This is a genomic window from Metapseudomonas resinovorans DSM 21078 (assembly GCF_000423545.1).
GTDB classification, from domain to species: domain Bacteria; phylum Pseudomonadota; class Gammaproteobacteria; order Pseudomonadales; family Pseudomonadaceae; genus Metapseudomonas; species Metapseudomonas resinovorans.
This window is the reverse complement of the sequence record NZ_AUIE01000031.1, coordinates 1-55,158: the sequence shown is the minus strand read 5'-3', so window position 1 is coordinate 55,158 and position 55,158 is coordinate 1. Positions and strand designations below refer to the sequence as shown.

Here is a 55,158-nt window from a genome sequence, read left to right as displayed (position 1 = left end):
CACCAGCGGGCGACGCAGGTCGGCCACGGGCTGGGTGACCATCGCCAGGCTGAGGTATTCCATGCCACCGACCGGATAGGCCTCCCACAGCGCGGCGAAGTACATGATTCCGCCTTCGGCGCTGACCCAGTAGGGCCGCTTGCGCACACCGCGCCACTCGTAGAATCCGTTGGCCAGGATCAGGCAGCGCCGCGAACGGAAGGCTTCGCGGAACATCGGCTGGTCGGCCAGGGTTTCGACACGGGCGTGGGCGGGGGTCTTCGACAGGTCGGTGAGCCAGGCCGGAGTCAACCCCCAGCGGGCCATGTCGGCGCGGCGTTGGTCACCCAGTTCACGCAGCATCAATACCCGGCCACCGGGGGCCAGGTTCCAGTGCGGTTGATGGTCGGCGGGGAAACCAGGAAGGGCCGCCAGTGCAGGCGTCCAGCGAAACAGGGCGAAACGTCCAGACATGGGGCAGCCTGTTCAGGTCGGGGATCAGCAGAGCAGCGTGCCGGGATAGCTGTCAGGCTCTTCGCCCGGCAGGGGTTGCGCGGCATTGTACGCGGCGATCAACCCGCTGGCGCGTTCGGCGTCGTCGTCCTCGACCAGCAGGCCGAGCAAGCCGAACATCGGTAGTTCCCCGATGCCCCCCAGCAGATGGCTACCGGCCAGGTGGGCCTCCACGCCCTCACTGGAGAGCATGCCCAGCAGCAGTTCGGCTTCGATCAGGTCCCTGGGCTCATAGATGCGCCGCATCAGTCATCCTCCCGGCGAACCTCCAGGCTCCAGTCCTGGCCGTCGGTCCAGAGCAGGAACAGGATGGGCCGGCAGCACACCGGACAATCTTCGATGTATTGCTGGTCGCCACCCGAGAGATCGAGCACAGCTTCGGCTGGCTCGCCGCAGTAAGGGCATTGGTAGTCCTCTGTTTCCAGCATCCCGCCTCCCGTGTGACTTGCCTGTATAATCGCCGGTCTATTTGACGCCCCGAACACCCGGGCCTCCCCCCCTTTACCCAGCCAATTCCAGAACAAGAGTGACCAATGGGCGAATTTGAAGCCATCCGACCCTATGACGATGCCGAGGTACCGGCAGTGCTCTCGCGCCTGTTCGCCGATGACGCCTTCCTCGGCACCCTCACCCGCTATCGTTTCCCGAAACTGGCGGGACCGCTGGGCTGGCTCCTCAAGCCTGTTATAGCTCATCGGCTACGTCGGGAGTTCGCCAGCATCGATTCGGTGGCCGCGTTGCAGGACCGCATCGAGCCCTATGTGGATAACACCATCGAGCGCGCCACCGACGGCGTGACCTACTCGGGCGTGGAACGCCTGAAGCCAGGCACCGCCTACCTGTTCCTGGCCAACCACCGCGACATCGTCATGGACCCGGCCTTCGTCAACTACGCCGTGTACCACGCAGGCCTTCCGACGCCCCGCATCGCCATCGGCGACAACCTGCTGCAGAAGCCCTACGTCAGCGACCTGATGCGCCTGAACAAGAGCTTCATCGTGCACCGCAACCTGGCTGGACGCCGCGAGAAGCTGGCAGCCTTCCAACTGCTGTCGGCCTACATCAATCACTCGATCCGCCAGGATGGACAGTCGATCTGGATCGCCCAGGCCGAGGGTCGCGCCAAGGACGGTGATGACCGCACCGATTCGGCGATCCTCAAGATGTTCCACATGAGTCGCAAGGACGAGCCCTTCTCGAATGTGATTCGTGACCTGCACCTGATTCCGGTATCCATCAGCTACGAGTACGACCCCTGCGACCAGGCCAAGGCTCGTGAACTGCAGATCCGCGCCAGCACGGGCAGCTACGCCAAGGCTGCGGGCGAAGACGACACCAGCATTGCCCTGGGCATCACCGGCTACAAGGGCCGGGTGCACATTGCCTTCGGTAGCGAGATCGGCAGCGCCAGCGAAGACGCCAAGCAACTGGCCCAGGAAATCGACAAACAGATCCTCGGCGGATATCGCCTGTTCCCGGTGCACTACCTGGCTTACGCCCTGTGGGGCGAACGCGACCCGGAACTGCAGGTCCCGACGGCAGCGGAAGTGTTCAGCGGCGACGAACTGGCTCGCGCCGAGGCCGAGTGGCAGAAACGCCTGGGCGCCTGCCCCGAAGAGCAACGCCCCTACCTGATCCAGCAGTACGCCACCCCGGTGCGCAATCAGTACCGGATCAAGGCAGGTCTACCGCTTTAACCAGGCTCCAGAACGCAAAACGGCGACCCTTGGGTCGCCGTTCTTGTTTTGCGCTGGTGCACTCAGAGTTGCGTACTGGCCCAAGACACGCCCAGGGCTACTGCCAAACTGAAATAGCCAAAACTGTAGAAGAAGCGATTGAGGCGCCGAGCAGACTCATCCTGCACGTCGGTGGTTTCCATCTCTTCCAGATCGCTCTCGGCAGCCAGACGGGCAATGGAACGCTGCTCGCGCAGACGGGTAGCCAGCAACACCCAGGCGCCGGCAGATGCAAAGAACAAAGCCAGGCCATTCACAACCTGTGCGGGGTGGGCCAGGAACATGGCCCAAAGCGCCTGCAGCGACATCTTCAACTCCGCTTCAGGCGGTGCGACCGTGCACGCAACCTGCAAGACAAGGAAATGTCCGCCCTAAACCAGGCGGCTTCTCGGAAGGCTCGGAGTTTACCGAAACCAGCCCCCCCTCACGTGGTCGTTCCGACGAATGCCGCTGCAACCGCTCCCACAAAGAACCCGCTGCACTGCAGTTGCACGCAGAAAAAAGCCCGGCGCTTGGCCGGGCTCCATCGTGCAGGGTTGCCTTACTGCGAAAGCACCTGACCGATGGTCGGGTCCTTGAAGGCACGGGTCAGGGCGTCGCTCAGCACATCGCTCACCAGCTTGGTGTTGGTCTGCTGGTTCGGTGCGGTACCGAAGCGCTGGTTCAGCGAGGCGCCGTACTTGCCGCTGTAGCGACGGGTGCTGTTCTGCACATCGACGCGGAAGCTGGCACTGATGTTGGCCTCGGTGACATAGGTTTCCTTGGGCGACTGGTACTTCAGATCGGCCAGGGTAAGGGTCAGCTGCGGCGCGTTGTAAGCGTTCGGGGACGGGGTGAAGCCCAGAAGGCGCACAGCGGCCTCGGCCTCAGCTTGCAGGCGCGGCAGGATGTCCTGGCTCTGCACGCTGATCGCGCTGGTGTCGGAATAGATGCCGCCACGGGTGCCAAGCACCGGGGACGGACGACCATCGGCGACGCGCACCACCACCGGCTGACCCTGGCCCATCGGGGTCAGCGGGCCGGTGAGTTTTGGTTGCGGGCTGAGTTGCTGCGGGCTGAGGGCACAGCCGACCAGGGTCAGGCTGAGGGCGGCCAGCAGGCCAAGCAACGGGCGTTTCAGCATGCTTTATCTCTCCAGGAGTGAAGGCAAAACGGCCGGCAGTATAACCAGCCAGCCAGGGTACTGACAGAGCGCCATTCCCGTGCAATGTCAGACCGCCATCCGTGCTTGCGGTTCCTGTCATGCCCTTGTCACGCCCGCGTGGGATAAAGGTGCTGCCCTGATTGGAGTAGTCCCGATGATCCTCTTCTGGTCCCTGTTCGCCCGTCGCCCGCAACGCCGCTGCTTTGCCCTGGTGGATACCGCCGGGATCTGCCGTGGCCTGCACCAGGGAATCGACTGCCCGGCCACCGGCAACTGGGTGGAAGTCCGCGAATCCAGCCTCGCCTGGCTCGACCAGCCCCTCCCCGCCAGCGCCCGCGTCGCACCGGTCGTCGGACAGCCTGCGCGTCGCCGCGCGTTGGCAGCCTGACCGGCGGAAGAAGAAAAGTCACAGCAAGCGCCCTATTCCCCCGATTTCATCGTTATAATCGCCCCCCGATTATAAGGTCGTCTCCTGATCGGGCCTCGCAACACCGCACCTCGCGCCAGCTTGGGCATCCGCACAGCCCCACAGAGAGCCGTCCACTTTTCGCGCTGCCACTCGTTGGTTCGCCGCATCCTTTCGCCCGAATTGCAAACGCTTTTTTGCAGGGACGCATGCGTAGTAACGCGCGCGCAGACGGAAGCGGCCTGCCCGGGGGTAGGCGATCCTTTTGAGGTTCACGTCTCCAAAAGAGCGTGAGAAGACGGTTTTTCACTACTTCACGAGAGAGTGGCGAGCAAATGGCGCAAAACGATTACGAAGCAGTGGACGTGTTGCTGGTCGGGGCCGGCATCATGAGCGCTACGCTGGCGGTACTGCTTAAAGAGCTCGATCCCGGCATCAAGCTGGAGATTGCAGAACTCCGGGAGTCGGGGGCCATCGAGAGCTCCAACCCCTGGAACAACGCAGGTACCGGCCATGCAGGCCTCTGCGAGCTGAATTACACGCCCCAGGCGGCCGATGGCTCCATCGACATCAAGAAGGCCGTCAGCATCAATGCCCAGTTCGAGGTCTCCAAGCAGTTCTGGGCCTACATGAGCGGCAAGAGCGCATTCGGCTCGCCCAAGACCTTCATCAACGCCGTCCCGCACCTTTCTTTCGTGCGCGGCGACAAGGACACCGCGTTCCTCAAGAAGCGCTTCGAGCTGCTCCGCCAGCACCACGCCTTCAGCGAGATGGAGTACACCGAAGACCGCGCCACCATGGCCAAATGGACGCCGCTGATGATGAAAGGCCGCGACGCGTCCGAGAAGATCGCCGCGACCCGCGCCATGAACGGCACCGACGTCAACTTCGGCGCGGTCACCAATCAGTTGCTGCAATACCTCACCAGCCTGTCGAACACCCGTGTCAGTTACTTCCAGAAGGTCACCGACCTCAACCGTACCGACAAGGGCTGGAAAGCCAGCATCAAGAACACCCAGACCGGCGCCAGCCGCGAAGTGTCCGCACGCTTCGTGTTCCTGGGTGCTGGCGGCGGCGCACTGCCGCTGCTGCAGCTCTCCGGCATCCCCGAAGGCAAGGGCTTCGGCGGCTTCCCGGTAAGCGGCCAGTGGCTGCGCTGCGACAACCCGGAAGTGGTCAAGCAGCACCAGGCCAAGGTCTACAGCCAGGCCGAAGTCGGCGCCCCGCCGATGTCCGTGCCGCATTTGGACACCCGTGTGGTCGATGGCAAGAAATCCCTGCTGTTCGGCCCTTACGCCGGCTTCACCACCAAGTTCCTCAAGCACGGTTCCTTCATGGACCTGCCGCTCTCGGTGCGCCCGAGCAATCTCGGCCCGATGCTGGCCGTGGCTCGCGACAACTTCGACCTGACCCGCTACCTGGTCAAGGAAGTGATGCAATCCCAGGAACAGCGCCTGGACGCCCTGCGCAAGTTCTATCCGGACCTGAACCCGGCCGACTGGCGCCTGGAAGTGGCCGGCCAGCGCGTGCAGATCATCAAGAAGGACGCCAAGAACGGCGGCATCCTGCAATTCGGCACCGAACTGGTCTCGGCCGAAGACGGCAGCATCGCAGCCCTGCTGGGTGCCTCTCCGGGTGCGTCCGTGACCGTGTCCATCATGCTCAACCTGATCGAGCGCTGCTTCGCCGAACAGACCCGTTCCGAGCAGTGGGTTGCCAAGCTGAAGGAAATCTTCCCGGCCCGCGAGAAGGCCCTGGAAAGCGACGCGGCCCTGTACCGCGAAGTCAGCACCCGCTCCGACGAGCGCCTGGGCTTGGCCAGCGTCGACACCGCGACCCAGAGCATCGCCTGAGCCTCGGCATCACGCTGATCGAAAAAACCGCCCTTCGGGGCGGTTTCTTTTTGTCTGCTGGAAGCCGTCTCGAAACGCCTGTCTTGTGCGAGCCGAGCATCAGCGCCAACGAAAAAGCCCCGCTCGATGGCGGGGCTCGTTCGTCAGCGCAAGGTATCAGCCACGCGCAGCCTTGATCACTTCGATATAGGGCTCGGCCTGGCGCTGGTCCTGAATCAGGGCGATGAAGTCGTTGCCCTGCTCATCCTTGGCATTGAGGTCGTAACCGGCTTCGACGAAGAAGCCGACGAAGCGCTCGAAGTCATCGATACGCAGGCCACGGTAGGCCTTGATCAGCTTGTGCAGCGACGGCGGCGTGGAGTCAGCCGGCTCGACCGCGAGGAACAGCTTGATCGAGTCCTCGGAGATTTCTTCGCCAATCACCTGCTTCTTGTCTTTACGCATCGCTCACTTCTCTCGGGCCAGGTATCACGGGGCGGGCAGTTTACCCCCGCCCGGCCCCCACGCTCAACGCAGGCGTACCGCGCCGCTGTGCAGGTCGGCCCAGACATGGCCGTTGGGGTAGCTGAGGAACTGGCAATACACCGGCCCGTTGCGCAACAGATCAAGCACAGCCGTGTACTGCGCCATCGGGTAATTCAGGCTGAGGATGCGGCTCTGGGGGTCATAGCTCGGCTTCTTCAGGCTCTTGCCCTCGACGTCGAACTGGATCACCACCTGGCGCACATCGGCGCCCTTGCTCAGCGGCTTGCCCTTGAGGCGCACCACGGCGGGCGAGGTGATCGGAATCGGCTGCTGGCTGGACTGGCGCTGGCTACCCAACACGACCGAGTACTCGATGATCTGGATCAACTGCTGCTGATCAGGCTGTTCATGGCGCAGTGAAAGGTCGTCAGGCGGCAGGAATTGGGCATGCATGGGCGCGTTTTCGGCGGCGCCGAGGGGCAGGCTCAGAAACAGGACCAGGCAGGCCCCGAAGCGCAGGGAAACGGGCATCGACAACTCCGCAATCAGATAAGCGCGCCACTCTAGCACGCGCCTTTCGGACAGCGGCATACGACTCAGGTCAAACCTCAACCGGCAATCCAGCCCCTATACTCGGCGAGTTCCAGCGAAGGAGTCGCCATGTCCACATACCTCCCCCCACTATTTGCTGCCCTGCGCCAGTCCCTGTGCGAGGGGTACTCGCTGGCGAGCCTGCGTGGCGACCTGGCCGCTGGCGTGACCGTCGGCATCATCGCCATACCCTTGGCCATGGCGCTGGCCATTGCAGTCGGCGTAGCCCCGCAGCACGGCCTCTACACGGTGCTGATGGCCGCGCCGTTGATCGCTCTCACTGGCGGCTCGCGCTTCAATATCTCAGGCCCCACCGCAGCCTTCGTGGTGATCCTGCTGCCCATCACCCAGCAGTTCGGGCTGGGCGGTCTGCTGCTCTGTACCCTGATGGCCGGGCTGATCCTCATCGCCATGGGCCTGGCACGCCTGGGCCGGCTGATCCAGTTCATCCCCTATCCAGTGACCCTGGGCTTCACTGCCGGCATCGGCATCGTCATTGCTACCCTGCAGATCAAGGACCTTCTGGGCCTGCAGCTGGCGCAGACGCCGCAGAACTATGTGGATCAATTACGCCTGCTGGGCGAAGCGCTGCCGACCACACACCTCGGCGACACCCTGGTGGCCATCGCCTGCTTCGCAGTACTGGTGTTCTGGCCGCGCATGGTGCCCAAAGTGCCGGGTCATCTCGCGGCCCTGGCCCTGGGCGCCCTGCTCGGCCTGCTGCTGGAGGCCCTGAACCTGCCCGTCGCCACCCTGGGAGAGCGCTTCAGCTACGTGGTGGACGGCGTCAGCCATCCCGGCATTCCGCCCTTCCTCCCGACCTTCGCCTGGCCCTGGCAACTGCCCGGACCGGATGGCCAGCCCCTTGGCCTGTCCTTCGAGCTGATTCGCCAGTTGCTGGCGCCGGCCTTCGCCATCGCCATGCTCGGCGCCATCGAATCGCTGCTCTGTGCCGTCGTGGCCGACGGCATGGCCGGCACGCGTCACGATCCCAATGCCGAACTGGTCGGCCAGGGCCTGGGCAATCTGGTCGCCCCACTGTTCGGCGGTATCACGGCCACCGCCGCCATCGCCCGCAGCGCCGCCAACGTCCGTGCCGGAGCGCGCTCGCCCATCGCCGCCATCATTCACGCCGGCGTGGTCCTGCTGGCGATGCTGCTGCTCGCGCCGCTGTTCAGCTACCTGCCTATGGCCGCGCTGGCCGCACTGCTGCTAATGGTGGCCTGGAACATGAGCGAGGCACGGCATGTGGCGCATACCCTGCGCATCGCACCGCGCAATGACGTGTTGGTGCTGCTGACCTGCCTGATACTGACGGTACTGTTCGATATGGTGCTGGCGGTGGGTGTTGGCCTGCTGCTGGCCGCGGGCCTGTTCATCAAGCGCATGAGTGACCTCACCGACACGGCCCCGCTACCACGTCACTTCCACGAAGCGCTGCACGAGTTGCCCGAACAGGTGCTGGCCTACGCTATTCGCGGGCCGCTGTTCTTCGGTGCAGCCGAAAAGGCCCTGAGCGTGCTTCGCCGTTTCAACCCCGAGGTGAAGGTGGTGATCGTCGAAATGGGAGCGGTTCCCATGCTGGACATGACGGCACTGGCCGCCCTGGAGAACCTGTTGCACGACTACAGTCGCCAAGGCGTAGGACTGGTGCTGGTGGGCACCTCACCGCGTGTGCGACTGAAACTCCGCCGTGCTGGCGTCCACCGGGAGAGCGGACGCCTGGCCTACGTGCAGTCGCTGGAACAAGCGCGGGCCAAGGCGCTGCAATGGCTACACAGCGATGCGCCTCAAACGAACAGCGAGCGCATCCAGGCCAAGTAATCGGCCGCGCCTGGCTCACCCTCGCGAGGTGCCCAGGCCGGTTGCTCGCCTTCGCCAACCGGACGGTAAGGACCGGCCTTGCACTCGAACAGCAGGCTGTCCGGATCCAGCACCACCAGGGCATGGAACACACCTGGCGGCAGGTCGACGCCAATGCAATCACCGCCGGCGACCAGCTCGCGCTTGTCGGTCACCCTGCCGTCTTCATCAAAGATCAGCAGACCCAGACGGCCCTTGAGCACCAGCAAACTTTCCGCCTTGTCAGCGGACAGGTGCCGGTGCGGCGGGATATAGGTTTCAGGTTGCAGCCCCACCGCCATGCGATGGCAGGGCTCTTCCATGGCATGGAAGTTATGGTGCTGGCGCTTGCGCGGGCTCGCCGCAGCTTTCTCGGCCAATTCGGCGAACAGGCCCTGATCGAGGAAACGTGGCGCGCCCATGGTTCAGAGCCCCTTGACCGCGAAGATACCCGCGGCGTTGCGCCAGTAGCCCTTGTAGTCCATGCCGTAGCCGAAAATGTAGCGGTCTTCGCAGGGCAGGCCAACGTAATCGGCCTTCAAGTCCGGACGGGCCTTGCGGTCGTGGGTCTTGTCGATCAGCACGGCGGTATGCACGTTGGCCGCGCCGGCGTGTTTGCAGAAGTCGATGATGGCGGCCAAGGTGTGCCCCTCGTCGAGGATGTCGTCAATGATCAGCACATCGCGGTCGATGAAGGAGATTTCCGGCTTGGCCTTCCAGAACAGCTCGCCGCCGCTGGTTTCGTTGCGGTAGCGAGTGGCGTGCAGGTAGGACAGCTCCAGCGGGAAGTTCAGCTTGGGCAGCAGCTTGCCGGCGAAGATCAGGCCACCGTTCATCACGCAGAAGACCACCGGATTGCGCTCGGCCAGCTCACCGTTGATGGCTTCGCCGACCTGGGCGATGGCCGCCTCGACCTGGGCTTCGGTGTACAGGCAGTCGGCTTCGGCCATTACCTGGCGGATGTGTGCGAGATCGGCGGACATGGCAATTCCTCTGGGTTCGGCGGGGAACATGCACGGTTCCCGGTGAAAACTTGAACGGGGCGTCAAGATAAAAGTCGGCAAAGGTACCCATCCGCCTGCCCCGGGGCAAGCCCCGACGGACGAGTGTCGACCATACTGCAGCAGGCTGCCGCCGCGTGTGACAGTTCCTTGCTTGACCGCGACATCCGTGGCCGGGACCCACCAGTTAGTGCAGCACAGCCCGTGATCAATGGATTAAGCTAACGCAATTTTTTTGCCAGCCCGCCGGAGAACCCTTCCATGCCCATCCGTGAGATCCGCCACCCGCTGATCCGCCACAAGCTCGGCCTGATGCGCCGCGCCGACATCAGCACCAAGAACTTCCGCGAACTGGCACAGGAAGTCGGCGCCCTGCTGACTTACGAAGCGACCAATGACCTGCCCCTGGAGAACTACGAAATCCAGGGCTGGGCCGGCACTGTGCAGGTCGAGAAGATCGCCGGCAAGAAGATCACCGTGGTGCCCATCCTGCGCGCCGGCATCGGCATGCTCGACGGCGTGCTCAGCCTGATCCCGGGCGCCAAGGTCAGCGCCGTCGGGGTGGCCCGCAACGAGGAAACCCTGGAAGCCCACACCTATCTGGAAAAACTGGCACCGGAGATCGACGAGCGCCTGGCGCTGATCATCGACCCGATGCTCGCCACCGGCGGCTCCATGGTCGCGACCATCGACCTGCTCAAACGCGCCGGCTGCAAGGAAATCCGCGCCATGGTGCTGGTTGCCGCACCCGAAGGCATCAAGGTCGTCAACGATGCCCACCCGGACGTGATGATCTTCACTGCCTCCATCGACCAGAAGCTCAATGAGCACGGTTACATCATTCCGGGCCTCGGCGATGCCGGCGACAAGATCTTCGGCACCAAGCAGAAGGAAAACTGATCGATGAGCGACGAATTCAAGGACCCGCTCTGGCGTCAGGTCATCTCCGGCGCCCAGATGCTTTTCGTGGCCTTCGGTGCCCTGGTGCTGATGCCGTTGATCACCGGACTGGACCCGAACGTAGCGCTCTTCACCGCCGGCCTTGGCACCCTGCTGTTCCAGTTGGTCACCGGACGCCAGGTGCCGGTATTCCTGGCCTCCAGCTTCGCCTTCATCACCCCCATCATCCTCGCCAAGGGCCAGTTCGGCCTGGCCGCGACCATGGGCGGCGTGGTGGCGGCGGGCTTCGTCTACACCTTCCTCGGCATTGCCGTGAAGATCAAAGGCACCGGCTTCATCGACCGCCTGCTGCCGCCAGTGGTGATCGGCCCAGTGGTGATCTCCATCGGCCTGGCCATGGCCCCCATCGCCGCCAACATGGCCATGGGCAAGGGCGGTGACGGTGCCGAGCTGATCCCCTACGCCACCGCCATGTGGATTTCCATGCCGGCGCTGCTCACCACGCTGATCGTCGCCGTGTTCGGCAAGGGCATCTTCCGCCTGGTGCCGATCATCTCCGGCGTGCTGGTTGGTTTCGCCCTGTCCTTCTGGTTCGGCGTGGTCGACACCGCCAGGATCGCCGCCGCGCCCTGGCTGGAGCTGCCCAACTTCACCGCCCCCGAGTTCAACCTGCAGGCCATCCTGTTCATCGTCCCGGTTGCCCTGGCCCCGGCCATCGAGCACATCGGCGGGGTGATCGCGGTGGGCAGCGTGACCGGTCGCAACTACCTGAAGAAGCCCGGCCTGCACCGCACCCTGCTGGGCGACGGCCTCGCCACCTCGGCCGCCGGCCTGTTCGGCGGCCCGCCGAACACCACGTACGCGGAAGTGACCGGCGCAGTGATGCTGACCAAGAACTACAACCCGAAGATCATGACCTGGGCAGCGGTCTTCGCCGTCGGCCTGGCCTTCATCGGCAAGTTCGGCGCCATTTTGCAGAGCATCCCGGTACCGGTCATGGGCGGCATCCTCTGCCTGCTGTTCGGTTCCATCGCCGCCGTGGGCCTGAACACCATGATCCGCCACCAGGTGGACCTGGCCGAGGCGCGCAACCTGGTGATCGTCTCCGTGACCCTGGTGTTCGGCATCGGCGGCATGCTAGTGGGCACCGGCACCGGCCAGGACGACTTCGGCCTGAAAGGCATCGCCCTCTGCGCCATCGTCGCCATCGCCCTCAACCTGATCCTGCCGGGCCATCAGACCTGGAGGCATCAGAGCCCGGACGACGCACCGCACATCTGAGGCAGCGCCAAGAAACAGCCCCGCGATGCGGGGCTTTTTTGGCCTGCTTATCCCGTAGGTTGTGCCTCGCGAAGCATGGTTTCGTCTTGCGAATCCACGCCCCACTGCTGCAGGCGCTTCAAGCTTTCGCGGTACGGCTTCAAGCCTGCCCCCAGGAGCACCACCGAACTGGCCACCGCAAGGGTCGTGACGATCAGCAACGAGTAACGCAGGGCCTTGTCGTCGGCGAAAACGTAGTCGGTCACCAGGGCGACAGCCGTGGGGCCGAATCCGAGGCCGATCAGGGTGATCACGAAAAGGTAGATCGCCGAAGCCTGACCCCGCATGGAGTTGGGCATGATCTCCTGGATCGCCGCCGGCGCCACGCCGAAGGGCATGCTCAGACAGAACACCGTGGGCGCCATCAGCACCGTGACCCAGAAGGCATCGTCCATCAGCGGGAAGAGCGCCACGAGCGGCAGCGCCCCCATGGCGGCGAACAGGCCGACTCGCATGTTGGCGTCGGCCCGCCCATGCTTGGCCATCCAGTCCGCCAGCCGTCCACCGAAGACGATGCCGAGACAGCCGAATACCGCCACCAGGCTGCCGTAGATCACACCCACCTGGCCGGCGTCCCAGCCGTGGGTGCGAATGTAGAAGGTGGGAATCCAGGCGGCGCTGCCATAGCCGGCGAAGGCCAGGCCGGCGAAGCCGAAGTTGTGGCAAATCACGGTGCGCCGGTTGCTGCGCAGGTAGCGACCGACTTCCGCAAGGGGCACCACCACGCCGGCGCCAACGCCGCGCCGCTGGGGTTCACGCACGGCCAGCATCAACAAGGTGAAGAGTACGCCTGCCGCGCCGAGGGCCAGGAAAATCAACTGCCAGGGCCGCACCTCGCCCACGAGCGGCAAGTGCACGTCGCCCTGTGCGGAAGCGAACTTGATCACCAGCCCTCCGAGCAGGAAGGCCAGCCCGGAGCCGAGATAGACGCCCATGGAATAGACGCTGATGGCGGTGGCACGACGCTCCTTGGGAAAACTGTCAGCGATCAGCGAATAGGCCGCCGGCGACAACGCCGCCTCGCCCACGCCAACGCCAATGCGGCAGAGCAGGAACTGCCAGTAGAGCTTGGCCATGCCGCAAGCTGCAGTGGCGGCGCTCCAGAACAGCACGCCGACCGCGATCAGCCCGCGTCGGCTGCGGCTATCGGCCAGACGTCCCAAGGGAATGCCACACACGGTGTAGAAAAGTGCGAAGGACAAGCCCATCAGCAAGCTCATCTGCGTGTCGCTGATGGTCAGGTCGCGGCGGATGGGCTCCACCAGCAGGTTGAGGATTTGCCTGTCGATGAAGGACAGCACATACGCCACCATCAGGATGGCGACGGTGGTCCACGCGCTCAGGCTCGAGGGGTAGCCGTTGTTCTTGTTCTGCACTGGGCTCTCCTCGGCGCCGCCGGTGCGGCGCACGACGGTTGAAGAAGAACCCAGCTTAGGTGGCCATGGACAGGCTGAATACCGGAGATCACACGATATAGGCAGAGTGAATGCGCACCATGCACTCCGGCTGATAACTTCAGAGCGGCCTTACGGCCGTCTCGCAGAGCCGGGCTAGCGCCGACACCCACTGCGGATGGCTGTTCATGCAAGGCACCAGCACCAGTTCCTGTCCGCCGGCTTCCTGGAACTGCTCGCTGCCGCGCTGGCCGATTTCCTCCAGCGTTTCAATGCAGTCGGCCACGAAGGCTGGGCACATCACCAGCAGCTTCTTCACGCCCTGCTTCGCCAGTTCGTCGAGGCGGGCCTCGGTATAGGGCTCGATCCACTTGTCCCGGCCCAGGCGGGATTGGAAGGACACCGACCACTGCCCGGGCTTCAAGCCGGCGCGCTCGGCGAAGGCTTCAGCGGTGCGCTGGCACTGGCTGCGGTAGCAAACCGCCAGGACCTGGTCGCTGACGCCACGGCTGTCGGGGGCACGCAAGTCGTGCTGCGGGTCGATGCCTTTCACCAGCTTGCGAATATGCCGCTCGGGCAACCCGTGGAAGCTCAGCAGCAGGTGATCGAACTCCTGCTCCAGGTAAGGCTTGGCGCTGGCCACCAGGGCGTCCAGGTAGTCCGGCTCGGCAAAGAAGGGAGGCAGCACCGACACCTCCAGCTTCAGGCCCTGCTCGCGGATCACCCGACGTGCCTCTTCGATAGCAGTTGTGGTGGTGCTGTCGGCGAACTGCGGATAGAGCGGTGCCAGGGTGACGCGTTTGATGCCCTGCCCTGCCAATTTGCGCAGCGCGCGTTCGATCGAGGGCTCGCCGTAGCGCATTGCCAGCTCCACCGGACCATGCGGCCAGTGCGGGCCGATGGCCTCCTGCAGCTCCCGGCTGAGGACAATCAGCGGCGAGCCATCCGGCCACCAGATGGACGAATAGGCGTGGGCCGACTGCGCCGGGCGCTTGATCAGGATCAGCGAAACCAGCAGGCGCCGCAGCGGCCAGGGCAGGTCAACCACGTAAGGGTCCATGAGGAACTGGTCGAGGTAGCTCCGTACATCCTCCACCGCGGTGGAAGCCGGAGATCCCAGGTTGACCAACAGCAACGCGTGATCAGTCATCAAACATCCTTAGGCTTCAGCAGGTCGCCGAGCGCCATGTCCAGATCGGTGAATGCAAAGGTGAAACCTGCCGCCCGCAACCGGGCCGGCACCGCGCGCTGTCCGCCCAGCAGCAGGCCGGACAGTTCGCCCAACAGCAGCCGCAGGACGAACGCTGGCGCCGGCATGAAGGCGGGTCGCCCCAACGCACGCCCAAGGCTGCGGGCGAAGTCGCGGTTGCGTACCGGCTGCGGCGAGCACGCATTATAGGGACCGCGCGCATCGTCCCGCCGCAAGAGAAAATCGATCAGGGCGATTTGATCATCCAGATGCACCCAGGGCATCCATTGCCGGCCATTGCCCAAGGGACCACCCAGCCCCAACTTGAACGGCGGCACCAGGCGCTTGAGGAAACCACCATCCCGCGCCAGCACCAAACCGGTGCGCACCAGCACCACACGGATGCCAAGTGCGTCGGCGCGTTGCGCGGTCTCTTCCCAGGCCACGCAGAGCTGGCTGGCGAAGTCGTCGGTTACAGGCGGCGATTCCTCGGTCAGCTCCCGCTCTCCTCCATCGCCGTACCAGCCTACCGCCGAGCCGCTGAGCAGCACCCGCGGCATCTGGTCGCGCTTTTCCAACCACTCCAACAACTGCTCGGTAAGGGTGATGCGGCTGCCCCAAAGCTGTGCCTTGCGCTTGTTGCTCCAGGGGCGGTCAGCGATGGGTTCGCCGGCCAGGTTTACGATGGCGTCCAGAGGCTCGTCGCCATAGTCGGAAAACTGACTGATGCCACGCACCGCACGGCCGCACAGGCTGGCGACGCCTTGCGGTCGGCGGCTCAGGACTGTGAGCTGATGCCCCTCGGCCAGCCAGCGTTGGCAGAGCGCCCGGCCGATCAGACCAGTACCGCCGGTCAGCAATATGTGCATGGCATCCTCCTCGCATGGCGCTAAGTGCGGATATCGCCCTAGTCTGGTTTATGACGTTTCGACGTGCCCCGGATTGGGCCACGCACCGTCAGAAATACAGGCATCCGCGATTGGAACCGACCAACCTGTACAACGCTTGAATATTGTACAGGTCTTGTCTAAAGCGTAGCCTGTAGCCATAGGTAACGAGGTAGACCATGAGTGCACCTATCGCCATCATCGGTACCGGTATATCCGGCCTCTCCGCCGCCCAGGCGCTCCATGCGGCTGGGCAGGACGTGGAACTCTTCGACAAGAGCCGCGGCAGTGGCGGGCGCATGGCCAGCAAGCGCAGCGATTCCGGCTCGGTTGACCTTGGCGCGCAGTACTTCACCGCCCGCGACCGCCGCTTCGCCGAAGTGGTACAGCAATGGCGCGACCGAGGCTGGGTCGCCGAGTGGTCACCGAGTCTCTACAACTACAGCGAAGGCCGCCTGCTGCCCTCCCCTGACGAGCAGATCCGCTGGGTCGGCACACCACGCATGAGCGCCATCACCCGTGCCCTGCTCGGCGCCCTGCCGGTGAATTTCGCCTGTCGCATCACCGAGGTCTTCCGTGGCGAACGCCACTGGGGCCTGCAGGATGCCGAAGGTCTCAGCCACGGCCCCTTCAGCCATGTGATCGTCGCCACACCAGCACCCCAGGCTGCTGCATTGCTGGCCGCCGCCCCCAAACTGGCCGGCGCCGCCGCAAGCGTTGCCATGGAGCCGACCTGGGCCGTGGCGATGGGTTTCAACGAACCGCTGGACACCCGCGTAGAAGGCTGTTTCCTGCAAGACAGTCCGCTGGAGTGGCTCGCTCGCAACCGCTCCAAGCCAGGTCGCGAAGCCAGTCTGGACACCTGGGTCCTGCACGCCACCAGCGCCTGGAGCAAGCAACACCTGGACATGCCCAAGGAAGCGGTGATCGAGCACCTCCATGGCGCATTCGCCGAGATGATCGGCTGTGCCGTACCAGCCCCGAATTTCAGCCTGGCCCATCGCTGGCTCTATGCCCGGCCAAGCCAGGCGCACCAGTGGGGCGCCCTCGCCGACGCCGACCTGGGGCTGTACGCCTGCGGTGACTGGTGCCTGTCCGGCCGCGTGGAAGGTGCCTGGCTCAGCGGCCAGGAAGCCGCACGCCGACTGCTCGAACACCTGTGACCGCGCCGCGGTTGAACCCGCGTAAACTGCTGCTCTCGAAATGGACGGCCATAAAGCCGTCGGACCGCGAAAAACACTTCCTGGTCAGCCGTCTCATCCTCGATGACGCCGGCGCGATATGTGCCGTGGAACTCGAAGCGGTTCACAGCCACCGCTGCCAGCGCCTGCCCTGGCGCACCCTGGCCGACACCCGCCGCTGGCAGATCGGCTGGCACTGACCCCGCCTCCAAAAACTTGTACAAGGCATTTGACTTGTACAATTTTTTTCCTATTATTCCTTGAAAGCTATACATGATTCAGGGCTTGTATAATTCATGTCCAGGTATCTGCCCATGCCCTTCGATCTACCCCAGCGCCCTAAATTGGGCATCAGCGCCTGCCTCCTCGGCGACCCCGTGCGCTTCAATGGGGGGCACAAGGAATCGCGGTTATGCAGCCGCAGCCTGGCGGAGCATTTCGATTTCGTGCCCCTGTGCCCGGAAGTGGCCATCGGCCTCGGCATTCCCCGCGAACCCATCCGCCTGGTGGGCGACCCCGCTGCCCCGCGCGCAGTGAACAGTCGCGAACCTCAACGCGACCACACCGAAGCGTTGGCAGAGTTCGGCGAAATCATGGCCACGCAGCTCGACGACATCAGCGGCTATATCTTCATGCAGAAATCCCCGTCCTGCGGGTTGGAACGGGTCAAGGTCTACCAGGCCAACGGACATGCGAGCGATGGTGGCGGCCGCGGAATCTTCGCCAGCGCCTTTTGTGCCCGCCGTCCAGACCTGCCAGTGGAAGAAGACGGTCGCCTCAATGACCCGGTCCTGCGGGAAAACTTCCTCACGCGCGTCTATGCCTACGCCCAATGGCAGGCACTGTGCCGCGAGGGCCTGAGTCACAAGTCGATCATCGCCTTCCACTCTCGCTACAAGTACCAGCTGATGGCGCACGACCCGGTGCAGTACAAGGTCCTTGGTCGCCTGCTCGGCGGCATCGGCGCACAGCCAGCGGAGGAGATCGGCCCGCGTTACTTCTCGGCCCTGATGGTCGCCCTGAGGAAATGCGCCACCCGCGGAACCCACAGCAACGTGCTGCAGCACCTCAGCGGCTACCTGAAGCCTCACCTCAGCCGCCCCGAGAAGGCCGAACTCCAGCGCCTGATCGAGCAGTACCGCAGCGGTGTGGTCCCACTGGTTGTACCCATCACCCTGCTCAAGCATCACTTCAACGGTCACCCGGACCGATACATCGCCCAGCAGGCCTACCTGCAGCCGCATCCGGAAGAACTCAGCCTGCGCAACGCCCTCTAGTCATGGACATCACCCGCGACAACCCAACGGGCAACGACTACCAAGCTGCCCTCGCACGCGGACTACTACCGATCCGCGAAGTGGCGCGCCAGACCGGCATCAACCCGGTAACCCTGCGCGCCTGGGAACGCCGCTACGGATTGATCGTGCCGCTTCGCACCAGCAAGGGCCACCGCCTGTATACCCGGGAGGAAGTGGCGCGCATCCACCTGATCCTCACCTGGCTGGACCGGGGCGTCGCTGTGGGTCAGGTCAAGGGGTTGCTCAAGGACCAGGACGCACCGGCATCCCTCGATACCTCCTCCGACTCACCCTGGGAAGAGCAGCGCCGGCACCTGTTGGAAGCCATCGGCAACCTCGCCGAGCGCCAGCTGGATGAGTGCTTCAACGCAGCCATGGCGCTGTATCCGCCCAAGACGCTCTACCGCCAGTTGCTACAGCCCCTGCTGCAAGACCTGGAGCAGCGCTGGCGCACCCAGTTCGGTGGCCAGGTGGAGCGCGTGTTCCTCTACTCCTGGCTGCGCACCAAGCTCGGCACACGCCTCTACCACAACAACCGCCAGTACAGCGCCGCGCCGATCCTCCTGGTCAACGCCTCCGACCTGCCCATGGAGCCAGGCCTCTGGCTGACGGCCTGGCTCGTCAGCAGCGCCGACTGCGCGGTGGAAGTCTTCGACTGGCCGGTGCCCGCCGCCGAACTGGCACTGGCCACGGCGCAGATCCAACCCCGCGCCCTGCTGTTCTACTCCAGCCAGCCGCTCGCTGCCGGCCAGTTGCCCCGACTGCTCGAAGGCCACCCCTGTCCATGCCTGCTGGGCGGCCCCGCCGCGGCCATCCACCAGGCTGAACTCGCTCCTGGCGCCACCCTGGCCGAAGGCCCGCTGGACGCCCTGCAAGCCCTTGCCAACCTGGGCCTGCTGCTCAACCGATAAAGGAACGCGCCATGCGCCAACTCATGTGGTTCCGCACCGACCTGCGCGTGCAGGACAACAGTGCCTTGCACGCCGCCATGGCGGCCGGCCCCACCCTCGCCCTCTATCTCGTCAGCCCCGGCCAGTGGCAGGCGCATGACGACGCACCGGCCAAGGTGGACTTCTGGCTACGTAACCTCGCAACGCTGGCCCGCGCGCTGGGCCGATTGAACGTGCCGCTTCTGATTCGCCGCGCCGAAACCTGGGCCGACGCCCCGTCCGTGGTGCGTGACCTCTGCCGCGAGTTCGATATCAGCTCCGTGCAGGTAAACGAGGAGTACGGCATCAACGAAACCCACCGCGACCGCCAGGTGGCCGAGCGGCTGGCCGCAGACGGCATTGTCCTGCGCAGTCATCTCGACCAACTGTTCTTCCGCCCCGGCAGTGTGTTGACTCAGTCCGGCAGCTACTTCCAGGTCTACAGCCAGTTCCGCAAGGTCTGCTATCAGCGCCTGCACATCGCCATGCCGAGTTGCCTGCCACCGCCCAGGGCGCAGGACGAGCTGGGCATCCGCAGTGACACGCCACCGGCCATGGTGGACGGCTTTCCCACGCCGCCGGAAAGCTTGCGGCAGCTCTGGCCGGCCGGCGAAGAGGCTGCCCTCGAACGCCTGGATGCCTTTGCACTGGAGGAGCTCTGGTGCTACGAGAAACGCCGCGACTTCCCCGCCCAGCCAGGCACCAGCCAGCTCTCGCCGTACCTCGCCGCAGGCGTGCTCTCGCCCCGCCAATGCCTGCACGCGGCACTGCGCAACAATCAGGGCGAATTCGACAGTGGCAATGCCGGTACCGTCTGCTGGATCAACGAACTGCTCTGGCGCGAGTTCTACAAGCACATCCTGGTCGGCTACCCACGCATCTCCCGGCACCGCCCGTTCCGCCAGGAAACCGAAGCCCTTGCCTGGCGCCATGCGCCAGATGAACTGGAAGCCTGGCAACAGGGCCGCACCGGCGTTCCCATCGTTGACGCTGCCATGCGCCAGCTGCTCGCCAGCGGATGGATGCACAACCGCCTGCGCATGGTAGTGGCCATGTTCCTCACCAAGAACTTGCTGATCGACTGGCGCGAAGGCGAGCGCTGGTTCATGCGCCACCTGATCGACGGTGACCTGGCAGCGAATAACGGCGGATGGCAATGGAGCGCGTCCACCGGCACCGATGCTGCCCCCTACTTCCGCATCTTCAACCCCATCAGCCAGTCGCAGAAGTTCGACCCGGACGGTCGCTTCCTGCGCCAATGGCTGCCTGAACTCGCCCACCTGGACAAGCGGGATATCCACAACCCGGGGAGCCTTGGCGGCCTGTTCGGCGCGCCGGGCTACCCCCCACCGCTGGTGGATCTCTCCGCCAGCCGTGAACGTGCCTTGGCGGCCTTCAGGAATCTTTCGGAACGGGTCGTGTGAAGACGACTCAGGCCTGCGGGGCCATGTGGGCAATTGTTGGGCCTTGCCGAGCTCCACCACCCCGGAGGATCAATGCAACGCCAACAAAAAACCGGACACTTGGTCCGGTTTCTTGTGCTGCAGATTCGCCTCAGAAGGACAGGCGATAGTGCAGGGTATAAGTCTCTACGCCATCGTTCGGCTGCTTGATGCCGGCGTTGGAATAGTGCATGGCACGTACGCCGACTTCCTGGTTGGCGAAGCGCAGGCCCAGGCCCAGGCGGTCTTCGAACTGGAAGGACGAGCCCAGGTCATTGTCTTCCAGATCGGTGTTTTCGAACACGGCCACGCCGATGCCGGCTTCGATGTAGGGCTTCACAGTCTCACCGGCGAATTCATAGACGAACACCGGCGAGAAGGACAGGCTGTGGTTGCTGGAGGTCTCGTCACCTTCCCAGTAGGTGTAGGCGGCGTCCCAGAAACCGGTCAGGCGACCCACGTCGCTCTGGAACCAGCTGCTGGAGAAATCGAATTGGGTCCCCAAGCGATACACCATCGTGGACTCGCCAGTCTGGCCTATATCCAAAGAAACATCCGCCGCCTGAGCGGAAGCGATGTGACCGATAGACATGGCTGCTGCTGCGGCCCAGCAGAAAAGCTTCTTCATGAAAACAGTCCTTTTTCTGAAGTGCTGAAAAACGTGTTAATACCTAGTCGCGATTATAGATAGCTTTTTAATCGGGGAAAGAAATCTGGCGGACTTTTCCATCAGTCAGGGAACTTGTCCACGCGGGCAGACTCGCCCCAGAGCACCGGCAGGATTTCCTGCATCATCGCCGGGTCGCCACTCGACCAGAAACGACATGGTTCAGACTCCCCGCCCGCCAGCAGGCCACGTGCATCCAGCAGGCGTTGGAGCTGTCGGGCAACAGCCGCACCGGTATCGATCAGGCTGACGGCGTCCGGCACCATCTGGCGCAACAACGGACGCAGGAACGGGTAGTGGGTGCAACCGAGGATCAGCGTATCGCACCCCTCGGCCAACAGCGGCTCGACATAGCCAGACAACAGGGCACGCGTCTCCGGGCCCATGAGGTCGCCGGCTTCGATGCGCTCCACCAGTCCCGGACAGGGTTGGGTAATCACCCGCACGTCCCCCGCAAAGCGATCCAGCAGCGCAGCGAACTTGGCGCTCTTCAGCGTGCCCGTGGTCGCCAGCACGCCCACGACACCACTGCGCGTGGCCGCCGCTGCCGGCTTCACTGCGGGCTCCATGCCGACAATCGGCAGCTGTGGATAACGCTCGCGCAGGTCGACTACGGCCGCCACGGTGGCGGTGTTGCAGGCCAGCACCAGCGCCTTGGCGCCCTGGCCAAGAAGGAACTCGGCGATGTGATGGCTGCGTTCGCGGATGAAGTCGGCGCTCTTCTCACCGTACGGGACATGGCCACTGTCGGCCACGTACAGCAGCGATTCGCGGGGCAACAGTGTGCGGATTTCCCGCAGGACGGAGAGGCCGCCAACGCCCGAGTCGAAGACCCCGATCGTGGCCGCCTCAGGCATGCCGGACACCGCAGACTTCGCAGGCGGGGTCGCGCTTGACCCGCAGCTCGCGGAAACGACTGCCCAGGGCATCCACCAGCAACAGGCGGCCGACCATGGACTCACCGAATCCGGCGAGCAGCTTCAGGGCTTCCAATGCCTGCAGGCTGCCCACCAGACCAACCAGTGGGCCGACCACACCGGCTTCGCTGCAAGTCAGCTCGGCTTCACTGCCATGACCGTAGAGGCAGTGGTAGCAAGGGCTGTCGTCGCGACGCGGGTCAAAGACCGAAAGCTGGCCCTCGAGACGAATTGCAGCGCCAGACACCAGCGGTTTGCCGGCAGCCACGCACGCGGCGTTGACCGCTTCGCGGGTACCGAAATTGTCGGTGCAGTCCAGCACCACATCCACCGCAGCGACAGCGGCGGCCAGGGAATCCTCATCCAGCGCACGGGAGTGCGGCACCAGGCGCACGTCCGGATTCAACGCAGCAAGGCGGGCCATGGCTGAATCGACCTTGCTTTGCCCGACGCTGTTGCTGTCGTGGACGATCTGCCGCTGCAGGTTGGTCAGGTCGACGGTGTCGAAGTCTGCCAGGTGCAGTTCACCTACCCCGGCGGCGGCCAGGTAGAGGGCGACCGGAGAACCCAGGCCTCCGAGACCGACGATCAGGACACGGCTCTGCTTCAGCCGCAGTTGGCCGTCGACGTCGATCTGCGGCAAGAGGATCTGCCGGCTGTAGCGAAGGAGTTCCTGATCACTCAGCATGGCCATTGTCCAAGGGAGATGCGTTCGTGGTCGCCCAGGTCGCGGCGGCTTTCCACGTGCTGAAAGCCCTGGCGGGCCAACAGGTCACGCACGGCCGGAGCCTGGTCGTAACCATGTTCCAGCAGCAACCAGCCACCAGGCAGCAGGTGCCTGGGTGCGTCCCGGATGATCAGGCGGATGTCGTCCAGACCATCAGCGCCGGCGACCAGGGCGCTGGTCGGTTCGAAGCGCACGTCCCCCTGGGCCAGGTGCGGGTCCTGGGAGGGTATGTAAGGCGGATTGCTGACGATAAGCGCGAAGCGTTGCTCGCCCAGGGCGGAGAACCAATGGCTCTCGACGAACCGGGCGTTGTTCAGCTTGAGGCGCGCGCGGTTGCGCTCAGCCAGCGCCACGGCGGCGGAAATGCGATCGACACCGGTCACTTCCCAGCCCAGGCGCTCGCATGCCAGGGCCAAGGCAATGGCTCCGGTGCCAGTACCCAGGTCAAGCACCTTGGAGGTACTTGCCGGCAGCAGGGCCAGCGCCGTTTCCACCAGCAGCTCGGTATCCGGACGCGGGATCAAGGTATCGGGTGCTACCTCCAGGTCCAGGCTCCAGAAGCCTTGGTGACCGAGGATGTACGCCACTGGCTCACCCATGCGGCGGCGCTGCAGGTAGCTGGCGAAACGCTCAGCCACTTCGCTGGAGACCACCCGTTCCGGCCAGGTGTGCAGGAAGCTGCGCGGCTTGCCAAGGGCGGCAGCCAGCAGCAGTTCGGCATCCAGGCGCGGGGTAGGGGAATCAGGCAGCTGGGCTTGCCCGAGAAGGCTGGCGATGATGGTCACGTCAGTCTCCCAGAGCCGCGAGCTGGTCGGCCTGGTATTCGGCAAGCAATGGCTCGATCACAGCCTCCACTCCCCCGGCCATGACGTCGTCCAGGGCGTAGAGGGTGAGGTTGATGCGATGGTCGGTAACCCGGCCCTGCGGGTAGTTGTACGTACGGATGCGCTCGGAACGGTCACCGGAACCCACCAGCAAACGACGGGTGTCGGAGATTTCCTTTTGAGCGGCGGCTTCCTGCTGGTCATTCAGCTTGGCAGCGAGCCAGGCCATGGCCTTTGCGCGGTTCTTGTGCTGGGAACGCTCTTCCTGGCACTCAACCACGATGCCCGACGGGATGTGGGTGATCCGCACCGCCGAATCAGTCTTGTTGACGTGCTGACCACCGGCGCCCGAGGAGCGGTAGGTGTCGACGCGCAGATCGGCGGGATTGATCTCGATGGCGGCCTGCTCGTCGGGCTCTGGCAGCACGGCGACAGTGCAAGCGGAGGTGTGGATGCGCCCCTGGGATTCGGTTTCCGGCACCCGTTGCACACGGTGCGCTCCGGACTCGAACTTGAGCTTGGCGTAGACGTTGTCGCCTTCGACCCGGGCAATCACTTCCTTGTAGCCACCGTGCTCCCCTTCGTTTTCGGAGAGGATTTCGACACGCCAACCCTGGCGCTCGGCATAGCGGGAATACATGCGAAAGAGGTCGCCGGAGAAGATCGCCGCCTCGTCGCCGCCGGTACCGGCGCGGATTTCCAGGAACACGTTGCGACCGTCGTTGGGGTCCTTGGGCAGCAGCATGCGCTGCAGGCGGTCTTGCAGCTCCACCAACTGCTCCCGGGCGAGGGCGACTTCCTCCTCGGCCATCTCGCGCAGGTCTGGATCATTGTCCTTGAGCAGCGCCTGGGCGCCTTCCAGATCACTCTGAACCTTGCGGAACTCGCGAAACGCCAGAATCACCGGCTCGACCTCGGCAAACTCCTTGGAGTAAGCGCGGAATTTCCCTTGGTCACTGATGACTTCGGCATCGCCGAGCAGGGCGGTGAGCTCCTCGTAGCGGTCCTGGAGGAGGTCGAGCTTGTTCAGCAGGGAAGCTTTCATTGCGAACGTTTATCCGAGCCCTCGTCGAGGGCGAAGAGTTCCTGGGCCACGGCCAGCGCGTCGAAGCGACCGTCGGCAGAGAGTTTCTTCAGCTGCACGCTGGGGGCGTGCAGCAGCTTGTTGGTCAGGCCACGGGCCAGCAGGGCCAGCACTTCTTCGGCCGAAGTGCCGTTCTGCAGCATGCGCTGCGCCTTGAGCACTTCCTCGTCACGCAGACGCTCCGCCTGCTGGCGATAGGCTCGCAATACGTCAACCGCGGCCAGCTCTCGCAGGCGCTGCATGAAGTCTTCGACACCAGCCCCCACCAGCTCCTCGGCAGCCTGGGCTGCACCCTGGCGGCTCTTGAGGTTTTCCGCGACGACCTCGTGCAAGTCGTCCACGGTATAGAGGTAGACGTCGTCCAGTTCACCCACTTCGGGCTCGATGTCACGCGGGACAGCGATGTCGACCATGAAGATCGGTTTGTGTCGACGCTGCTTCAGCGCACGCTCCACCGCGCCCTTGCCAAGAATTGGTAACTGGCTTGCTGTGGAGCTGATGACGATATCGCTGTTGACCAGTTCCTGGGGCATGTCGGCCAGCAGCACGGCATGGGCGCCGAACTCTTCGGCCAGGATGCTGGCGCGCTCCAGGGTACGGTTGGCGACCACGATGCGCTTCACGCCCTGCTCGTGCAGGTGGCGGGCGACCAGGGTGATGGTCTCGCCGGCGCCAATCAGCAGCGCCTGGCTGCGGTGCAGGTCGGAGAAGATCTGCTTGGCCAGGCTGACGGCAGCGAAGGCCACGGAAACCGGGTTCTCGCCAATTGCGGTGTCGGTACGCACCGTCTTGGCGGTGCTGAAAGTCGCCTGGAACAAGCGGCCAAGCAGCGGGCCGACGGTACCGGCCTCGCGGGCAACGGCGTAGGCGGACTTCATCTGGCCGAGAATCTGCGGCTCTCCGAGCACCATGGAGTCCAACCCGGAGGCAACGCGCATCATGTGGCGGACGGCGGCGTCGTCCTGGTGCACATAGGCGCAGGCGCGCAGCTCTTCCAGGCTGAGGTTGTGGTAACCGGCCAGCCAAGCGAGGACCTCATCGGTGCTGGGGTGATCCTGCTCCAGGTAAAGCTCACTGCGGTTGCAGGTGGAGAGGATCGCCGCCTCGCGACTGGGCGTTATGCGACACAGCTGCTGCAGGGCCTCAACCAGCTGCTCGGGGGTGAAAGCCACGCGTTCGCGGACATCCACCGAGGCGGTCTTGTGGTTGATACCAAGAGCAATGAAGGCCATGCAGGGTCGCTAACTGAAACAGGAGGGCGCGCAATTGTCCTACTTCACCCGAACAACGACAACCACCGCCGATAATTGTCTGCTCGACCAGGTTTGCCCCCGCGGGTTGCCGCCCCGCCCCATGTGCTAGCCTGACGGCTTGTGTCATGATGAGACACTCGCTGGTTAGTCGCCTTCCTTCCTATGAATAGATCCCTCGCGTTGCTCACCGCCCTGCTGTTTCTCGGCGGCTGTCAGAGCTTGACCCACAAGTCCCCGGACGGCACCCCGCCGGTCGAGGAAGGCAACCAGGCCTCCGCGCCCGCCAAGCCCGAGGTCTATGGTTCGTTCAACCGCGAAACCCTCTACGCCCTGCTCGCTGCCGAACTGGCTGGTCAGCGCAACCGATTCGACATCGCCCTCGGCAACTACGTACAGCAGGCCAACGCCACACAGGACCCGGCTGTAGCCGAGCGCGCTTTCCGCATCGCCGAGTACCTGGGCGCAGACCAAGCCGCATTGGACACCTCGTTGATCTGGGCCAAGAACGCTCCCGACAACCTTGATGCCCAGCGCGCCGCAGCCGTGCAACTGGCGCGCTCCGGCCGTCATGACGAAGCCATGACCTATATGGAGAAGGTGCTCCAGGGTCAGGGCGACACCCATTTCGACTTCCTCGCGCTCTCTGCCGCGGAAACCGACGCCGATACCCGCGCAGGTCTGTTGCAAAGCTTTGACCGCCTGCTGACCAAGTACCCGGACAATAGCCAACTCGTCTTCGGCAAGGCCGTGCTGCTGCAACAGGATGGCCGCACCGAAGAAGCACTCCATCTGCTCGAAGGGGTGCCCTCCGACGACAAGGAAATCGCCCCGATCCTGCTGCGCGCTCGCCTACTGCAAAGCCTCAAACGTGGCGACGAGGCCCTTCCACTGCTGCAGAAGGCCATCAAGCAACACCCTGACGACAAGCGCCTGCGCCTGACTTACGCCCGCATGCTGGTAGAGCAAGGTCGCCTGGACGAAGCCAAATCCGAGTTCTCCGGCCTGGTCCAGCAATTCCCTGACGACGACGACCTGCGCTACTCCCTGGCGCTGGTCTGCCTGGAAGGCGAAGCCTGGGACGAAGCCCAGGTCTACCTGGAGGAACTGGTAGACCGCGGCAGCCACGTCGATTCGGCGCACTTCAACCTTGGCCAGGTCTACGAAAAGCGTGGCGACAAAGACAGCGCGCTGCTTGAGTATTCACTGGTTGGCCCCGGCAATGACTACCTGCCGGCGCAGATGCGCCAGGTGGAAATCCTTCTGGAAAGCGGCAAGCCCGACGAAGCGGAAGCGCGCCTTGCCAAGGCCCGCGACGCCCAGCCGGACTACGCTATCCAGCTTTACCTGATCGAAGCCGAAAGCCTGGCTGAGCGCCAGCAGCCCGAGCGCGCCTGGAAGGTCATCCAGCAGGGCCTGCAGCAGTATCCCGACGACCTCAATCTGCTCTATACCCGCGCCATGCTGGCCGAGAAGCGCAACGACCTGACCCAACTGGAGAAGGACCTGCGCTTCATCATCGAGCGCGAGCCGGAAAACGCCATGGCGCTGAACGCCCTCGGCTATACCCTGGCCGACCGTACCACGCGTTACGACGAGGCCAAGAAGCTGGTGGAACAGGCCCACAAGCTCAACCCGGACGACCCGGCCATCCTCGACAGCCTCGGCTGGGTGAATTACCGCATGGGCAACTTGCCTGAAGCCGAACGGCTGCTGCGCCTGGCCCTCAAGGAGTTCCCCGACCACGAAGTCGCCGCGCACCTGGGCGAAGTGCTCTGGGCCCAGGGCAAACAGGTCGAAGCCCGCAAGATCTGGGCTGAGGCCCTGCAAAAGCAGCCTGACAGCGCCATTCTCCGTGACACCATGCAACGCCTGACTGGCTCCGGAGCCCTCTGATCCATGCGTTTACGTAACCTCCTGGCGGCTGGCGCGCTTCTCCTGCTCACCGGCTGCGCCGCCCTGATTCCCCATGAAACCTTCGAAGGCCAGGGCAACCAGGCCTCTTGGAATGCGCACAAGGCCCAGGTCAGCACCCTCGACGGCTGGCAGATCAGCGGCAAAGTAGGCATCCGTGCCCCCAAGGACTCCGGAAGCGGCACCCTGTTCTGGCTGCAGCGCCAGGATTATTACGACATCCGCCTTTCCGGCCCGCTGGGCCGTGGTGCCGCGCGCCTGACTGGCCGCCCGGGCAAGATCGAACTGGAAGTAGCCAATCAGGGCCGATACCAGGCCGAAACCCCCGAAGCGCTCCTGGAAGAACAACTCGGCTGGCGCCTGCCGGTGTCCCACTTGCTCTGGTGGGTGCGCGGCTTGCCCGCCCCCGACACTCGCAGCCGCCTGACCCTCGACGGCGCCAGTCGCCTGTCCCACCTGGAGCAGGACGGCTGGCAAGTGCAATACCTGAGCTATGTCGAGCAAAACGGCTATGCCCTGCCCGAGCGCATCAAGCTCAGTGGCGAGAACCTTGACGTCACCTTGGTGATCAAGGACTGGCAGCCACGCCAGCTCGGGCAGTGACATGCAGGACGCGCAACTCATCCTGCCAGCTCCAGCCAAGCTCAACCTGATGCTGCACATCCTCGGCCGTCGCGCCGACGGCTATCACGAGCTACAGACGCTCTTCCAGTTTCTCGACCATGGCGACGAACTGGGTTTCTCGCTGCGCCAGGACGGTGAAATCCACCTGCGCACCGAAGTGCCCGGCGTCCCCCATGACAGCAACTTGATCGTTCGCGCTGCTCGCAAACTGAAGGCCGAATCGGGTTGCCGCCTCGGAGCCGACATCTGGCTGGACAAGCGTTTGCCCTTGGGGGGCGGGATCGGGGGCGGAAGCTCCGACGCCGCCACTGCCCTCCTCGCCCTGAATCGCCTGTGGAACCTGGGCTGGAGCGAAGATCGCCTGGCCACCCTCGGGCTCTCCCTAGGCGCCGACGTACCGGTCTTCGTGCGTGGCCGCGCCGCCTTCGCGGAAGGTGTCGGCGAGCAGCTGACTCCAGTGGAGCTGCCGGAGCCCTGGTTCCTCGTAGCGGTGCCGCAAGTCTTTGTCAGCACAGCAGAAGTTTTCTCCGATCCTGAGTTGACACGGAATTCTCCGCCCATTAAAGTTCGCAGCCTTCTTGAGGGGGGCGGTCGGAATGACTGTCAGCCGGTGGTCGAGAAACGTTACCCAGATGTACGTAACGCGCTGATCTTGTTGAATAATTTCACATCAGCTAGATTGACCGGCACTGGAGCTTGTGTGTTTGGGAGCTTCCCAAGCAAGAGCGATGCTGATAAAGTCTCGCGCCAACTTCCGGCCACTCTGCCGAGCTTTGTCGCTCAGGGGCGTAACATCTCGATGTTGCACCGCAAGCTTCAAGGTCTGGCTTGAGAAGGAATGCAAGGCATTCGGTTGTACGATACAGGGGCGTCGCCAAGCGGTAAGGCAGCAGGTTTTGATCCTGCCATGCGTTGGTTCGAATCCAGCCGCCCCTGCCATTAACCCCACCGGGGTTTACGTACAACACAACGAAAGCACTGCGCAGCAAGTTAAAATTCTAGGGGCGTCGCCAAGCGGTAAGGCAGCAGGTTTTGATCCTGCCATGCGTTGGTTCGAATCCAGCCGCCCCTGCCATACACTTAAAAAGCTGTTCAAAAGCTACGGCCTTTGAACGGCTTTTTGATTCATCAGGTCTACCCTCAGCCGGCAGGTACTGCGCGTGTCCAAGATGATGGTCTTCACGGGGAATGCCAACCCCGATCTGGCGCGTCGCGTCGTACGTCAACTGCATATTCCCCTCGGCGATGCCTCCGTAGGCAAGTTCTCCGACGGCGAAATCAGTGCTGAAATCAATGAAAATGTCCGCGGCAAGGACGTCTTCCTGATCCAGCCGACTTGCGCACCGACCAACGATAACCTGATGGAACTGGTGGTGATGGCTGACGCCTTCCGCCGTTCCTCGGCCTCCCGCATCACTGCGGTCATCCCCTACTTCGGCTATGCCCGCCAGGATCGCCGTCCGCGCTCCGCCCGCGTGGCCATCAGCGCCAAGGTAGTGGCTGACATGCTGACCGTAGTCGGCATCGACCGTGTACTCACTGTCGACCTGCACGCCGACCAGATCCAGGGCTTTTTCGACATTCCGGTGGACAACATCTACGGTTCCCCGGTCCTGGTCGATGACATCGAAGACCAGCGCTTCGAAAACCTGATGATCGTTTCCCCGGACATCGGTGGCGTGGTTCGTGCCCGTGCCGTGGCCAAGTCCCTCGGTGTTGACCTTGCCATCATCGACAAGCGTCGTCCGAAGGCCAACCAGTCCGAAGTCATGCACATCATCGGCGATGTCGAAGGCCGCACCTGCGTGCTGGTCGACGACATGGTCGACACCGCTGGCACCCTGGGCCACGCAGCCAAGGCCCTGAAGGACCATGGCGCTGCCAAGGTCTACGCCTACTGCACCCACCCGGTGCTGTCCGGCCGTGCCATCGAGAACATCGAAAACTCCGTGCTGGACGAGCTGGTGGTGACCAACACCATCCCGCTGTCCGCCGCGGCACAAGCCTGCTCGCGTATCCGTCAGCTGGATATCGCGCCGGTTGTGGCTGAAGCGGTCCGCCGCATCAGTAATGAGGAATCGATCAGCGCGATGTTCCGTTAAGGACATCCCTGACGAAAGCACCCCGCCTCGGCGGGGCTATTTGCCCAACCGCCCGGATGCTGGTCGCAAGCATTACGGGCGTTTTGGCTATTTTGGAGAAGTGTAATGACTGATTTTGCCCTGAATGCCGAAGCGCGTTCTGACCTGGGGAAAGGTGCGAGCCGCCGCCTGCGTCGTAATGCCAACCTGGTTCCCGCTGTAATTTACGGCGGCGAGAAAGCCCCGCAATCCGTAAGCCTGCTGGCCAAAGACCTGGCCAAGCTGCTGGAAAACGAAGCTGCTTTCAGCCACGTGATCGCCCTGAACGTTTCCGGCGCTACCGAAACCGTTCTGATCAAAGCCCTGCAGCGCCACCCGGCCAAAGGCTTCGTACTGCACGCTGACTTCCAGCGCGTAGTTGCCGGCCAGAAGCTGACCGCCCACATCCCCCTGCACTTCATCAACGAAGCTACCTCCGTTGGCGTGAAGCAAGGCGGCGGCGAAGTTTCCCACACCATCTCTGAAGTCGAAGTCTCCTGCCTGCCGAAAGACCTGCCGGAGTTCATCGAAGTTGACCTGGCCAAGGTCGAAGTAGGTCAGACCGTTCACCTGTCCGACCTGACCCTGCCGAAAGGCGTCGAGCTGGTGGCCTTGGCCCACGGCAACGACCTGGCAGTTGCCAACATCCATGCTTCCCGCGTGGTGAAGGAAGAAGGCGAAGCCGAGTAATTTCTTACTCTGCGTCAGCCTGACAAAGGGCCCCTGTAGTGACTGCCATTCAACTGATCGTCGGCCTGGGTAATCCAGGCCCCGAATACGACCAGACCCGGCATAACGCAGGGGCCCTTTTCGTTGAGCGCCTGGCGACGCGCGAACGCGTCAATCTGAGCCTCGACAAGAAGTACTTCGGCCTGGTCGGGAAGTTCTCTCACCAAGGTCGCGACGTTCGTCTGCTGATCCCCACCACCTACATGAACCGCAGCGGCCAGTCCGTAGCGGCCCTGGCCGAGTTCTTCCGCATTCCGCCCGAGGCCATTCTGGTGGCCCACGACGAACTCGACATGCCACCCGGTGTTGCCAAGCTCAAGACTGGCGGCGGCCACGGCGGCCACAACGGGTTGCGCGACATCATCGCCCAACTCGGCAACCAGAATTCGTTCCATCGCCTGCGGCTTGGCATCGGCCATCCGGGGCACAGCAGCCTGGTTTCCGGCTTCGTTCTCAGTCGCGCCCCGCGCAGCGAACAGGAACTGCTCGACACCAGCATCGATTTCGCCCTCGACGTGATGCCAGAACTGCTCGCCGGTGACCTCACCCGCGCCATGCAGAAGCTGCACAGTCGCAAGGCCTGAACCCACTCCGCGCAGAGGCACACTCCATGGGATTCAATTGCGGCATCGTCGGCCTGCCTAACGTCGGCAAGTCCACCCTGTTCAACGCCCTGACCAAGTCCGGTATTGCAGCGGAGAACTTCCCCTTCTGCACCATCGAGCCGAACAGCGGCATCGTGCCGATGCCCGACTTGCGCCTCAATGCCCTGGCCGAGATCGTCAAGCCCGAGCGCGTGATCCCCACCACGATGGAATTCGTCGACATCGCCGGCCTGGTAGCCGGTGCTTCCAAAGGTGAAGGCCTGGGTAACAAGTTCCTTGCCAACATCCGCGAGACCGACGCCATCGCCCACGTGGTGCGCTGCTTCGAAGACGAGAACGTCATCCACGTTTCCAACAGCGTCGACCCCAAACGCGACATCGAGATCATCGATCTCGAACTGATCTTCGCCGACCTCGACAGCTGCGAAAAGCAACTGCAGAAAGTCGCTCGCAACGCCAAGGGCGGTGACAAGGACGCCCTGGCACAGAAAGCCCTGCTGGAAAAACTCATCCCCCACTTCAGCGAAGGCAAGCCGGCGCGCTCGCTGCTGAAGAACCTGGGTGACGAGGAGAAGCGCCTCGTTCGCGGCTTCCACCTGCTAACCAGCAAACCGGTCATGTACATCGCCAACGTTGCCGAAGACGGTTTCGAGAACAACCCGCACCTTGACGTGGTGAGAGTCATTGCCGAGGAAGAAGGCGCCATCGTGGTTCCGGTGTGCAACAAGATCGAAGCCGAAATCGCCGAACTCGACGACGGCGAAGAAAAGGACATGTTCCTCGAAGCCCTCGGCCTCGAAGAGCCCGGCCTGAACCGCGTGATCCGCGCCGGCTACGACCTGCTCAACCTGCAGACCTACTTCACCGCAGGCGTGAAGGAAGTCCGCGCCTGGACCGTCCGTATCGGAGCCACCGCCCCGCAGGCTGCTGCCGTTATCCACACCGACTTCGAAAAAGGCTTCATCCGCGCCGAAGTAGTCGCCTATGACGACTTCATCCAGTACAAGGGTGAAAACGGTGCCAAAGAAGCCGGAAAATGGCGTCTTGAAGGCAAGGAATACATCGTCAAAGACGGCGACGTGATGCACTTCCGCTTTAACGTCTGATCCACGAAAAAGCCCCGGACCTCCGGGGCTTTTTGCTTCTGTAGGATGGTGTTGAGCGAAGCGATACCCATCACGGGCACCTGCTTCGATCCGCTGAAAACCCTCCCCGGCCACCGCGCTTCCCTGAAAACGTTCTCACCACCTAAACAATTGAAAGATCACAAAATTATCTAAGCGAAGGGGTTGACAGCCCCCCGACAGATGCGGAAAATGCGCGCCACTCGGCTACATAGCTCAGTCGGTTAGAGCGCAGCATTCATAATGCTGATGTCCCAGGTTCAAGTCCCGGTGTAGCCACCATACAAATCAAAGGGTTAGCGCAAGCTAGCCCTTTTTTGTTTTGGGCGACAGACTACAAACAGACTACATCCCGACTACCGAGCCTTTGCTAGGCACCTTCCCAAGGATTCACAAGGGCCACACCCAACTCTTCGAAGTCACGGGTGTTTCGTGTAGCGACCTTGGCGCTGTAGAGCCGGGCTATCGCCGCAATCTGTCCATCAGCCATATCTGTCACCCTTCCCTTGGCTTCACTGGCCGAAACCAGCGCCGCATAGTGCACAGCTGCATCCACATCAAAAGGCAGAATGCAGCCGGCAAAGAGCTTGTTGAAAAGCGTGTCGGCGCCTATCGCCAACAAATCCTTCCGCTTACCGTTTGGCATCCTGGCGATCCCATAAAGGATCTCAGCCACTGAGATGGAACAGATCACCAGTTCGCTACCTGGCTGAGCATCCAGCCATGCAACGACGCTTGGGTCAGGCCTGGATTTCATCATCTCCGAAAGGACATTGGTGTCTAACAGGATCATTCATCAAAGTCCGCTGCACGTGCCTTTGTGTTGCGGGGAGGCAATTCCAAATCCACACCGCCCGCAGCGGCAAAAAGTTCGTGAATCCGAGTGCCCATTCCGCTGGGCTTGTTCTGCTTCGCAAGTGCTTCAGCAAGGATCACCCTCACTTCTTCCTCCATCGAGCGACCATGGCTGGCGGCCACGACACGAAGCCGAGCTTTCAGCTCATCGTCCAGGTTGCGAATCGTGATGCTAGCCATAGGGACCTCCAATGGAATCATTGCAATCACTGAAATCATACTGGAACGTGCCTGCTTTGCGCCAATGGCGACAGACGCAATGCGGATTCCAGATGATCCGGCGACAGATGCGCATAGCGCATGGTCATGGCGATCGACGAGTGGCCGAGGATCCGCTGCAAGCTGAGGATGTCCCCTCCCCCCATCATGTAGTGGCTGGCAAAGGTGTGTCGCAGGATGTGGGTCATCTGCCCTGGTGTGTGGAAGCCACAGCGCAGGTAGGCACTTCGAAATGCGGCCCTACAGGACACGAACAGCCGGCCATTCCCGGGCATCCCTACCTTGAGCGCTATCGCCTCGACTTCAGCGGGGATCGGTACTGACCTGGACTGGCGGTTTTTGGTCCGGTGGAAGTGCGCCTTGCCTCCGAATATGGCACTGCGCTGCAGCGATTCAGCCTCATCCCAACGCGCTCCCGTTGCCAGGCAGATCAGCGCGACGGGGTAGGTATGGTTGTTGGTGGACTTGCGGCACTCCTCGAGGAGCTGCTCGATCTGCGCCAAGGTCAGAAATGTGAGTTCTACCTGATCGGTCTTGATCTGACGGACCTTGGCGAGAGGGTTGTCTCCTACCCACGCCCCCAAGCGGTTGCGGGGAGGCAACTCCAGGTCCACACCGCCCGCTTCTGCAAAAAAGCGATTCAAAGGCTCTGGTTTTGCGAGGATAGACGACGTTTGGAAGTCCCAATTTATGGGGCTTTGGGTTTCAACGGGGTGCGGCTCGGGTGATTTATAACGCTCAATTCCAAGGTTCAACCCCCGGTGTAGCCAGCTAGGGAACCTGATCAGTATCAGCATCGACGAACACCTGCGTAGGAGTATTCCGATTCACTCTGGGCTGCATGGACCACCTTCACGCTTCGTGATGACCTTGCGAAGTCATCCATGCGAGGCAATCCACATGCAAATTCATGTTGGCGAACGCAGGGAAGGTGATGTTCTGACACTGAGGGTTCTGGAAGGAGTCAGCGAATCAGTGTTGATGGCGATGTTGAAGGCGGAGGGGATCGAGATCGTGATTGGGCCGATTGTGAATGGCTCGGCGCGGCTCGAACTCCGGGCGCCTAAAAGGATGTTGGTCCTGGTGGAGAAGGCTCCGCCAGGACCGGTAGCGATTGATTCAAGCTGACTATCGAGAACCCCGCCCTGGCGGGGTTCTCTTTTGAGTAACACGTGGCTGTTGGCCTTAGCTGCGCCCAGCGCCAACCGACATGCAGTGCGCTCTTTTTCAGGCAAGCGCAAGCGACAGAGCTGACTCTTGCCGACGAGAGCGGCCTGGTGCCGCGGGGATTGGCAACTGTATTGGTTCAGGCAACCTGATCGGCGCGTTTGAAACACCACCGAGCTTTCTGGATGAATTCAAGCTGCGCTACGGCCACCATTTCAGCTTTCCGGTCGGGGAACTGACGAACGCGTTAGCAGCCGAGCGGCAACGTGCCAACCAAGCGGAGGCTGAGCTTATTGCTCTTAAACAGAGCCGGTCCTGGCGGGCAGTGCAGGCGTTCAGGGCGATGCTGGGTCGCCGCTGACGCGCATAGTTTCGAAGCCGAAGTCCGCCCGCCACTCGTCCAGCAGGACGTTCTCCACGGCAGTTTTCAGCCGTTTGGCGAGAGTGGGTTACGGTGCCGGTGGTAGCCGGCAACTCGCTGCCTGGTGGGGGACGATGCGGCGCAAAAGATGCCAGCATCATGGCTCTGTAGAGCCTGGAGAGTAGTGTCTGGTACGGGGTTGCCGCAGCACTGGAAGCAACCTCAGTCGGCCCCGGGAATGACGACTAGCGCGTACATTGGGCTCACCTCAACGACGGACGTGTCGCCAGCAGCAGGCCGGCGAAAATCAACGCCCCACCGAACCAATGGTAAGCCTGCAACCCCTCGCCCAACAGCAGGTACCCCAGCAACGCAGTGAACACTGGCATCAGGTAGTTGGTGAGCACCGCCTTGGCCACCCCCAGTACGCGGATGCCCTGGTTCCAAAGCAGGTAGGCCAGCAGCGAGGCAGCAACGCCGGTGTAGGCGATGGCAGCGAGGTTTTCCGTGGAGAGTTCGAAGCGCTGCCCGCTGGCGATTTCCAGCAGGTAGAACGGCAGCAGCATGGGTACGCCGCACGCCACCAACGCCCCCAGCAGCACCAGCGGCGGCAGCTTGAAATAGCTGTTCCAGCGTCGCAGCAGCAGGGTGTAGAGCGCCCAGTCCACCACGGCAAGCAACATGATCAGGTCGCCAGGGTTGAACGACAGGGCGGCCAGTTGTTCCAGCCGCCCCTGGGCGATCAGCACCAGCAGGCCGACGGTCGCCACCGCCATGCCGAGCCAGGCGCGTCGGGGTGGCCATTCGTTGAGCAGGACGCCAGCGCCGATGAACGTTGCCAGCGGTAGGCAGGTGTTGAGCAGTGTGAGGTTGATGGCCACCGTGGTGCGCGCAGCAAAGTAAAGCAGCACGCTGTAGGTGCTGATACCCAGAGCCGCCACTACCAGCAGACGCCATCCGGCGTAGCGCAGGGCGCTGCGGTGCTCCCACATGGGGCGGGCTACGAAGGGAAGGAGAATGGCCAGCGCCAGGCTCCAGCGCCAGAAGGCCAGGCTGAAGGGGGGGATGGCATCGTGGAAAGCACGGGCGACGAGGGCGTTACCGGCCCAGAAAACGCTGGCCGCAAGCAGGCCGAGCCAAGCCAGGCCAACGGCCCGGCTGTTGTACTGCGTCATGATTCAGTTCTGTCCGAGTGGGCGCAGGCGGTACTGCGGCGGCAGTTGTTCCATGCCGCTGACGGTGACGTTGAGGTTCTTCCAGATACCGTCCTTGATGCCGTAGATGCAGCCGTGTACGGAAAGCTCCTGGCCGCGATGCCAGGCGTTCTGGACGATGGTGGTGTGGCTGACGTTGGCCACTTGCTGGATGACGTTCAGCTCGCAGAGGCGGTCGACGCGTTCTTCTTCAGTAGCGAAGGTGGCCAGGTGCTCGCGCTGCTCGTAATAGAGGTCGCGGATGGTGCGTAGCCAGCCATCGATCAGGCCGTACTGGGTGTCGCGCATTGCTGCGCGGACGCCACCGCAGCCGTAGTGGCCGGTGACCAGGATGTGTCGCACCTTGAGCACGTCCACGGCGTACTGAATGACCGACAGGCAGTTGAGGTCGGTATGCAGTACCACGTTGGCCACGTTGCGGTGGACGAAGAGGTCGCCAGGCAGCATGCCGACGATCTCGTTGGCCGGCACGCGGGCGTCGGAACAGCCGATCCAGAGGTACTCCGGCACCTGCTGTTTGGCCAGCTTGGCAAAGAAGTCCGGGTCTTGCTGCTTGATCTTCTCGGCCCAGCGCGCGTTGTTGTCGATCAGCTGTTGCAGGTCGCTCATGCGTCTTCTCCTCTTCTGGCTGGCGGCACCTTACGGAGCACCGGGAGCTTTGGCAATGGCCTGCGCGAGACTCAATCGATCAGCGTGCAGGCCATGACCAGTGCGTCTTCGCGGCCACCCACGGCGGGGTAGTAATCGCGGCGACGGCCGATTTCGTTGAAGCCATAACGCTCGTACAGGCGGTAGGCGGACTGGTTGCTGGCGCGCACTTCGAGGAAGCATTCGCCGGCCTGCAGCTCGCGGGCGCGCTCCATCAGGCGCTCCAGCAGGCGCAGCCCCAGGCCGCGGCCCTGGCTTTCCGGCTTGACGGTGATGTTCAGCAGGTGGGCCTCGCCGACGATGACGTTGATCACGCCATGGCCAACCTGCTGACCACCTTCGAACATCAACCAGCAGTCGTAGGACTTCAAGCTGTCGGTGAAAATACCGCGAGTCCAAGGGTGGCTGAAGGCGGCATATTCAATTTTCAGTACGGCATCGAGATCCGCCTCGGTCATCGGGCGGAAGGAAACAGCGTCGGTCATTCAGTGCTCTTCCAGCGGCGCATCACACGGCGCATGGCTTGCCAGAGTTCGCCCTTGCGCTCGGGCTCGTCCATCAACAGTTCCAGACCAGGCAGTGCCCAGGCGGCGCCCAGGCCTTCAACCTGCAATTCGCGGTTGAAGGCCGTGGCGTCGGCTTCACCGGCAAAGCGCACCGCTGGGAGGCCTAAGAGCCAGAGGCAGGCACAATCACCCTGCTCTTCCACCCGCATGCCAACGAAGCCCTGAACGAAGTCTCGGGCCGCGTCCGGGCCCTGGTCCATATTGCCGCGGCTGAGCAGCGGCCAGCGCACCGGTTCGCCGAGGATCTGCGGACTGTCTGGCAGGCTGGCGGCGCGCAGCAGGTCCTTCAGTAGCAGGTAGGCCGGATCGCGGCTCTGGAAGGGTTCGCCGGTGGGCAACTCCACCAGCAGCAGGCAGTTGCCGGCACGCAGCAGTTGCAGGGAGAAGCGCGGCGGCGGCAGCGTTTCCACCTTGGCCGGTGCGGCTTCGGGTTCGGCAGCCGCTTCGGGTTCGGGCTGGGCGACCGGGCGCGGAGTGCTGCCTGGACGGGGAATCTCGATCTTGGCGCGCACGGACGTCGCCGCCGGGCGGGATTCGGTGGCCGGAGCATCGGGAACGACATCTGCGACTGGCCTTGGCGCGTCCTCAAGGGGGACTTCCGGGGCCAGGGCCAGCAATTCGAGATTGGAGGGCGCGGCAAAGGGCAATGCCACGCGCGGTAGCCAGGTGGCTACCTGCATGGCATTGAGATACGCGCGACGACGGTGTTCTGTGATCAAACGTCAGCAACCTGTGGGTGAGCCTTGCGTACGCCGGCCTGCATCAGGTTCAGCGCATTGAGGTAGGCCTTTGCGGAGGCGACAACTATATCGGTATCGGCACCGTTTCCGTTGACGATTCGTCCGGCTTTTTCCAGGCGGACGGTGACTTCACCCTGGGAATCGGTGCCCTGGGTGATGGCGTTGACCGAGTAGAGCTGCAGGCTCGACTCGGACGCGGCCAGACTTTCGATGGCCTTGAAGGTGGCGTCCACCGGGCCGGAGCCCTCGGCGCTGGAGCCTTGCTCCACGCCGTCGATGGCCAGCACCAGCTTGGCCTGGGGTACTTCGCCGGTCTTGGAGGCGACTTCCAGGTAGACCAGTTTGAAGTGCTCCGGCGCCTCCTCGCCCAGGGTGTCGGAGACCAGCGCCTGCAAGTCTTCGTCGAAGATTTCGTGTTTCTTGTCCGCCAGCTCCTTGAAGCGGGCGAAGGCGGCATTCAAGTCGGCCTCGCTGCCCAACTGGATGCCGAGCTCGTCCAGGCGGGTGCGGAAGGCATTACGCCCGGAGTGCTTGCCCAGCACCATCTTGTTAGTGTGCCAGCCGACGGACTGGGCGGACATGATCTCGTAGGTTTCGCGGTGCTTGAGCACGCCGTCCTGGTGGATGCCCGACTCGTGAGCGAATGCATTGGCGCCGACGATGGCCTTGTTCGGCTGCACCGGGAAGCCGGTGATGCCAGACACCATCCGCGAGGTGCTGAGGATGTGTGGCGTGTCGATATTGGTATAGACGCCGAGTACATCCTGGCGGGTCTTGATGGCCATGACGATCTCTTCCAACGCGGCATTGCCGGCGCGCTCGCCCAGGCCGTTGATGGTGCATTCCACCTGGCGGGCGCCTACGGCAACGGCGGCCAGGGAGTTGGCCACGGCAAGTCCGAGGTCGTTGTGGCAGTGCACGGAGAACACGGCCTTGTCGGCATTGGGGATGCGCTGCAGCAGCTGTCGCATGGTTTCTGCGTACTGGTGCGGAATGGCGTAGCCGACGGTGTCGGGGATGTTGATGGTGCGAGCACCGGCATCGATGGCGGCTTCGATGATGCGGCAAAGGAAATCGATCTCGGAGCGGCCGGCGTCTTCGCAGGAGAATTCCACGTCTTCGCAGAGGTTGCGTGCACGCGTCACCGCCCGGATGGCCTGCTCCACCACCTGGTCCGGCTGCATACGCAGCTTGTACTGCATGTGGATGGGGCTGGTGGCGATGAATGTGTGGATGCGTGCGGAATTAGCGCCGGCCAGGGCTTCGGCCGCGCGGTCGATATCGGCATCCACTGCCCGCGACAGGCTGCACACGGTGCTGTCCTTGATGCTGTCGGCAATGGCCTTGACTGCCTCGAAGTCACCGGGGCTGGCGATGGCGAAGCCGGCTTCGATCACGTCCACTCGCATCCGTTCCAGGGCCTTGGCGATGCGCAGTTTCTCTTCCTTGGTCATGGAAGCGCCGGGGCTCTGCTCGCCGTCCCGCAGGGTGGTGTCGAAGATGATGACGCGATCTTGGCTGCTCATGTCTCGCTCCTCACGGCCCCACCGTACGTGCGGCCGGGGCTCAGGCTGATGGTGCCGGACTGCTTGTGGCAACGGCTCCAGATCAGGGAATTGTGGCGTGAAAAGCCGTGGGCGGAAAGGTCGGCGGGCGGGTGGCGGCCCTGTGGGGAGGTGGGAATGGTCTTGTGGGGGTGAATTTACTCGCCAAGGGCGGCGCAGCTGCCCTAACCCGCCATGCTGGGCAGCCCTTCGGCCTGCTTGGTGAATGAATTTGCCCCTACAGGCGTGCCTCCCAGAACTTCAATTGATCGGCGTGGCCGTCAAGTTCGCGCTGATATCCGCGTTCTGCACCTTGATGCCGTACATGGAGGTGACGGCGCCGCCCGTGGGGTGGACGTGTTGCAGGCGGTCGACGTTGATTTCCTTGAAGTGGATGCGGCCGTTCACCGCAAAGCCCAGCGGGTCGGGAGTGACGGGGGTGCAGCTGCCGCCGTTGTTGGTGCAGACCTTGGTCGGGGCAACGTCGAGGTTGAGGTCGGCGTTGAAGCCGTAGGTGTTGGCGTCGGGCTCGCTGGGGTTACCGTCGGAGGTGGAGAAGTTATCCACAACCAGTTGACTGCCGCTACCGGCAACGCCGTTGACGCGGTTGGTTTCCCAGACGATCTGGTTACGCTTCTCGTCGGTGGCCACGCCGTTGGTGGTGCTTTCGATGGCGGTATCGCGGACGAAGACGTTCTTCAGTTTCACCGACACCCCTTCATTGCCCCGATCTTCCCAACGGCCGCCACTGGCCGAGCAGGCTCCGGCATTGGCGCCGCTACCGCCGACACACAGGGCGCCCGCACCACCAGAGCTCACCGCCAGGGTGGAGCCCAGCTCAAAGCGTTTCAGTACCAACCGGCCAAGGCTGGTGCCGGTGGCGCGATCGCCCCAGCGCAGGTCACTGACCTCCAGCTTCGACCAGTAGGTGCCCTTACGCAGTTCGATGCCGTTGTTGCTCACGTCCACCGAGCCATCGCGGAAGTGCATGTCGTAGGTGGTGCCGGCCAGCCAGAGGCCCTTGCCGGTTTCATCCACCGTGATGGCAGCGCGGGCGTCGCTGAAGACGAAATCGGCGTTGTAGCGCAAGCCGTCGCCACTGCCCCCCCCCGGCAGCAGGGTGATCTGGCCATTCAGGGTGAAGTCGTAGGCCGGGAAGATCTCCATCAGCACCAGCAGTTCGGTGCCGCCCTGCAACGGCGCATCGGCCGAGCCGACGCGCAGGCCGTCGAAGCTGTAGCCGCCCTTGATGTTGGAAAGCCCAAGGCGCAGGCCGTCGAAATGACCGTTGTAGCTGCCCTTGCCCATGTCGCTCTGGGTGCCGGCGTAGCAACCGGTGCTGGCCCCGCCCGCGCAACTTTTGGTCAGGTCCACGGTGAGCTGGCCGGTGCCGTTGGTGCGCAGGCCGCTGAACCACATGCTGTTGCCGTTATCGGTGAGGGATACCGAGCTGTTGGCCATGTTCCAGCTGATATCGGCGGTCAGCCCCTTGGCACCCGAGTTGGGGTCGCCCCCCGGACGAAGCTTGAGCCAGTTCTGCTTGGCGCCGTCATCGGCGAAGTTGAGGTCGATGGCCAGGCTGCCGAGCTTCTGGTTGGTCGGGTTGCCGATGATCAGGCCGCCCAGGGTGGCGTTGAGCTTGAGGTCCTGGAAGGCCACCTGTGCATAACTGCCGCCCACGTCCTGGGCCAGGTCGATGGTCAGGCCACCGAGGCTGCGCAAGGTGCCGGAAAAGTTCTCGGCGCGCAGGATGCCTTCGTCCTGGTACTGGAACAGGCTGCTGCCGATGTTCAGGTCCGGGCGGATGCGAATGCCCTCGCCATTGGCGCCCCCGCTGGCGACGCTGAGGCTGCCGCCCAGGCGCAAGTCCATGCTCAGCTTGCCAAAGCTGCGGCTAGCGTTGGCGTCGCGCAGGTCCGGCGCGCCGGGCGTCGCGGGCGAGGCCGTGGGGTCGCCATGGGCAAGGTCGAGGCTGATGCCGCCGACGGTCCCGACGAAGCGGGCGTCCCCCAGGTTCAGCTTGACCTCCTGGCCCGTACCGCCGCTGACGATGTCCAGGTAGGCGTTGTCCAGGTAGGTGTCGAAGGACAGCCCTTTGACGATGAGGTCGAAGCCGTTGTCGCGGTAATAAAAGGTGACATCGGTAAGGGACAGCCGGCTGTCGTCCACCGCAATGCCACTGACGCCACTGGCCCCGCCGCCCTTGAGCTTCAAGATGGCGCCCAGGGTGTAGAAGGCGCGGAAGGAACCGAAGCTCTTGCTACTGCCGTCCATCTCGATGTTGTTCACCGCCAGCACCTGCGGGCTGGCGCTGTGCTGGACCTGCAACTGGCCATCCTGCACATCGAGGGTCGACTGGGACGTGCTGGTAGTGCCGCTGGCGGCGCGATTGCTCACATCCCGAAGGTTGAGGCTGCGGCCGTCCTGCGTGTAGCTGACGTTGCTGGCCGACCAGCCCTGGCTGGAGGTTTCCAGGCTGATGCCGCCCTGGCCGCTGACCGAGGCCATGGTGGAGTCGTCCAGAGCCTCCATGGCCAGGGCCTGGGAGGCGAAGAGCATGCCGAACAGCAAGGGGGCTGGGCGCATGGGCGGTTCCTCAGTTCTTCGGAAAGATCAGCACGCTGCCCTGCATGCGGATGGTGCCGTCGATTTTCGCCGAGAAGATATTGGTCTGCTGGTAGCTGGGATTGCCGCCGTTGGCGACGGTGCCGGACTTGTTCTGCCAGTCACCCTGGTTGGCCACGCCGAAGGCGAAGCTGCCGTTCTTGAAGCGCATCTCGTTGGGCAGGCCCAGCGCCAGCACATCCTGGTTGAAGGCCGCACCGTCGCCACCGAAACCGCTGTTGATCAGTCGGGTGTTCAAGGTCAGGCCCTCGAAGCTGAAGATGCCCTTGAGGTTGTCCAGCACATACCAGCCGCCATTGGCCTCGGAACGGATGGCGATGCGCAGGCCGCAACTTTCCGGGGTGGCGGCGCCAGCGATGGCGCAGCTGCGCTCGTTGGCCGTCCATGTGGCCGGGTTGTTGGACGCCGGTGTATTCCAGAGCACGCCACCGTTCTTGTTGATGCTGAATTCGCCAGAGAGGTACACCCCGCCCTGCCCGCTCATCTGGCTCAGGTCGGCATCCTCGAGCGCTTGCAGTTCAGCTCTGGCCAGCATGGGAAGTACCAGCAACGTTGCCAGGTAGAGCGCCCTAGAGGTCATGGCTGGTCACCTTCAGGTAATTGATGCTGAGGCCCTGGATGGCGTTGTAGCCGAAGTTGTAGCCGCCGCTGTTGAAGCTGCCGCTACCGGTCTGGAGGCTGTTGATGACGATGTTGGTGCGCGGCGCGTTGGCGTAGAAGTCAGCAGCCAGGGCGTCTTTCTGCGCCTGGGTGGTGCCGGACGCCGTCGGGTTGGGCAGCTCCAGCACGAACTGGCCGTTGCTGCTCACGTCGAACAGCAACGGCTGGCTCTTGCCATAGCCGAGAGAGATATTGGCATAGGCGTTGTTGAGGAAGATGGTGCGGTCGCGCTGTTCGGTCGCGGTGCTGCAACCGCTGGTGCCGGCCGCGCAGCTCATGATCTGCAGGCTTTTGGCGAAGAGGTTGATGCGCGCCTCGCCGACCATCTGGTTGCGGCTGCTGTCACCCCACAGGCGCAGGTAGGAGCCATCCATCGCCAGTTCGGCGAAGTCCAGGTTGAGGATATCGGTGCGTCCGGCAGCCACCTGGAAGTCAAAGCGAATCCCCAGGTCGACCTTTTCGCTGGCCCGGCTGGAGCAGCTGTTGCCGGCACCGGCGAAACCGCCAATGCAGGGTTGGCCGGCAGCACCGGTCAGCCGCTCGGGAAACATGAATTCCAGGACAGTGACATTGCTCGGGGTGGTCTGCACCCACTGCCCATCGTCGCGCAGGGTCCGCATGTCTTCGCCCTTGGCCAGGTTAAGGGCGAAGGGATGGTCGAGCCGTCCGATGGTCACCGGGCTCAAGTTCGCCCCTTTGTTGCTGCCGGCGGCGCCAAGGTAGAACTCCTTCACCGCGATGGGGACGTTCTGCTTGGCGGCGTTGGTGATGTCATTGATGGTGATGGTGGCGTTATTGGCATCCAGCAGGACCTGATCCAGCACGAAGCCGATTCCGGCACCGTCCACATTGGAGAGCTCCGCGTCATCCAGCGCCTTGAGTTCAGCCTGTACTGTGGCGGCGGCCAACGACAGCAGGATCACGACGGTTCTGCGCATGCTCAGCACCCCGCGGTGGCTGTGCCCAGGCAGGTGTCCTGCCGCGGGATGCCATTGAACGCCTGCTCGAAGTCGATATTGATCGGCGATACCAGGTTGCCGTTGGCGTCGCGGTACTTGGGCATGTTCATGAAAGCGCCCTTGAGGGCGGTCATGAAGGCGTTCTGGTCCATGTCCTTCCACGCCAGGTCCTGGGTCTGGAAGGAGATGAAGAAGCCCTTCGCCGCGCCCTCCATGGTGTTCATGTTGCTGATGTTGCCCACCGGCAGGGATTTGAAGTCGCTGAGCGGGAAGCAAGTATTAAGGGAGAGGATGCCGCAACCGCTGGACTTGAACAGGCTGAGCAGAGCGTCGGAGAGGCCGCCGAGGTTACAACCGCTGACGCAACTCAGCGCCGTGCCATTGGTGAGGCCGGCCATGCCACCGCGTACCGGATCGGCGTTGCCGCTGGAGTTCACCAGGGTGGCGTCGGCCTGCAGCTTGGTCGAGTCACTGATACCGGCCAGCGCCAGGAGGAACTGATCGAACCCCGAAGCCTTGTCGATAATGGGCTTGGCGGTGCCGGTGATGTGCACCGGGATGTTCCCGGTCAGGCTCTGGATATCCCCCGACAACACGCCCTTGGCCTCGCCGAAGCCAATGCGCACACCCACCACCTTGTTGCCGGAATAGGCCAGTTCGACGAAGGGATCGGCGATACGGAATGGGTTAACCGAGCCGTCCGCATTCACGGTGCCAAGGGCGAAGTTGTTGATGAGGATGTCGGACGAACCGGCGACTTCCCCCGCCCGGGTAACGGAGTCGTCGTACTGGCCGAGCTGGAGCTTCTTCATGTTCAGCTGGGTGTCGACGTTCACCCCGAAGTTGACGCGGGTGTAGTTGATCCCGGCATTGGCATCGGTGGTCAGGTTGATGAAGGCCTGGCCGGTGATGTTGGACAGTTCGCTGTCGGCCAGCTCCTCCATTCGCGCCTGGGCGGTGGACGTGGAGAACACCCCGGCAAGAAGAATGGCTTTCAGCGACCAGGCGGGCAGCGGATTCGAACGCATGGCGACATCCCTGATTGTTCTTGTATGGGCAAGCGACGAAGACTCGTCCCCTTTCTAGCCACTATAGGGAGGCAAGCCAGGAAGCGTCCCGACCCATAGTCGAGTTGAGGGGGCTTGTCAGGAAGTCGCCGACGGACAGCTGTTACCCATCGCAACAAAGGGGTAACGCAGAGGTCAGCCCTGGCGGAACAGGCCGATCAGGTGATCGGCGATGGCGCCCTTGATGTTCGAGACCTCCAGCCGGGAGTTGCGTCCCAGGCGGCTCGTATCAATGCGATGCAGGTGCAGCGATGGCATGCGTGCCTCGTACTCGCGCAGGTCGCCTTTGACCAGCACCGGCAGGAACTGCTCACCCCGCGACTGGTAACGCTGGATCAGCAGCCTCAGGCCGTCGTGGAAGGGCAGCTCGTAGGAAGGACTCAGGCGGTGTTCGCCGGGGATCTTCAGGTAGAGGCCGGTCGAGCCCAGCACTTCGCCAGGCAGGATATGGATGCCGGTGGGCAACACGGCGTCGGCGGGAATCTCATGGAAGGTGTCGTGCCAGGCCATCTCGTCGGGAAGGATGGTGATGCTGCCGTGCTCCTCGTCGGGCACCACGAAGCTGTAGCGGCTGTAGAGCTTCTCCACGTAGCCCGAATAGACGCACAGGCGGTTTTCGAAGTGCAGCAGGAAGTCGATGGCTTCCTGGCGATTGGTGATGGCGTCGAGCTCCCAGTCCAGGTCGGTCTGGCGTTCCAGCTCTGCCCAGCGGGCGTCAGCGATCAGTGCGGATTCGGGGCTCATGGGTTCTGCGGTCGGGCAGCGGACAATCCCCTAACGCAGAAAACATGCCAAGGAATTCAAACACTTGAATGGGACCTGTAGCCTTCTTCGGCAGGCTTAATGGCACGATGCCAGTCGTAAACTGCCAAAAAACGTCAGTCCGCGACGGGTGTCGCTCCTCTGATCGGTTGAAGCTCAATCGCCGCCAGCAACCTGAAGTACAATCGCCTCTTTTTTCAGCGAACCCCGGCCAATCGATGATCGATCCCAAGCGCGTATTGCGCGCCCTAGCCGAACACTGGACGTTGCTCGAGCCGCTCTGCGAGCGCTTCGATGCCGGCACCCTGAGCCTGGTGGAACTGCGCGTGCAGCTCGCCGGCCAGTTGCCGGAGGGCACGCCCACCGACGTGACAGCCCTGCTCGACCTCTGGGTGCGCCTGGACATCCTGGTTCCCGTGGCCAAGAGTCCGAACCGCTTCGAGCTGAACGCGCAAATCCACGACTTCCTCGCCTACCTGCGGCGCGAACACCGCCTCGGCCTGTGCCTGGAAATCGAAGCCTACCTGCGCCACCTGGAACGCCTCGCCGGCTACATCCAGGAAGCCTTCGAGATCCGCGACGGCAACGACCTGGCGCGCCAGCTGCGCCTGCTCGACATGCGTGTGCGCGACGTCCTGAAGAAGCTCGATAACGACGAACAGGCCCTGGTGGCCGTGGCCGATCGCGCCAAGACCAGCGACCGGCAGATCCCTCTGCGCCAACGCTACGCCGAAGTACTGGCGACCTGGGACGAATACGTTGAACCGATGATCCAGCTGGTCGCCGCCGATGGCGCCTTCGAACAAGGCGTGCGCCGTGTCGAGCAAGTGCTGCTGCGCCTGCTCGGCGAGCAACAACGCCTGGGCCAACTGGTGGACGACGACCTGGTACTGCGCACCCACGCGCGCATCCTGGAAATGCAAACCAGCGCCCAGCTGACCCTGCGCAAGGCCCGGGAACTGCTGCTGCCGCTGCGTGAGGAAGCACGCCGGCACAACGCCGTGACCCGTGGCGCCGCCCTGGCCCTGTCGGTGATCCGCAAGAAGGGCCTGGATGCCGTGCCTCAAGCAGCCATGCCGCTGTTCACCCGGCCGCAGACCACCTTCCTCGGCAGCGGCTCGCAGGTGGAGGCTTACGTCTACGCCCTGGCTCGCTTCCAGCCGAAACCGGCGCACTTCCCGAAATCCGGCGGAACACGCAAGGCCACTGCACCGCGCTCACCGAAGACCGCGCGGGAAATGCTCGACCGTTGCGAGCAGGCCCTGCCGCTACCGGACCTGATGGTCTGGCTGCTGGAGCAGGAGCCCGACGGCGCCACCGACGAACTCCTCTACTGGTTCTCGCGCCTCTCCCGCGATTCGCGCTTCTCGCGCGATCGCCTGGAGCGCCGTGACTACCTGACCGCCGAGCACCAGGTCAGCCTGAGCTCCTACGCCCTGATCAAGAGCCAACCCGCCGCGGCCGAGAAGACTTCCTGATGAATATCGACCTGAAAGAAATGACCCAGCTGGCGCCCATCTTCCGCGAGCTGTTCAAGGGCTACCACCTCTCCCGCAGCGAGCCGGAGTGCTATGCCCAGCTGTCCACCATGCAGGACCAGTACCGCGCCCTGTTCAAGGGCCTCGGCTTCGAGCTGGTCTGCGACCCGCGTGGTTTCTACTACTTCGTGCCCGAGCAGATGGGCGCCCAGGTGAACAAGACCGCGCAGCGCCTGGCGTTGTTCACCTTCATCCTGGTGGAGCACCTGGCCGACCAGGGCCGCGACCCGCTTTCCGTGCTCGATGGCGGCAGCATCGGCCGCGACGAACTGCCGGCCCTGCTGGAGAAGTACCGCGACCTGTTCATGCAGGCCGAGGTGACCACCCATGAAGAGCTGGAAGAAAAGGTGATCCGCCGTCTCACCCAGCTGGGCTTCGCCGAGGACAGCAACGGCATTTACCGCTTCCTGCCGCCGATGCACCGCTTCCTGGACGTGTGCCTGGCCGTGCAACACGACCGCGACCTGGCTGCCAGCCTGCACAGCACCGACCTGGAACTGCGTGCCCCAGTGCTCATGGATGACGACAGTGGCGACACGATCATCCCCATCGACACCCCTGAAATCGTCGAAGAATCCACAGAGTCAGAAGAAGACGCCCTGGCCCGCGCCATGGCCGAAGAACGCGCAGCCCAGGAGGAAGACGCATGAGCCAGGAACGCTACGGCATCCGCCGCTTCGCCCTGCTGAACACCGCCGGATACAGCCTCGGCCTGTTCCCGTTGGAAACCCCGCTGTCGATCTACGGCGCCAACAACCTCGGTAAATCGGCGTCGATCAACGCGCTGCAGTTCCCGATCCTGGCGCGCATGTCGGACATGAGCTTCGGCAAGTACAGCCTGGAGCAGTCGCGCAAGTTCTACTTCGCCACCGATACCAGCTACATCCTCGTTGAAGTCTCCCTGCCCCACGGCCCCCACGTGATCGGCGTGGCCGGTCGCGGTCCGGGCGGCGGCTTCGGCCACCAGTTCTTCGCCTACCGTGGCGAACTGAACCTGGAGCACTACCAGCGTGACGGCACCTGCCTGCGCCAGCGCGAGCTGTTCAACAGCCTGGAACGCGAAGGCATCAAGGCCTACGAACTCAAGCCCGATGAGCTGCGCCGCCTGCTGGTGGGTGGTCACACGTCGATCCCGCTGGACCTGACGCTGATCCCGCTGCGCTCTACCAGCGAACAGAGCCTGAAGACCTTCCGCTCGCTGTTCATCAACCTGCTGCACATGCGTGAAATCACCGCGGCCAAGCTCAAGCAACTGTTCCTCGATGCCTTCGAGCACAGCCTGCGCTCAGGCAGCGTGGACTACATCGCTGCCTGCGAAGAGGCCTTCCGCGACGTACGCCGCATGGAGCAGGACTATCAGGCGCTGGTCTCCGCCGGCCCGCTGGTGGAAGCCCTGGCCAATGGCGTGGGGCAGCGCGAAATTCTGCGCGGCAAGCTGCACCGCATCTCCCCGTTGCTGGATTCGCTGCTGGGCACCTGGCAGGACTACTCCGGCGCCCGCCGCGAGGAGCTGGTGATCCAGGCCGAGCACTACCGCAACGAACAGGACGGCCTGCAGAGCGAACAGCGTGGCGGCACCCAGGAAATGATGCGTCTGGAGCGCGCCATCACCGAGAACCAGCGCTGGCTGGGTGAGCTGGCGGTACTGAAGAACCGCTTCGCTCTTGTGGAAAACGCCAAGGTGCTGGAGCAAGCGCTGCTCGCCGCCAAGGACGCCCACGACGAACTCGCCGGCGCCCTGGCGCAATCCCGCCAGTTCTCCGCCGAGGATCTGGACGAACGCCTGCGCGACCTGGAAAAACGCCTGAAGGCGGTCAAGCAGCAGCTCGACCACGCCGACAACAACAGCTACTCGCGCCTGCGCGAAGAGTTCTCCCAGGCGGACGTGGACCGCCTGATGCGCTTGTTCAACGGCCAGCTGTTCAGCCTGCCGCTGGGTGAGAAAGGCATCCAGCTCGACGACGGCGAAGCCTGGGTGAAAACCCTGGAAACCGTGCTCGACCAGTTCAAGGGCAGCCAGTTCGAAGTACCGGGCCTGTCCATCGACCTGTCCCACATCGAGCCGCCGGCCCTGCAGGCCCTGGCCGACCGCGCCGCCCTGCGCGACCAGAAGGACCGCCTGGAGCGCGAGCTGAAGCAGCTCAAGACCCAGCAGTCCGTGGCAGCCGACCGCGCCGCGAGCAAGGCCCAGGCCGAGAAGCTGTACCAGGACGTGCTGGACGCCCAGAAAGCCCTGGAAGACTTCCGCAAGTCCCAGACCCTCAGTGCCGAAGAGCCGGCCAAGCTGGAAGAGCTGGCGCAGCTGGAAGCCACCCAGGACGAGCTCAAGCGCTCCGCCGACGCCTTCACCGAACGCGTCCAGCAGCTCTCCGCCAAGCTGCAACTGGTGGGTCGCCAGCTCGCCGACCTGGAAGCCAAGGAACGCACCCTGGAAGACGCCCTGCGCCGCCGCCAGCTGCTGCCCGCCGACCTGCCCTTCGGCAAGCCCTTCATGGACCCGGTGGACGACAGCCTGGACAACCTGCTGCCGCTGCTCAACGACTACCAGGACACCTGGCAGGCGCTGCAGCGCATCGACGGCCAGATCGAGGCGCTCTACGCCCAGGTCCGCCTCAAAGGCGTGGCCAAGTTCGACAGCGAAGACGACGCCGAGCGCCGCCTGCAGTTGCTGATCAACGCTTATGCACATCGCCAGGACGAAGCCCTGACGCTGGCCAAGGCACGCCGCGCTGCAGTCACCGACATCGCCCGGACCCTGCGCAATATCCGCAGCGACTACGACAACCTGGAACACCAGCTGGCTCTGTTCAACCGCGAGATCAACAAGCGCCAGGTGTCCAACCTCTCGAGCTTCCGCATCGTCCTCGCGCCAAACAAGGATGCCCTGCGCCATATCGATCAGATCATCCATAGTGCCGGCCAGTACGAGGAGGGCGAGACCCTATCGGTCTTCGACCTGACCAACTCGAGCGACCAGGATGCGAAGAACGAAGAGGCCAAGGAATACCTGGCGCGCCTGGTGGCTGCCAACGGCAACCAGCTGGGCCTGAAAGACCTGTTCGAACTGGCCTTCGAGATCACCAAAGTGCACGGCCAGCCGGTCATTCACACCGATATCGACGGTGCCGCCTCCAACGGCACCACGATGACCATCAAGGCGCTGACCAACATGTACCTGTTGCTGCACCTGATGGACCGCGAGCAAGCCGGCCGCATTCGCCTGCCCTACTACCTGGACGAGGCGGCAGACATCGACGAGCGCAACCAGCAGGCGCTGATCGAAACTAGCCAGCAACTGGGCTTCACACCCATCCTCGCGTCGGTTAAGCCGCAGGTATCGGCCAACGTCGCCATCGACCTGGAAGGCGGCAGTGGCCCGAACGGCATCTACATCGATGAGGCGGACTGGAAGTTCATCAAGCGTCGCGACGTGGCTACCGCCACCCAGGATGCGAAGGACGAGGCGGCCGTACCCGCCTGACCCTTTCGCCAGAAAGCAAATGGGCCGCAATTGCGGCCCATTTGTTTGTTGCGTGGTTACTTCGCCAAAGGAATCTTCGGCGACCAGGTCAGCCACTCGTCCTCGGCATCGTCATGCAGGGCGAAGGTCTGGCCATTGAGTGCGGCGTTGCCCATCTGTCCTTCGTTCGGAGTGGCGAAGGAAATCCCGCCCTCAACCAAGGACTCCAGAGAGCCGGTTCGCACCTTCACGCCATCGAACAGGCTGGCATCCACTCCGACACCGCTGGTGTGCCAGAAGCGGCTGCCGCTGTGCACCAGGGGCGCGTAGCGCTGCTCGATGAGTACATGGATGAAGACGCGGTCGGCAGTCTTACCCAGCTCGTAGGAAAGCACTTTGCCCACGGGTACTTCGCGGTAACTGACGATCACGCCCGGTTTGAGGGAGCCACGGCGCGGCGCGCTGAGGGTGATGCGCAAGCCCTCCTCGCGGGCGACCGGATCCGGCGATTCGGCCAGTGCAGTGAAGCGCGTCTGCGCAGCCCCAGGCATGGCAGCCGGCAGGACTTCCAGATACTGGCCGCTGACGAGCGTGTCCAGGTTGGCCGTTCGCAGTAGGCCGAGCTCCGGACGTACCACCCAGAACTGGCTCCCGGCACGAGCGATGCGGTCGTCTGCCTGGGTGAGGCGAGCCTTGACCACTACGCCAGAGAGGTCGTTGCTCAGGTTCACCGACTCCACCTCGCCCACATCGATGCCCTTGAAGCGGATCGGCGTGCCTTCCTTGATGCCTTCAGCCTGGGGAATGGCGATCTCGATGACAGTACCCTTCTCGATGGCCAGGGCTTCATTGTCGAACAGCGTAAAGCGGCGCGGCCGGGTGACAAGCTTGGCCTTCGGGTCCGGTGTGGTGAAGGTGATGCCGCCCGACAACAGGGTCTGCAGCGATTCGCTCTTCACTTCGACGCCCGACAGACCGCCTTTGAGGGTGATACCGCTGGAATTCCAGAAACGAGTGGACTCGTTCACCAGCTTGGTGAACTCGGGTTCGATGTGGACACCGATTACCACGCGCCGCTGATCACGGGACAGTTGATAGCTCTGCACGCTGCCCACGCGCATCTGACGGAACAGGATCGGGCTACCGACTTCCAGGGAGCCGAGGCGATCGCTGGTCAGCACCAGGTGCAGGCCAGGTGCATCGGTATTAAGCGGCGGCGCCTTGGGTCGAACCTTGAACTCCCGGGTCGGCGTACCCTCCTTGGCAAAGCGCACGGCAATGTAGTTGCCCTTCACCAGGGCCTCGATACCGGTGATGCCTGCCAACGAAATCGACGGCTTCACCGTCCAGAATTCGGTGCCGTCGACAAGATAGTCCTCGGTACGTGGCTCCATGGTCAGCTCGGCGGTGGCGCCGGTGAAGTCCTTGTCCATATCCAGCTTCTTCAGGGTGCCGACCTGCACACCGTTGTACATCACCGGCGTGCTACCCGGGCTGAGGCCGCTGACGTCATCCATGCGCAGCAGCACCCTAAGGCCGGCTTCGGCAGACTCGAAGCCGTCATACAGGCGGAACGGGATGCTGGGGTCGGTGGGAGGGCTGTCCTGGCGGTGCTCTGGGGTCGCGAACGCTATGCCACCGGCCATGATGCTGAGCACGGACTCAGTGCGGATCTTCACGCCTGCCAATCCCGCGGTAACGTTGAGGCCACTGGCATTCCAGAAACGCGTGTGCTTGCGCACCAGATGCGCATAAGGCTGTTCGATGTGTACCTTGATTTCGACCGTGCGCTGATCTTCGGCCAATTGGTAACTCTTCACCTGGCCAACCTGGATCTGTCGGTAATAGACCGGGCTGCCCTGCTCAAGGGACCCCAGGCGTTCAGCCTTCAGGGTAAGGTGCAGACCGGGCAGCGAGTCGGACAGTGGCGGTGGTTCGGGCAGCGCGATATATCGCCGCGCCGCCTCCCCCTTCACGGGATCGATGGCGATATAGATACCGGAGACCAGGGTTTCCAGTCCGGTGACACCAGCGAGGGAAACGCGCGGACGTACCAGCCAAAAACGGGTGTCCTTGCTGAGGTAAGGCTCGGCTTCCTTCATCACCTCAACCGTGGCCACCACACCTTTGATGTCATCGCTGACATGCAGGTCGACCACCTTCCCCACCTGGATCCCCTTGTACATCAGTTGGGTCTTACCCACCTGAATACCATCGCCGTTCTCGAAGCGAATCTGAATCTCGATGCCTGCTTCGCTCATGGCCTTCCAGGCCAGCCAGAGGCCAATGAGCAGCGCCACCAGCGGTAGTACCCAGATTGCGGACCAGCTCGTGGTTTTGCGGGTTTTCGGGGTTGGCAACTCAGGCATTCTCGTCGTCCATATCAGTGTTGTCCCAGATCAGTCTGGGGTCGAAGGTCACTGCCGCGATCATGGTGGTCACCACGACACTGGCGAAGGCCGCCGCTCCCAGGTTGGCTTCGATGCTGGCCAAGTTGCCGAAGTTCACCAACGCCACGAGGATGGCAATGACAAAGATATCCAGCATTGACCATCGGCCAATCCATTCGATGAAGCGATACATCAGGATGCGCTGACGCGGCGACATGGGCAGTCGCCGTTGCACGGAGTAAAGCAGCAGCGCAATCCCTACCAGCTTGAAGGTGGGCACGAGGATGCTGGCAACAAAAACCACCAGCGCGATTGGCACCATCTCGGCATGAATCAGTTCCAGCACGCCGCCCATGATCGTAGAGGGGGACCCGTTGCCAAAGAAGTTCACCGTCATGATTGGCAGTACGTTGGCCGGGACATAGAGGATCGTAGCCGTAATCAGTAGCGCCCAGGTTCGAACGATACTGTTGGGTCGCCGTGGGTACAGTACTGCGCCGCAACGGCGGCAGTTGCCATGATCCTCATCCGAGCCTGGACGATTCAACTGGTGGCATTCGTCGCAGACGATAATGCCGGCATCAATGGCGCGCATGAGTTTCTCCTTCAGCTTCCAGCGCATCCCAGACCTGATGCGGCGACATGGTCACCTCGAGCCATACCTGAGACAGCAGCAAGCCAATGAAGCAGGCCAGACCGATACCAAGATGCAGGTCGGCCAGATCGATCAGTTTCACGATGGAAACCAGAATCCCCATGAGGTAAACCTCGAGCATCCCCCACTCCCGCAAATGGTGATAAAGCCGATAGAGCACCAGTCCCAGGCCAAGTGCGCGGCGCGTTTTGATGCAGACCAGCACGGTCAGTTGGCAGAGGAGCTTGATCAGAGGGATGACCATGCTGCAGAGGAACACCAGCACCGCGACGGATCCCATACCGGTGTTGTAGAGGCCAACAACGCCTGTCCAGACCGTGTCATGGGTCGTCTGCCCAAGCAGGTTGAGTTTCATTATGGGAAGGAAATTGGCCGGGACGAACAGCAGCAACGCGGTCAACACCAAGGCCATGGCACGACGCTCCATCTTGGAACGGTGCACCACCAGTTCATAGCCGCACCTGGGGCAACAGGCTTTCTGTTCTTCATCAAGGTCCGGGCGGCGCATCAACAGATCGCATTCGTGGCAGGCGATCAGGTCGTGCAAAGGAAGGTCGGAAAGCGGGCGTTGTTCAGCCTGTTCAGGCATGGTGGTAAGGCTCTCGAGGTATCGCGGCTATTCTAGACGAGCGGAGCGCCGGCGGTTGCGATTCAAGAGTTTCTGGGCGCTACCAACTTCGTGAGTCGGCAAACTTTCTCCGGCGCAAAGACAAACCCCCGAACCGTTTTCACGATTCGGGGGTTTGGGATAGAAGCTTGACGATGACCTACTCTCACATGGAGAAGCTCCACACTACCATCGGCGATGCGTCGTTTCACTGCTGAGTTCGGGATGGGATCAGGTGGTTCCAACGCTCTATGGTCGTCAAGCAATTCGGTTGGGGCATCGTCTGGGACGCTACCCCGAATCAGGTATGTGACAGTCTGTTTTTGCGGTTCAGGCCAATTTTCGGTCTGTCGACTTCAACCAGTCGCACCCACAATCACCAGATTGTTTGGGTGTTATATGGTCAAGCCTCACGGGCAATTAGTATTGGTTAGCTCAACGCCTCACAGCGCTTACACACCCAACC

The 55,158-nt window shown here is 63.1% G+C and carries 55 protein-coding genes, 3 tRNA genes, 1 rRNA gene and 1 pseudogene (1 of these 60 only partly in view); 25 read left to right on the top strand and 35 right to left on the bottom strand.

Features of this window, described 5'->3' with window-relative positions; translation table 11 throughout:
* The 3 genes in view from G559_RS0119995 to G559_RS0119985 are tightly spaced (at most 24 nt apart) and all read right to left on the bottom strand, a layout consistent with a single transcriptional unit that may run on beyond the window.
* A protein-coding gene (locus tag G559_RS0119995; RefSeq protein ID WP_028629949.1) for an SOS response-associated peptidase crosses the window boundary here: on the bottom strand, window positions 1-453 show its 5' portion. The gene continues 162 nt to the left of window position 1, outside the view; 453 of the gene's 615 nt are visible here — the first part of the coding sequence; its start codon is at window positions 451-453; its stop codon lies beyond the left edge, outside the window.
* 24 nt (window positions 454-477) lie between these two features.
* Window positions 478-738 carry a putative signal transducing protein gene (locus G559_RS0119990; protein WP_028629948.1) on the bottom strand — a complete coding sequence of 87 codons (261 nt, stop codon included), beginning with the start codon at window positions 736-738 and terminating at the stop codon, window positions 478-480.
* Window positions 738-920 (bottom strand): CPXCG motif-containing cysteine-rich protein, encoded by a 183-nt coding sequence (locus G559_RS0119985; RefSeq protein ID WP_028629947.1) that lies wholly within the window; start codon window positions 918-920, stop codon window positions 738-740. Before G559_RS0119985 ends, G559_RS0119990 begins: the two co-directional genes overlap by 1 nt.
* 105 nt (window positions 921-1,025) lie before the next feature.
* Here G559_RS0119985 and G559_RS0119980 point away from each other — a divergent pair, with 105 nt between their 5' ends.
* On the top strand, window positions 1,026-2,189 hold the full coding sequence (locus G559_RS0119980; protein ID WP_028629946.1) for a 1-acyl-sn-glycerol-3-phosphate acyltransferase: 1,164 nt from the start codon (window positions 1,026-1,028) through the stop codon (window positions 2,187-2,189).
* A gap of 62 nt (window positions 2,190-2,251) precedes the next feature.
* Here the strand turns inward: G559_RS0119980 and G559_RS0119975 are convergent, their stop codons facing one another.
* A complete protein-coding gene (locus G559_RS0119975) occupies window positions 2,252-2,536 on the bottom strand; it encodes a hypothetical protein (RefSeq protein ID WP_028629945.1) in 285 nt (94 codons plus the stop codon).
* Window positions 2,537-2,769: 233 nt separating this feature from the next.
* On the bottom strand, window positions 2,770-3,351 hold the full coding sequence (locus G559_RS0119970) for a YajG family lipoprotein (protein WP_028629944.1): 582 nt from the start codon (window positions 3,349-3,351) through the stop codon (window positions 2,770-2,772).
* Between the two features lie 175 nt (window positions 3,352-3,526).
* On the opposite strand from G559_RS0119970, the gene G559_RS0119965 reads away from it, so the two are divergent.
* Window positions 3,527-3,760: a hypothetical protein gene (locus G559_RS0119965; RefSeq protein ID WP_028629943.1), complete on the top strand. Its 234-nt coding sequence runs from the start codon at window positions 3,527-3,529 to the stop codon at window positions 3,758-3,760.
* A gap of 308 nt (window positions 3,761-4,068) precedes the next feature.
* Entirely contained in the window at window positions 4,069-5,631 is a 1,563-nt protein-coding gene (gene mqo, locus G559_RS0119960) for a malate dehydrogenase (quinone) (RefSeq protein WP_256658055.1), read from the top strand.
* 156 nt (window positions 5,632-5,787) lie between these two features.
* Here mqo and G559_RS0119955 read toward each other — a convergent pair whose 3' ends face one another.
* Complete coding sequence (locus G559_RS0119955) at window positions 5,788-6,075, bottom strand: PA4642 family protein (protein WP_028629941.1); 288 nt, start codon at window positions 6,073-6,075, stop codon at window positions 5,788-5,790.
* Window positions 6,076-6,138: 63 nt separating this feature from the next.
* Window positions 6,139-6,627, bottom strand: a complete 489-nt coding sequence (locus G559_RS0119950; protein ID WP_028629940.1) for a hypothetical protein — start codon at window positions 6,625-6,627, stop codon at window positions 6,139-6,141.
* A gap of 129 nt (window positions 6,628-6,756) precedes the next feature.
* Here G559_RS0119950 and dauA point away from each other — a divergent pair, with 129 nt between their 5' ends.
* Window positions 6,757-8,511, top strand: a complete 1,755-nt coding sequence (dauA, locus tag G559_RS0119945) for a C4-dicarboxylic acid transporter DauA (RefSeq protein WP_028629939.1) — start codon at window positions 6,757-6,759, stop codon at window positions 8,509-8,511.
* Here dauA and G559_RS0119940 read toward each other — a convergent pair.
* Both G559_RS0119940 and G559_RS0119935 read right to left on the bottom strand, forming a co-directional pair.
* Window positions 8,478-8,951, bottom strand: coding sequence for a WbuC family cupin fold metalloprotein (locus tag G559_RS0119940; RefSeq protein ID WP_028629938.1), 474 nt, complete (start codon window positions 8,949-8,951; stop codon window positions 8,478-8,480). The genes dauA and G559_RS0119940 overlap by 34 nt on opposite strands.
* Before the next feature lie 3 nt (window positions 8,952-8,954).
* Entirely contained in the window at window positions 8,955-9,512 is a 558-nt protein-coding gene (locus G559_RS0119935) for a hypoxanthine-guanine phosphoribosyltransferase (protein ID WP_028629937.1), read from the bottom strand.
* Between the two features lie 279 nt (window positions 9,513-9,791).
* Here G559_RS0119935 and upp point away from each other — a divergent pair, with 279 nt between their 5' ends.
* Window positions 9,792-10,430, top strand: coding sequence for a uracil phosphoribosyltransferase (gene upp / locus G559_RS0119930; RefSeq protein ID WP_028629936.1), 639 nt, complete (start codon window positions 9,792-9,794; stop codon window positions 10,428-10,430).
* 3 nt (window positions 10,431-10,433) lie between these two features.
* On the top strand, window positions 10,434-11,711 hold the full coding sequence (locus tag G559_RS0119925; RefSeq protein ID WP_028629935.1) for a uracil-xanthine permease family protein: 1,278 nt from the start codon (window positions 10,434-10,436) through the stop codon (window positions 11,709-11,711).
* 47 nt (window positions 11,712-11,758) lie between these two features.
* Here G559_RS0119925 and G559_RS0119920 read toward each other — a convergent pair whose 3' ends face one another.
* The 3 genes from G559_RS0119920 to G559_RS29125 all read right to left on the bottom strand — a co-directional run bounded on the left by G559_RS0119920 (window position 11,759) and on the right by G559_RS29125 (window position 15,202).
* Complete coding sequence (locus G559_RS0119920) at window positions 11,759-13,126, bottom strand: spinster family MFS transporter (protein ID WP_028629934.1); 1,368 nt, start codon at window positions 13,124-13,126, stop codon at window positions 11,759-11,761.
* Between the two features lie 139 nt (window positions 13,127-13,265).
* Complete coding sequence (hemH, locus tag G559_RS0119915) at window positions 13,266-14,294, bottom strand: ferrochelatase (RefSeq protein ID WP_028629933.1); 1,029 nt, start codon at window positions 14,292-14,294, stop codon at window positions 13,266-13,268.
* Window positions 14,294-15,202 carry a TIGR01777 family oxidoreductase gene (locus tag G559_RS29125; protein WP_036997600.1) on the bottom strand — a complete coding sequence of 303 codons (909 nt, stop codon included), beginning with the start codon at window positions 15,200-15,202 and terminating at the stop codon, window positions 14,294-14,296. The genes hemH and G559_RS29125 overlap by 1 nt, the downstream gene beginning before the upstream one ends.
* 197 nt (window positions 15,203-15,399) lie before the next feature.
* Between G559_RS29125 and G559_RS0119905 the strand changes: the two genes are divergently transcribed.
* The 5 genes from G559_RS0119905 to phrB all read left to right on the top strand — a co-directional run bounded on the left by G559_RS0119905 (window position 15,400) and on the right by phrB (window position 20,052).
* Window positions 15,400-16,383, top strand: coding sequence for an NAD(P)/FAD-dependent oxidoreductase (locus G559_RS0119905; RefSeq protein WP_028629931.1), 984 nt, complete (start codon window positions 15,400-15,402; stop codon window positions 16,381-16,383).
* Window positions 16,384-16,394: 11 nt separating this feature from the next.
* Window positions 16,395-16,601 carry a TIGR02450 family Trp-rich protein gene (locus G559_RS0119900; protein ID WP_245586523.1) on the top strand — a complete coding sequence of 69 codons (207 nt, stop codon included), beginning with the start codon at window positions 16,395-16,397 and terminating at the stop codon, window positions 16,599-16,601.
* Between the two features lie 114 nt (window positions 16,602-16,715).
* Complete coding sequence (locus G559_RS0119895) at window positions 16,716-17,678, top strand: YbgA family protein (RefSeq protein ID WP_028629929.1); 963 nt, start codon at window positions 16,716-16,718, stop codon at window positions 17,676-17,678.
* A 2-nt stretch (window positions 17,679-17,680) separates the two neighbouring features.
* Complete coding sequence (locus G559_RS0119890) at window positions 17,681-18,610, top strand: MerR family transcriptional regulator (RefSeq protein ID WP_028629928.1); 930 nt, start codon at window positions 17,681-17,683, stop codon at window positions 18,608-18,610.
* An 11-nt stretch (window positions 18,611-18,621) separates the two neighbouring features.
* Window positions 18,622-20,052: a deoxyribodipyrimidine photo-lyase gene (gene phrB / locus G559_RS0119885; RefSeq protein WP_028629927.1), complete on the top strand. Its 1,431-nt coding sequence runs from the start codon at window positions 18,622-18,624 to the stop codon at window positions 20,050-20,052.
* A gap of 130 nt (window positions 20,053-20,182) precedes the next feature.
* Here phrB and G559_RS0119880 read toward each other — a convergent pair whose 3' ends face one another.
* The 6 genes from G559_RS0119880 to hemA form a co-directional block, all read right to left on the bottom strand.
* The gene (locus G559_RS0119880; RefSeq protein WP_028629926.1) at window positions 20,183-20,698 is read right to left on the bottom strand and encodes an acyloxyacyl hydrolase; all 516 of its coding nucleotides are present in this window, start codon (window positions 20,696-20,698) and stop codon (window positions 20,183-20,185) included.
* Window positions 20,699-20,799: 101 nt separating this feature from the next.
* Window positions 20,800-21,594 (bottom strand): glutamate racemase, encoded by a 795-nt coding sequence (murI, locus tag G559_RS0119875; protein ID WP_028629925.1) that lies wholly within the window; start codon window positions 21,592-21,594, stop codon window positions 20,800-20,802.
* Complete coding sequence (locus G559_RS0119870) at window positions 21,587-22,342, bottom strand: molybdopterin-synthase adenylyltransferase MoeB (RefSeq protein WP_028629924.1); 756 nt, start codon at window positions 22,340-22,342, stop codon at window positions 21,587-21,589. Before G559_RS0119870 ends, murI begins: the two co-directional genes overlap by 8 nt.
* Complete coding sequence (gene prmC, locus G559_RS0119865) at window positions 22,336-23,166, bottom strand: peptide chain release factor N(5)-glutamine methyltransferase (protein WP_028629923.1); 831 nt, start codon at window positions 23,164-23,166, stop codon at window positions 22,336-22,338. The genes G559_RS0119870 and prmC overlap by 7 nt, the downstream gene beginning before the upstream one ends.
* A gap of 1 nt (window position 23,167) precedes the next feature.
* Window positions 23,168-24,250, bottom strand: coding sequence for a peptide chain release factor 1 (gene prfA / locus G559_RS0119860; protein WP_028629922.1), 1,083 nt, complete (start codon window positions 24,248-24,250; stop codon window positions 23,168-23,170).
* Window positions 24,247-25,521 (bottom strand): glutamyl-tRNA reductase, encoded by a 1,275-nt coding sequence (gene hemA / locus G559_RS0119855; protein ID WP_028629921.1) that lies wholly within the window; start codon window positions 25,519-25,521, stop codon window positions 24,247-24,249. Before hemA ends, prfA begins: the two co-directional genes overlap by 4 nt.
* A gap of 183 nt (window positions 25,522-25,704) precedes the next feature.
* Here hemA and G559_RS0119850 point away from each other — a divergent pair, with 183 nt between their 5' ends.
* The 10 genes from G559_RS0119850 (at window position 25,705) to G559_RS0119805 (ending at window position 32,937) form a co-directional block, all read left to right on the top strand.
* Complete coding sequence (locus G559_RS0119850) at window positions 25,705-27,435, top strand: tetratricopeptide repeat protein (RefSeq protein ID WP_028629920.1); 1,731 nt, start codon at window positions 25,705-25,707, stop codon at window positions 27,433-27,435.
* Between the two features lie 3 nt (window positions 27,436-27,438).
* Window positions 27,439-28,056 (top strand): lipoprotein insertase outer membrane protein LolB, encoded by a 618-nt coding sequence (gene lolB / locus G559_RS0119845; protein ID WP_028629919.1) that lies wholly within the window; start codon window positions 27,439-27,441, stop codon window positions 28,054-28,056.
* A gap of 1 nt (window position 28,057) precedes the next feature.
* Window positions 28,058-28,909: a 4-(cytidine 5'-diphospho)-2-C-methyl-D-erythritol kinase gene (gene ispE, locus G559_RS0119840; RefSeq protein ID WP_028629918.1), complete on the top strand. Its 852-nt coding sequence runs from the start codon at window positions 28,058-28,060 to the stop codon at window positions 28,907-28,909.
* Between the two features lie 32 nt (window positions 28,910-28,941).
* A tRNA-Gln gene (locus tag G559_RS0119835) sits at window positions 28,942-29,016 on the top strand.
* Between the two features lie 61 nt (window positions 29,017-29,077).
* Window positions 29,078-29,152, top strand: a tRNA-Gln gene (locus G559_RS0119830).
* An 85-nt stretch (window positions 29,153-29,237) separates the two neighbouring features.
* Complete coding sequence (locus tag G559_RS0119825; RefSeq protein ID WP_028629917.1) at window positions 29,238-30,179, top strand: ribose-phosphate pyrophosphokinase; 942 nt, start codon at window positions 29,238-29,240, stop codon at window positions 30,177-30,179.
* A 105-nt stretch (window positions 30,180-30,284) separates the two neighbouring features.
* Window positions 30,285-30,887, top strand: a complete 603-nt coding sequence (locus tag G559_RS0119820; RefSeq protein WP_028629916.1) for a 50S ribosomal protein L25/general stress protein Ctc — start codon at window positions 30,285-30,287, stop codon at window positions 30,885-30,887.
* A gap of 38 nt (window positions 30,888-30,925) precedes the next feature.
* A complete protein-coding gene (pth, locus tag G559_RS0119815) occupies window positions 30,926-31,510 on the top strand; it encodes an aminoacyl-tRNA hydrolase (RefSeq protein WP_028629915.1) in 585 nt (194 codons plus the stop codon).
* Window positions 31,511-31,536: 26 nt separating this feature from the next.
* Entirely contained in the window at window positions 31,537-32,637 is a 1,101-nt protein-coding gene (gene ychF, locus G559_RS0119810; RefSeq protein WP_028629914.1) for a redox-regulated ATPase YchF, read from the top strand.
* A gap of 223 nt (window positions 32,638-32,860) precedes the next feature.
* Window positions 32,861-32,937: transfer RNA gene (locus G559_RS0119805), tRNA-Met, on the top strand.
* A gap of 88 nt (window positions 32,938-33,025) precedes the next feature.
* Here G559_RS0119805 and G559_RS0119800 read toward each other — a convergent pair.
* From G559_RS0119800 to G559_RS29120, 3 genes and pseudogenes are all read right to left on the bottom strand, one after another.
* Window positions 33,026-33,448, bottom strand: a complete 423-nt coding sequence (locus G559_RS0119800) for a type II toxin-antitoxin system VapC family toxin (protein ID WP_028629913.1) — start codon at window positions 33,446-33,448, stop codon at window positions 33,026-33,028.
* Window positions 33,445-33,690, bottom strand: a complete 246-nt coding sequence (locus tag G559_RS0119795; protein ID WP_028629912.1) for a FitA-like ribbon-helix-helix domain-containing protein — start codon at window positions 33,688-33,690, stop codon at window positions 33,445-33,447. The genes G559_RS0119800 and G559_RS0119795 overlap by 4 nt, the downstream gene beginning before the upstream one ends.
* A 35-nt stretch (window positions 33,691-33,725) precedes the next feature.
* Window positions 33,726-34,316: pseudogene (locus tag G559_RS29120) on the bottom strand (tyrosine-type recombinase/integrase); the annotation flags it as partial.
* A 313-nt stretch (window positions 34,317-34,629) separates the two neighbouring features.
* On the opposite strand from G559_RS29120, the gene G559_RS0119785 reads away from it, so the two are divergent.
* The gene (locus G559_RS0119785) at window positions 34,630-34,857 is read left to right on the top strand and encodes a hypothetical protein (protein ID WP_028629911.1); all 228 of its coding nucleotides are present in this window, start codon (window positions 34,630-34,632) and stop codon (window positions 34,855-34,857) included.
* 663 nt (window positions 34,858-35,520) lie between these two features.
* Here G559_RS0119785 and G559_RS0119780 read toward each other — a convergent pair.
* The 10 genes from G559_RS0119780 to G559_RS0119735 form a co-directional block, all read right to left on the bottom strand.
* Window positions 35,521-36,432, bottom strand: coding sequence for a DMT family transporter (locus tag G559_RS0119780; RefSeq protein WP_028629910.1), 912 nt, complete (start codon window positions 36,430-36,432; stop codon window positions 35,521-35,523).
* 3 nt (window positions 36,433-36,435) lie between these two features.
* Complete coding sequence (can, locus tag G559_RS0119775) at window positions 36,436-37,080, bottom strand: carbonate dehydratase (protein WP_028629909.1); 645 nt, start codon at window positions 37,078-37,080, stop codon at window positions 36,436-36,438.
* A gap of 71 nt (window positions 37,081-37,151) precedes the next feature.
* Window positions 37,152-37,604 carry a ribosomal protein S18-alanine N-acetyltransferase gene (rimI, locus tag G559_RS0119770; RefSeq protein ID WP_028629908.1) on the bottom strand — a complete coding sequence of 151 codons (453 nt, stop codon included), beginning with the start codon at window positions 37,602-37,604 and terminating at the stop codon, window positions 37,152-37,154.
* Window positions 37,601-38,404: a hypothetical protein gene (locus tag G559_RS0119765; RefSeq protein WP_028629907.1), complete on the bottom strand. Its 804-nt coding sequence runs from the start codon at window positions 38,402-38,404 to the stop codon at window positions 37,601-37,603. The genes rimI and G559_RS0119765 overlap by 4 nt, the downstream gene beginning before the upstream one ends.
* Window positions 38,401-39,951: a 2-isopropylmalate synthase gene (locus G559_RS0119760; protein ID WP_028629906.1), complete on the bottom strand. Its 1,551-nt coding sequence runs from the start codon at window positions 39,949-39,951 to the stop codon at window positions 38,401-38,403. Before G559_RS0119760 ends, G559_RS0119765 begins: the two co-directional genes overlap by 4 nt.
* Window positions 39,952-40,230: 279 nt before the next feature.
* Window positions 40,231-42,555 (bottom strand): DUF6160 family protein, encoded by a 2,325-nt coding sequence (locus tag G559_RS0119755; protein WP_028629905.1) that lies wholly within the window; start codon window positions 42,553-42,555, stop codon window positions 40,231-40,233.
* Window positions 42,556-42,565: 10 nt separating this feature from the next.
* Complete coding sequence (locus G559_RS0119750) at window positions 42,566-43,174, bottom strand: DUF6160 family protein (RefSeq protein WP_028629904.1); 609 nt, start codon at window positions 43,172-43,174, stop codon at window positions 42,566-42,568.
* Window positions 43,164-44,192: a hypothetical protein gene (locus G559_RS0119745; protein WP_028629903.1), complete on the bottom strand. Its 1,029-nt coding sequence runs from the start codon at window positions 44,190-44,192 to the stop codon at window positions 43,164-43,166. The genes G559_RS0119750 and G559_RS0119745 overlap by 11 nt, the downstream gene beginning before the upstream one ends.
* 2 nt (window positions 44,193-44,194) lie before the next feature.
* Window positions 44,195-45,241 (bottom strand): DUF6160 family protein, encoded by a 1,047-nt coding sequence (locus G559_RS0119740; RefSeq protein ID WP_028629902.1) that lies wholly within the window; start codon window positions 45,239-45,241, stop codon window positions 44,195-44,197.
* Between the two features lie 174 nt (window positions 45,242-45,415).
* On the bottom strand, window positions 45,416-46,024 hold the full coding sequence (locus G559_RS0119735; RefSeq protein ID WP_028629901.1) for a hypothetical protein: 609 nt from the start codon (window positions 46,022-46,024) through the stop codon (window positions 45,416-45,418).
* A gap of 236 nt (window positions 46,025-46,260) precedes the next feature.
* Between G559_RS0119735 and mksB the strand changes: the two genes are divergently transcribed.
* From mksB to mksF, 3 genes are read left to right on the top strand one after another with little or no spacing between them, the layout of a single operon-like run.
* The gene (mksB, locus tag G559_RS0119730) at window positions 46,261-47,520 is read left to right on the top strand and encodes an Mks condensin complex protein MksB (RefSeq protein ID WP_028629900.1); all 1,260 of its coding nucleotides are present in this window, start codon (window positions 46,261-46,263) and stop codon (window positions 47,518-47,520) included.
* Complete coding sequence (gene mksE / locus G559_RS0119725; RefSeq protein WP_028629899.1) at window positions 47,520-48,230, top strand: Mks condensin complex protein MksE; 711 nt, start codon at window positions 47,520-47,522, stop codon at window positions 48,228-48,230. Before mksB ends, mksE begins: the two co-directional genes overlap by 1 nt.
* Window positions 48,227-51,061 carry an Mks condensin complex protein MksF gene (gene mksF / locus G559_RS0119720; RefSeq protein WP_028629898.1) on the top strand — a complete coding sequence of 945 codons (2,835 nt, stop codon included), beginning with the start codon at window positions 48,227-48,229 and terminating at the stop codon, window positions 51,059-51,061. The genes mksE and mksF overlap by 4 nt, the downstream gene beginning before the upstream one ends.
* 56 nt (window positions 51,062-51,117) lie before the next feature.
* On the opposite strand, the gene G559_RS0119715 is transcribed toward mksF, so the two are convergent.
* The 4 genes from G559_RS0119715 to rrf all read right to left on the bottom strand — a co-directional run bounded on the left by G559_RS0119715 (window position 51,118) and on the right by rrf (window position 54,955).
* Window positions 51,118-53,409 carry a PqiB family protein gene (locus G559_RS0119715; RefSeq protein WP_028629897.1) on the bottom strand — a complete coding sequence of 764 codons (2,292 nt, stop codon included), beginning with the start codon at window positions 53,407-53,409 and terminating at the stop codon, window positions 51,118-51,120.
* Window positions 53,402-54,025 carry a paraquat-inducible protein A gene (locus G559_RS0119710; RefSeq protein ID WP_028629896.1) on the bottom strand — a complete coding sequence of 208 codons (624 nt, stop codon included), beginning with the start codon at window positions 54,023-54,025 and terminating at the stop codon, window positions 53,402-53,404. Before G559_RS0119710 ends, G559_RS0119715 begins: the two co-directional genes overlap by 8 nt.
* On the bottom strand, window positions 54,012-54,674 hold the full coding sequence (locus G559_RS0119705; protein ID WP_028629895.1) for a paraquat-inducible protein A: 663 nt from the start codon (window positions 54,672-54,674) through the stop codon (window positions 54,012-54,014). Before G559_RS0119705 ends, G559_RS0119710 begins: the two co-directional genes overlap by 14 nt.
* Before the next feature lie 165 nt (window positions 54,675-54,839).
* Window positions 54,840-54,955: ribosomal RNA gene (gene rrf, locus G559_RS0119700) — 5S ribosomal RNA — on the bottom strand.
* Window positions 54,956-55,158 lie beyond the last annotated feature (203 nt).

Bases quoted from the DNA above. Each gene is read 5' to 3' on its own strand.
- G559_RS0119990 (WP_028629948.1), bottom strand. From the start codon at position 738: ATGCGGCGCATCTATGAGCCCAGGGACCTGATCGAAGCCGAACTGCTG.
- G559_RS0119985 (WP_028629947.1), bottom strand. From the start codon at position 920: ATGCTGGAAACAGAGGACTACCAATGCCCTTACTGCGGCGAGCCAGCC.
- G559_RS0119980 (WP_028629946.1), top strand. From the start codon at position 1,026: ATGGGCGAATTTGAAGCCATCCGACCCTATGACGATGCCGAGGTACCG.
- G559_RS0119975 (WP_028629945.1), bottom strand. From the start codon at position 2,536: ATGTCGCTGCAGGCGCTTTGGGCCATGTTCCTGGCCCACCCCGCACAG.
- G559_RS0119970 (WP_028629944.1), bottom strand. From the start codon at position 3,351: ATGCTGAAACGCCCGTTGCTTGGCCTGCTGGCCGCCCTCAGCCTGACC.
- G559_RS0119965 (WP_028629943.1), top strand. From the start codon at position 3,527: ATGATCCTCTTCTGGTCCCTGTTCGCCCGTCGCCCGCAACGCCGCTGC.
- G559_RS0119955 (WP_028629941.1), bottom strand. From the start codon at position 6,075: ATGCGTAAAGACAAGAAGCAGGTGATTGGCGAAGAAATCTCCGAGGAC.
- G559_RS0119950 (WP_028629940.1), bottom strand. From the start codon at position 6,627: ATGCCCGTTTCCCTGCGCTTCGGGGCCTGCCTGGTCCTGTTTCTGAGC.
- dauA (WP_028629939.1), top strand. From the start codon at position 6,757: ATGTCCACATACCTCCCCCCACTATTTGCTGCCCTGCGCCAGTCCCTG.
- G559_RS0119940 (WP_028629938.1), bottom strand. From the start codon at position 8,951: ATGGGCGCGCCACGTTTCCTCGATCAGGGCCTGTTCGCCGAATTGGCC.
- G559_RS0119935 (WP_028629937.1), bottom strand. From the start codon at position 9,512: ATGTCCGCCGATCTCGCACACATCCGCCAGGTAATGGCCGAAGCCGAC.
- upp (WP_028629936.1), top strand. From the start codon at position 9,792: ATGCCCATCCGTGAGATCCGCCACCCGCTGATCCGCCACAAGCTCGGC.
- G559_RS0119925 (WP_028629935.1), top strand. From the start codon at position 10,434: ATGAGCGACGAATTCAAGGACCCGCTCTGGCGTCAGGTCATCTCCGGC.
- hemH (WP_028629933.1), bottom strand. From the start codon at position 14,294: ATGACTGATCACGCGTTGCTGTTGGTCAACCTGGGATCTCCGGCTTCC.
- G559_RS29125 (WP_036997600.1), bottom strand. From the start codon at position 15,202: ATGCACATATTGCTGACCGGCGGTACTGGTCTGATCGGCCGGGCGCTC.
- G559_RS0119905 (WP_028629931.1), top strand. From the start codon at position 15,400: ATGAGTGCACCTATCGCCATCATCGGTACCGGTATATCCGGCCTCTCC.
- G559_RS0119895 (WP_028629929.1), top strand. From the start codon at position 16,716: ATGCCCTTCGATCTACCCCAGCGCCCTAAATTGGGCATCAGCGCCTGC.
- G559_RS0119890 (WP_028629928.1), top strand. From the start codon at position 17,681: ATGGACATCACCCGCGACAACCCAACGGGCAACGACTACCAAGCTGCC.
- phrB (WP_028629927.1), top strand. From the start codon at position 18,622: ATGCGCCAACTCATGTGGTTCCGCACCGACCTGCGCGTGCAGGACAAC.
- G559_RS0119880 (WP_028629926.1), bottom strand. From the start codon at position 20,698: ATGAAGAAGCTTTTCTGCTGGGCCGCAGCAGCAGCCATGTCTATCGGT.
- murI (WP_028629925.1), bottom strand. From the start codon at position 21,594: ATGCCTGAGGCGGCCACGATCGGGGTCTTCGACTCGGGCGTTGGCGGC.
- G559_RS0119870 (WP_028629924.1), bottom strand. From the start codon at position 22,342: ATGCTGAGTGATCAGGAACTCCTTCGCTACAGCCGGCAGATCCTCTTG.
- prfA (WP_028629922.1), bottom strand. From the start codon at position 24,250: ATGAAAGCTTCCCTGCTGAACAAGCTCGACCTCCTCCAGGACCGCTAC.
- hemA (WP_028629921.1), bottom strand. From the start codon at position 25,521: ATGGCCTTCATTGCTCTTGGTATCAACCACAAGACCGCCTCGGTGGAT.
- G559_RS0119850 (WP_028629920.1), top strand. From the start codon at position 25,705: ATGAATAGATCCCTCGCGTTGCTCACCGCCCTGCTGTTTCTCGGCGGC.
- lolB (WP_028629919.1), top strand. From the start codon at position 27,439: ATGCGTTTACGTAACCTCCTGGCGGCTGGCGCGCTTCTCCTGCTCACC.
- ispE (WP_028629918.1), top strand. From the start codon at position 28,058: ATGCAGGACGCGCAACTCATCCTGCCAGCTCCAGCCAAGCTCAACCTG.
- G559_RS0119820 (WP_028629916.1), top strand. From the start codon at position 30,285: ATGACTGATTTTGCCCTGAATGCCGAAGCGCGTTCTGACCTGGGGAAA.
- ychF (WP_028629914.1), top strand. From the start codon at position 31,537: ATGGGATTCAATTGCGGCATCGTCGGCCTGCCTAACGTCGGCAAGTCC.
- G559_RS0119800 (WP_028629913.1), bottom strand. From the start codon at position 33,448: ATGATCCTGTTAGACACCAATGTCCTTTCGGAGATGATGAAATCCAGG.
- G559_RS0119795 (WP_028629912.1), bottom strand. From the start codon at position 33,690: ATGGCTAGCATCACGATTCGCAACCTGGACGATGAGCTGAAAGCTCGG.
- G559_RS0119785 (WP_028629911.1), top strand. From the start codon at position 34,630: ATGCAAATTCATGTTGGCGAACGCAGGGAAGGTGATGTTCTGACACTG.
- G559_RS0119780 (WP_028629910.1), bottom strand. From the start codon at position 36,432: ATGACGCAGTACAACAGCCGGGCCGTTGGCCTGGCTTGGCTCGGCCTG.
- can (WP_028629909.1), bottom strand. From the start codon at position 37,080: ATGAGCGACCTGCAACAGCTGATCGACAACAACGCGCGCTGGGCCGAG.
- rimI (WP_028629908.1), bottom strand. From the start codon at position 37,604: ATGACCGACGCTGTTTCCTTCCGCCCGATGACCGAGGCGGATCTCGAT.
- G559_RS0119760 (WP_028629906.1), bottom strand. From the start codon at position 39,951: ATGAGCAGCCAAGATCGCGTCATCATCTTCGACACCACCCTGCGGGAC.
- G559_RS0119755 (WP_028629905.1), bottom strand. From the start codon at position 42,555: ATGCGCCCAGCCCCCTTGCTGTTCGGCATGCTCTTCGCCTCCCAGGCC.
- G559_RS0119750 (WP_028629904.1), bottom strand. From the start codon at position 43,174: ATGACCTCTAGGGCGCTCTACCTGGCAACGTTGCTGGTACTTCCCATG.
- G559_RS0119745 (WP_028629903.1), bottom strand. From the start codon at position 44,192: ATGCGCAGAACCGTCGTGATCCTGCTGTCGTTGGCCGCCGCCACAGTA.
- G559_RS0119740 (WP_028629902.1), bottom strand. From the start codon at position 45,241: ATGCGTTCGAATCCGCTGCCCGCCTGGTCGCTGAAAGCCATTCTTCTT.
- G559_RS0119735 (WP_028629901.1), bottom strand. From the start codon at position 46,024: ATGAGCCCCGAATCCGCACTGATCGCTGACGCCCGCTGGGCAGAGCTG.
- mksB (WP_028629900.1), top strand. From the start codon at position 46,261: ATGATCGATCCCAAGCGCGTATTGCGCGCCCTAGCCGAACACTGGACG.
- mksE (WP_028629899.1), top strand. From the start codon at position 47,520: ATGAATATCGACCTGAAAGAAATGACCCAGCTGGCGCCCATCTTCCGC.
- mksF (WP_028629898.1), top strand. From the start codon at position 48,227: ATGAGCCAGGAACGCTACGGCATCCGCCGCTTCGCCCTGCTGAACACC.
- G559_RS0119715 (WP_028629897.1), bottom strand. From the start codon at position 53,409: ATGCCTGAGTTGCCAACCCCGAAAACCCGCAAAACCACGAGCTGGTCC.
- G559_RS0119710 (WP_028629896.1), bottom strand. From the start codon at position 54,025: ATGCGCGCCATTGATGCCGGCATTATCGTCTGCGACGAATGCCACCAG.
- G559_RS0119705 (WP_028629895.1), bottom strand. From the start codon at position 54,674: ATGCCTGAACAGGCTGAACAACGCCCGCTTTCCGACCTTCCTTTGCAC.